The sequence below is a fragment of the Paraburkholderia sp. RL17-368-BIF-A genome, assembly GCF_046054045.1.
GTDB classification, from domain to species: Bacteria; Pseudomonadota; Gammaproteobacteria; order Burkholderiales; family Burkholderiaceae; genus Paraburkholderia; species Paraburkholderia graminis.
Genome location: NZ_JARESN010000009.1, coordinates 230,686 through 285,222 on the forward strand (window position 1 = coordinate 230,686; position 54,537 = coordinate 285,222).

The 54,537-nt window shown below is 64.1% G+C and carries 50 protein-coding genes (1 of these 50 only partly in view); 34 read left to right on the plus strand and 16 right to left on the minus strand.

The window, feature by feature from the left end; all coding sequences use genetic code 11:
- Nucleotides 1–605, minus strand: the 5' portion of a protein-coding gene (gene tssA / locus P0D87_RS17950) for a type VI secretion system protein TssA (RefSeq protein ID WP_053860188.1). Its footprint begins 478 nt before the window's first position; the window shows 605 of its 1,083 coding nt (coding positions 1–605); its start codon is at nucleotides 603–605; its stop codon lies off the left edge, out of view.
- Between the two features lie 258 nt (nucleotides 606–863).
- Here tssA and P0D87_RS17955 point away from each other — a divergent pair, with 258 nt between their 5' ends.
- From P0D87_RS17955 to P0D87_RS17970, 4 genes are all read left to right on the plus strand, one after another.
- The gene (locus P0D87_RS17955; protein ID WP_006049756.1) at nucleotides 864–1,412 is read left to right on the plus strand and encodes an RNA polymerase sigma factor; all 549 of its coding nucleotides are present in this window, start codon (nucleotides 864–866) and stop codon (nucleotides 1,410–1,412) included.
- Nucleotides 1,409–2,404 carry an anti-sigma factor family protein gene (locus P0D87_RS17960; protein WP_053860189.1) on the plus strand — a complete coding sequence of 332 codons (996 nt, stop codon included), beginning with the start codon at nucleotides 1,409–1,411 and terminating at the stop codon, nucleotides 2,402–2,404. Before P0D87_RS17955 ends, P0D87_RS17960 begins: the two co-directional genes overlap by 4 nt.
- Before the next feature lie 108 nt (nucleotides 2,405–2,512).
- Nucleotides 2,513–3,601, plus strand: a complete 1,089-nt coding sequence (locus P0D87_RS17965; protein ID WP_053860190.1) for a catalase family peroxidase — start codon at nucleotides 2,513–2,515, stop codon at nucleotides 3,599–3,601.
- A 135-nt stretch (nucleotides 3,602–3,736) separates the two neighbouring features.
- Entirely contained in the window at nucleotides 3,737–4,639 is a 903-nt protein-coding gene (locus P0D87_RS17970) for an anti-sigma factor family protein (protein ID WP_053860191.1), read from the plus strand.
- On the opposite strand, the gene P0D87_RS17975 is transcribed toward P0D87_RS17970, so the two are convergent.
- From P0D87_RS17975 to P0D87_RS18030, 12 genes are all read right to left on the minus strand, one after another.
- Nucleotides 4,617–5,537, minus strand: coding sequence for a LysR family transcriptional regulator (locus P0D87_RS17975; RefSeq protein ID WP_029970287.1), 921 nt, complete (start codon nucleotides 5,535–5,537; stop codon nucleotides 4,617–4,619). The two genes, P0D87_RS17970 and P0D87_RS17975, sit on opposite strands and share 23 nt — an antisense overlap.
- 135 nt (nucleotides 5,538–5,672) lie before the next feature.
- Nucleotides 5,673–7,238: a UbiD family decarboxylase gene (locus P0D87_RS17980; RefSeq protein ID WP_006049751.1), complete on the minus strand. Its 1,566-nt coding sequence runs from the start codon at nucleotides 7,236–7,238 to the stop codon at nucleotides 5,673–5,675.
- A gap of 35 nt (nucleotides 7,239–7,273) precedes the next feature.
- The gene (locus P0D87_RS17985; protein WP_053860192.1) at nucleotides 7,274–7,999 is read right to left on the minus strand and encodes an enoyl-CoA hydratase/isomerase family protein; all 726 of its coding nucleotides are present in this window, start codon (nucleotides 7,997–7,999) and stop codon (nucleotides 7,274–7,276) included.
- Entirely contained in the window at nucleotides 7,989–10,340 is a 2,352-nt protein-coding gene (locus tag P0D87_RS17990; RefSeq protein ID WP_053860193.1) for a xanthine dehydrogenase family protein molybdopterin-binding subunit, read from the minus strand. Before P0D87_RS17990 ends, P0D87_RS17985 begins: the two co-directional genes overlap by 11 nt.
- Nucleotides 10,337–10,846 carry a (2Fe-2S)-binding protein gene (locus P0D87_RS17995; RefSeq protein ID WP_053860194.1) on the minus strand — a complete coding sequence of 170 codons (510 nt, stop codon included), beginning with the start codon at nucleotides 10,844–10,846 and terminating at the stop codon, nucleotides 10,337–10,339. Before P0D87_RS17995 ends, P0D87_RS17990 begins: the two co-directional genes overlap by 4 nt.
- A 28-nt stretch (nucleotides 10,847–10,874) precedes the next feature.
- Nucleotides 10,875–11,333 (minus strand): SRPBCC family protein, encoded by a 459-nt coding sequence (locus P0D87_RS18000; protein WP_053860195.1) that lies wholly within the window; start codon nucleotides 11,331–11,333, stop codon nucleotides 10,875–10,877.
- A gap of 49 nt (nucleotides 11,334–11,382) precedes the next feature.
- Nucleotides 11,383–12,186: an FAD binding domain-containing protein gene (locus P0D87_RS18005; RefSeq protein ID WP_053860196.1), complete on the minus strand. Its 804-nt coding sequence runs from the start codon at nucleotides 12,184–12,186 to the stop codon at nucleotides 11,383–11,385.
- A gap of 61 nt (nucleotides 12,187–12,247) precedes the next feature.
- Complete coding sequence (locus P0D87_RS18010; RefSeq protein ID WP_053860197.1) at nucleotides 12,248–13,012, minus strand: alpha/beta fold hydrolase; 765 nt, start codon at nucleotides 13,010–13,012, stop codon at nucleotides 12,248–12,250.
- A 3-nt stretch (nucleotides 13,013–13,015) separates the two neighbouring features.
- Nucleotides 13,016–14,386 (minus strand): fumarylacetoacetase, encoded by a 1,371-nt coding sequence (gene fahA / locus P0D87_RS18015; protein ID WP_053860198.1) that lies wholly within the window; start codon nucleotides 14,384–14,386, stop codon nucleotides 13,016–13,018.
- Nucleotides 14,383–14,925 (minus strand): VOC family protein, encoded by a 543-nt coding sequence (locus P0D87_RS18020; RefSeq protein ID WP_171800023.1) that lies wholly within the window; start codon nucleotides 14,923–14,925, stop codon nucleotides 14,383–14,385. The genes fahA and P0D87_RS18020 overlap by 4 nt, the downstream gene beginning before the upstream one ends.
- A 58-nt stretch (nucleotides 14,926–14,983) precedes the next feature.
- On the minus strand, nucleotides 14,984–16,171 hold the full coding sequence (locus P0D87_RS18025) for an FAD-dependent monooxygenase (protein WP_053860199.1): 1,188 nt from the start codon (nucleotides 16,169–16,171) through the stop codon (nucleotides 14,984–14,986).
- A 227-nt stretch (nucleotides 16,172–16,398) separates the two neighbouring features.
- Nucleotides 16,399–16,977: a UbiX family flavin prenyltransferase gene (locus P0D87_RS18030; protein ID WP_006049741.1), complete on the minus strand. Its 579-nt coding sequence runs from the start codon at nucleotides 16,975–16,977 to the stop codon at nucleotides 16,399–16,401.
- 308 nt (nucleotides 16,978–17,285) lie between these two features.
- Here P0D87_RS18030 and P0D87_RS18035 point away from each other — a divergent pair, with 308 nt between their 5' ends.
- The 4 genes from P0D87_RS18035 (at nucleotide 17,286) to P0D87_RS18050 (ending at nucleotide 23,293) form a co-directional block, all read left to right on the plus strand.
- A complete protein-coding gene (locus tag P0D87_RS18035; RefSeq protein ID WP_053860200.1) occupies nucleotides 17,286–18,377 on the plus strand; it encodes a porin in 1,092 nt (363 codons plus the stop codon).
- A 198-nt stretch (nucleotides 18,378–18,575) separates the two neighbouring features.
- Complete coding sequence (locus P0D87_RS18040) at nucleotides 18,576–19,961, plus strand: MFS transporter (protein ID WP_006049739.1); 1,386 nt, start codon at nucleotides 18,576–18,578, stop codon at nucleotides 19,959–19,961.
- Nucleotides 19,962–20,117: 156 nt separating this feature from the next.
- Complete coding sequence (locus P0D87_RS18045; RefSeq protein ID WP_053860842.1) at nucleotides 20,118–21,488, plus strand: MFS transporter; 1,371 nt, start codon at nucleotides 20,118–20,120, stop codon at nucleotides 21,486–21,488.
- Between the two features lie 113 nt (nucleotides 21,489–21,601).
- Nucleotides 21,602–23,293: a methyl-accepting chemotaxis protein gene (locus tag P0D87_RS18050; RefSeq protein WP_082367252.1), complete on the plus strand. Its 1,692-nt coding sequence runs from the start codon at nucleotides 21,602–21,604 to the stop codon at nucleotides 23,291–23,293.
- A 54-nt stretch (nucleotides 23,294–23,347) separates the two neighbouring features.
- Here P0D87_RS18050 and P0D87_RS18055 read toward each other — a convergent pair whose 3' ends face one another.
- The gene (locus P0D87_RS18055) at nucleotides 23,348–24,247 is read right to left on the minus strand and encodes an NAD-dependent epimerase/dehydratase family protein (protein WP_053860202.1); all 900 of its coding nucleotides are present in this window, start codon (nucleotides 24,245–24,247) and stop codon (nucleotides 23,348–23,350) included.
- A gap of 244 nt (nucleotides 24,248–24,491) precedes the next feature.
- Here P0D87_RS18055 and P0D87_RS18060 point away from each other — a divergent pair, with 244 nt between their 5' ends.
- Genes P0D87_RS18060 through P0D87_RS18075 form a run of 4 tightly spaced genes read left to right on the plus strand, consistent with a single transcriptional unit; the run spans nucleotide 24,492 to nucleotide 28,696 of the window.
- Complete coding sequence (locus P0D87_RS18060) at nucleotides 24,492–25,493, plus strand: ABC transporter permease (RefSeq protein ID WP_082367160.1); 1,002 nt, start codon at nucleotides 24,492–24,494, stop codon at nucleotides 25,491–25,493.
- Between the two features lie 57 nt (nucleotides 25,494–25,550).
- A complete protein-coding gene (locus P0D87_RS18065) occupies nucleotides 25,551–26,492 on the plus strand; it encodes a sugar-binding protein (protein ID WP_006049734.1) in 942 nt (313 codons plus the stop codon).
- Nucleotides 26,492–28,009 (plus strand): sugar ABC transporter ATP-binding protein, encoded by a 1,518-nt coding sequence (locus P0D87_RS18070; RefSeq protein ID WP_053860203.1) that lies wholly within the window; start codon nucleotides 26,492–26,494, stop codon nucleotides 28,007–28,009. The genes P0D87_RS18065 and P0D87_RS18070 overlap by 1 nt, the downstream gene beginning before the upstream one ends.
- Before the next feature lie 30 nt (nucleotides 28,010–28,039).
- Entirely contained in the window at nucleotides 28,040–28,696 is a 657-nt protein-coding gene (locus P0D87_RS18075; RefSeq protein WP_006049732.1) for an aspartate/glutamate racemase family protein, read from the plus strand.
- Here the strand turns inward: P0D87_RS18075 and P0D87_RS18080 are convergent.
- A complete protein-coding gene (locus P0D87_RS18080) occupies nucleotides 28,671–29,435 on the minus strand; it encodes a Crp/Fnr family transcriptional regulator (protein WP_006049731.1) in 765 nt (254 codons plus the stop codon). The two genes, P0D87_RS18075 and P0D87_RS18080, sit on opposite strands and share 26 nt — an antisense overlap.
- A gap of 360 nt (nucleotides 29,436–29,795) precedes the next feature.
- On the opposite strand from P0D87_RS18080, the gene P0D87_RS18085 reads away from it, so the two are divergent.
- From P0D87_RS18085 to P0D87_RS18145, 13 genes are all read left to right on the plus strand, one after another.
- A complete protein-coding gene (locus P0D87_RS18085; protein WP_006049730.1) occupies nucleotides 29,796–30,491 on the plus strand; it encodes a GntR family transcriptional regulator in 696 nt (231 codons plus the stop codon).
- 49 nt (nucleotides 30,492–30,540) lie between these two features.
- The gene (gene mtnK / locus P0D87_RS18090; protein WP_053860204.1) at nucleotides 30,541–31,809 is read left to right on the plus strand and encodes an S-methyl-5-thioribose kinase; all 1,269 of its coding nucleotides are present in this window, start codon (nucleotides 30,541–30,543) and stop codon (nucleotides 31,807–31,809) included.
- A 16-nt stretch (nucleotides 31,810–31,825) separates the two neighbouring features.
- A complete protein-coding gene (gene mtnA / locus P0D87_RS18095; RefSeq protein ID WP_053860205.1) occupies nucleotides 31,826–32,905 on the plus strand; it encodes an S-methyl-5-thioribose-1-phosphate isomerase in 1,080 nt (359 codons plus the stop codon).
- Nucleotides 32,902–33,573: an L-fuculose-phosphate aldolase gene (locus P0D87_RS18100; RefSeq protein ID WP_053860206.1), complete on the plus strand. Its 672-nt coding sequence runs from the start codon at nucleotides 32,902–32,904 to the stop codon at nucleotides 33,571–33,573. The genes mtnA and P0D87_RS18100 overlap by 4 nt, the downstream gene beginning before the upstream one ends.
- Nucleotides 33,574–33,637: 64 nt before the next feature.
- Nucleotides 33,638–34,747, plus strand: coding sequence for a sugar ABC transporter substrate-binding protein (locus P0D87_RS18105; protein WP_006049726.1), 1,110 nt, complete (start codon nucleotides 33,638–33,640; stop codon nucleotides 34,745–34,747).
- 62 nt (nucleotides 34,748–34,809) lie between these two features.
- Nucleotides 34,810–36,345, plus strand: a complete 1,536-nt coding sequence (locus tag P0D87_RS18110) for a sugar ABC transporter ATP-binding protein (RefSeq protein WP_053860207.1) — start codon at nucleotides 34,810–34,812, stop codon at nucleotides 36,343–36,345.
- Nucleotides 36,342–37,343: an ABC transporter permease gene (locus tag P0D87_RS18115; protein ID WP_006049724.1), complete on the plus strand. Its 1,002-nt coding sequence runs from the start codon at nucleotides 36,342–36,344 to the stop codon at nucleotides 37,341–37,343. Before P0D87_RS18110 ends, P0D87_RS18115 begins: the two co-directional genes overlap by 4 nt.
- Before the next feature lie 48 nt (nucleotides 37,344–37,391).
- Nucleotides 37,392–38,402 carry a dihydroxyacetone kinase subunit DhaK gene (locus P0D87_RS18120; protein ID WP_053860208.1) on the plus strand — a complete coding sequence of 337 codons (1,011 nt, stop codon included), beginning with the start codon at nucleotides 37,392–37,394 and terminating at the stop codon, nucleotides 38,400–38,402.
- Nucleotides 38,403–38,414: 12 nt separating this feature from the next.
- Nucleotides 38,415–39,041 carry a DAK2 domain-containing protein gene (locus tag P0D87_RS18125; protein WP_053860209.1) on the plus strand — a complete coding sequence of 209 codons (627 nt, stop codon included), beginning with the start codon at nucleotides 38,415–38,417 and terminating at the stop codon, nucleotides 39,039–39,041.
- 422 nt (nucleotides 39,042–39,463) lie between these two features.
- Nucleotides 39,464–40,444 (plus strand): 2-keto-3-deoxygluconate permease, encoded by a 981-nt coding sequence (locus P0D87_RS18130; RefSeq protein WP_029970314.1) that lies wholly within the window; start codon nucleotides 39,464–39,466, stop codon nucleotides 40,442–40,444.
- Entirely contained in the window at nucleotides 40,441–41,796 is a 1,356-nt protein-coding gene (locus P0D87_RS18135) for a four-carbon acid sugar kinase family protein (RefSeq protein WP_053860210.1), read from the plus strand. The genes P0D87_RS18130 and P0D87_RS18135 overlap by 4 nt, the downstream gene beginning before the upstream one ends.
- A gap of 72 nt (nucleotides 41,797–41,868) precedes the next feature.
- Nucleotides 41,869–42,870, plus strand: coding sequence for a 4-hydroxythreonine-4-phosphate dehydrogenase PdxA (pdxA, locus tag P0D87_RS18140; protein WP_029970316.1), 1,002 nt, complete (start codon nucleotides 41,869–41,871; stop codon nucleotides 42,868–42,870).
- Between the two features lie 78 nt (nucleotides 42,871–42,948).
- On the plus strand, nucleotides 42,949–43,785 hold the full coding sequence (locus P0D87_RS18145; RefSeq protein ID WP_053860211.1) for a DeoR/GlpR family DNA-binding transcription regulator: 837 nt from the start codon (nucleotides 42,949–42,951) through the stop codon (nucleotides 43,783–43,785).
- A 133-nt stretch (nucleotides 43,786–43,918) separates the two neighbouring features.
- Here P0D87_RS18145 and P0D87_RS18150 read toward each other — a convergent pair whose 3' ends face one another.
- The gene (locus tag P0D87_RS18150) at nucleotides 43,919–44,269 is read right to left on the minus strand and encodes a hypothetical protein (protein WP_053860212.1); all 351 of its coding nucleotides are present in this window, start codon (nucleotides 44,267–44,269) and stop codon (nucleotides 43,919–43,921) included.
- Between the two features lie 572 nt (nucleotides 44,270–44,841).
- Between P0D87_RS18150 and P0D87_RS18155 the strand changes: the two genes are divergently transcribed.
- The 9 genes from P0D87_RS18155 to P0D87_RS18195 all read left to right on the plus strand — a co-directional run bounded on the left by P0D87_RS18155 (nucleotide 44,842) and on the right by P0D87_RS18195 (nucleotide 54,482).
- Nucleotides 44,842–45,597, plus strand: coding sequence for a DeoR/GlpR family DNA-binding transcription regulator (locus P0D87_RS18155; protein WP_006053235.1), 756 nt, complete (start codon nucleotides 44,842–44,844; stop codon nucleotides 45,595–45,597).
- 602 nt (nucleotides 45,598–46,199) lie between these two features.
- The gene (phnS, locus tag P0D87_RS18160; RefSeq protein ID WP_029970318.1) at nucleotides 46,200–47,288 is read left to right on the plus strand and encodes a 2-aminoethylphosphonate ABC transporter substrate-binding protein; all 1,089 of its coding nucleotides are present in this window, start codon (nucleotides 46,200–46,202) and stop codon (nucleotides 47,286–47,288) included.
- A 101-nt stretch (nucleotides 47,289–47,389) separates the two neighbouring features.
- Nucleotides 47,390–48,490 carry a 2-aminoethylphosphonate ABC transport system ATP-binding subunit PhnT gene (gene phnT / locus P0D87_RS18165; protein WP_053860844.1) on the plus strand — a complete coding sequence of 367 codons (1,101 nt, stop codon included), beginning with the start codon at nucleotides 47,390–47,392 and terminating at the stop codon, nucleotides 48,488–48,490.
- Nucleotides 48,468–49,427: a 2-aminoethylphosphonate ABC transporter permease subunit gene (locus P0D87_RS18170; protein ID WP_053860213.1), complete on the plus strand. Its 960-nt coding sequence runs from the start codon at nucleotides 48,468–48,470 to the stop codon at nucleotides 49,425–49,427. Before phnT ends, P0D87_RS18170 begins: the two co-directional genes overlap by 23 nt.
- Nucleotides 49,417–50,280: a 2-aminoethylphosphonate ABC transport system, membrane component PhnV gene (phnV, locus tag P0D87_RS18175; RefSeq protein WP_006053231.1), complete on the plus strand. Its 864-nt coding sequence runs from the start codon at nucleotides 49,417–49,419 to the stop codon at nucleotides 50,278–50,280. The genes P0D87_RS18170 and phnV overlap by 11 nt, the downstream gene beginning before the upstream one ends.
- A gap of 94 nt (nucleotides 50,281–50,374) precedes the next feature.
- A complete protein-coding gene (locus tag P0D87_RS18180) occupies nucleotides 50,375–51,121 on the plus strand; it encodes a phosphonate utilization associated transcriptional regulator (RefSeq protein WP_053860845.1) in 747 nt (248 codons plus the stop codon).
- A 64-nt stretch (nucleotides 51,122–51,185) separates the two neighbouring features.
- Complete coding sequence (gene phnA, locus P0D87_RS18185; protein WP_053860214.1) at nucleotides 51,186–52,463, plus strand: phosphonoacetate hydrolase; 1,278 nt, start codon at nucleotides 51,186–51,188, stop codon at nucleotides 52,461–52,463.
- Nucleotides 52,460–53,911 carry a phosphonoacetaldehyde dehydrogenase gene (gene phnY / locus P0D87_RS18190; protein ID WP_053860215.1) on the plus strand — a complete coding sequence of 484 codons (1,452 nt, stop codon included), beginning with the start codon at nucleotides 52,460–52,462 and terminating at the stop codon, nucleotides 53,909–53,911. Before phnA ends, phnY begins: the two co-directional genes overlap by 4 nt.
- 4 nt (nucleotides 53,912–53,915) lie before the next feature.
- Nucleotides 53,916–54,482 carry a phosphonate degradation HD-domain oxygenase gene (locus P0D87_RS18195; RefSeq protein WP_053860216.1) on the plus strand — a complete coding sequence of 189 codons (567 nt, stop codon included), beginning with the start codon at nucleotides 53,916–53,918 and terminating at the stop codon, nucleotides 54,480–54,482.
- The last annotated feature ends 55 nt before the right edge of the window (nucleotides 54,483–54,537 follow it).

Below are 54,537 nucleotides of genomic sequence, written 5' to 3' on the forward strand. Positions count from 1 at the left end.
GCCGATTGCGGCAACTGATCCTCCGGGCAGTCCATGCAACATGCTTCGAGATCGACGAGCGTCGGAGCCGGCGCGCCGTCCTGCGACGGCGACGCGTTGATCGCGCCCGTCGCGACGCGCAGATCGCGCAGCGAAAAGCGGCCGAGACGCGGCGACTGCACAAACGGAGCAAGCCTGAACATGCCGAGCGCGCTTTGCGGATCGCCAAGCGGCATCAGCGCATTGGCGCGGGCGGTGGGGTCGTTGTTATCGTCTGCGTCCAGTTGTGGATGCACATGGTCCCAGTAGCGTTCGAGCAGCCCGCGCACGAGGCCGAGGCCCGCGGCCCATCCGGACAGACCTTCTCTACGGGTTCGAGCAGAACACAGGTGAACCGCGACGCGCAGATCTTTCGTGCGCGCGAGCAGCGCGCCGGCGGCGCTTGCGACTTTGTCCCAGTCGGGTTCCTGAGCCGCTTTCAGACTGTCGCCCATGGCGCGCTCGGGCGTCGGTGTCGCCAGCAGTTCGAGTTCGGTGAAGGCGGGATCGTATTCCAGGTTGAGCCCGGCCGGCGCCGCATCGTCGATAGGGGAAAGCAGGGCATTCGTCGTGGAGGAGTCGGTCATGTCGGACTGGAAGAGGGGAGCATGTGCAAGCGCGAGCGAAAACGGCGGACGCGCTCGCGTGATTTCGTTCGGTGTTTCCGGTCCATGACAGAACAACTGACGGCGAGCGGTTATTCCACCTGATGCGGCAAAGAGGCGTGGCTGCCCGGAAGCAAACGTTTGACGCACGCTGTACAATCCGCGAACTCCTTCACCCGCAGGAACGGTCAGTCAGCAGCCGGCGCGCCGGACGGTAACCCTGCTTCGAGCCAGTCAATCATGTCAACAGCAGATGTCGAGAATCTGCCCAGTCTTCTACCGGGCATGCTGCCGCGGCTCTGGGCATTCTCTCTGCGCCTGTGCGGGAACCAGCACGACGCCGAGGATCTGCTCCAGCGCGCGTGCGTGCGGGGGCTCGAACGTGCTCATCAATTGCAGCCGGGCACCTCGCCTCTGAGCTGGATGTTCTCCATCGTCCATTCCACCTGGCTCAACGAACTACGTGCGCGCAACGTGCGCAGCCGCTCGAGCATGGAGTGGGACGACAACTTTCTCGAAACCGTGCCCGACCCAGGGGCGCGCAATCCTGCCGACAGCGTGAGCGAGATCATCGCGGCGGTGGAGCGTCTTCCCGACGCGCAGCGCACCGTGATGCTGCTCGTGGCGGTCGAAGGGTTCAGCTATGCCGAGGCGGCCGAGGTTCTCGGCGTGCCGATCGGCACCATCATGAGCCGGCTGTCCCGCGCGCGCCAGACAATCGGCGCGCAATTCAGCGACCACGATACGTCTTCGGCACGATCGTCGAAAAACCAGCGAGCGGCGCAATGAAGATCGATGATGCCAGCCTGTTGGCTTATGTCGACGGTGAGTTGTCGGGCCCCGAGCGCGAACAGGTGGAAAAGGCGATCCGCGAATCGGAAGACCTCGCGTCCCGCGTGTCGATGCTGCGCGCCTCGCAACTGCCTTATCGGCATGCGTTCGAACAGCAGGCGTTGCCGCCCATGCCGGAATCGCTGGGCCGTAGCGTCGACGCGTTGATCCGTCAGCATGTGGAGCGCGAGAGCGCCGAGCGGAGCGCGGGCGCTGACGCGGCAGAAGTGGCCCAAGCGGCAGAAGCGGCCGAAGCGGATAACTCGCGCGGCACCGAAGAACAGCCTGGCGACAATGTGCGGCCGCTAAGGCCTCGGACGAAGTCGCGGCAATGGCTGTCGCTGCCGCAGTGGCCCACGTGGCCAAAGCTCGCGGTGGCGTTCGTCGCGGGCGCGTTCTGCTGCGGCCTCGCGCTGCGGCTCGTGCCGCAACTGGCCGGTGGTGGCGGCGCGCTCACCACGGCCTCTGACGACTCGGGCATGACACCGTGGATCAAGGCGGCGGCCGGTTATCAGAAGCTGTACACACGCGACACGGTCGCTCTGCTGCAACCCGACATGAGCACCACGGCGACGACCGTTGCAGACATCCAGCAGGTGGATGAGCTGCCCGTACGGATTCCCGATTTGCGCAGCCAGGGGCTGACTTTCAAGCGCGTCCAGCGGCTGCGCTTTCATGGCAAGCCACTGGTGCAGATCGTCTATTTGCCCGAGAAGGGCGACCCGGTCGCGCTGTGCGTGCTGAAAGAACCGAAGGCGGATGCAGCGCCGTCGAACGCGAAAGTCGAAGGCATGAAGGTGGTCGCGTGGCGGCGCGGCGAGGTGGGCTATGCGCTGATCGGCACGCCAGGTACAGTCGATCTCGATGCGCTCGGCAGGCAGCTTTACGATGGCCGGGTATCCGCGACCGTCGGCGACAACCGCACCGGCACCGATGTCCAGCAGAGTTGAGCGCAACCTTAGCGGTTCGATGTGCGTGACGAGCCGCGCCGCATTCGCGGATCATGAGCCGCTCGGGCACGCCGCGTTGAAGCGCACGCGCCGCCGGCCGCATAACGCATGAGGTTCGGCTATTTGCGCGATCAGCCGGCGCGGTCGCGATCATCGCATCGCACATTGCGCGCGTTGCGCACGTTCGCCGTATGCGCGATACCCGCGGCGCTCGCCGCTGTGTTCCTTTCTTGCGTGGGCTGGCTTTCTCCACGGCTGAACGCGCGGCGCATCGTCAATGCGTTCGAGGCGACGGCCACGCCGCACCCCGGTTTCAGGCGCAATCATGCGAAAGGAATTTGCGTGACCGGCCACTTCGACAGCAACGGAGACGGCGCGCTGCTCTCACGTGCCAGCGTGTTTGCGAAGGGGCGTTATGCGGTTGTCGGACGCTTGTCGATACCCGGCGGCGATCCCGGCGAGGACGACGCCGCCGCCACGGTGCGCAGCCTCGCGCTGCGCATGACGTTGCCACGCGGCGAGGAGTGGCGTCTTGCGATGAACTCCACGCCTGTGTTCCCGGTGCGCACGCCTCAGGCGTTGCTCGAACAACTGCAAGCGGATGCGCGCGATCCGCGCACGGGCCGCCGCGATCCGGCGAAGATGCAGGCGTTCCTCGACAGTCATCCCGAGGCACGCGCGTTCAGGCGTTTTATCGAGCAGCATCCGCCGTCGTCGGGCTACGACAATGCCACGTACTACGGCATCAGCGCGTTCCAGACTATCGACGCGCACGGTATTCGTCGCTTCGTTCGGTGGGAAGTGGTGCCGGACAAGCCTTATCGTCCCGTCGATGTCGGCGATCTGCGCGATCCGGATTTTCTGTTCTACGATCTGTCGAAAAGTCTGCGCAAGGGGCCGTTGCGCTGGCATCTGTTTATGAACGTCGCCATGCCCGGCGACACGACCGACGACTCCACCCGGCAATGGGTGAGTTCGCCGCGCCGGCCGAGAATCGACGCAGGCACGCTCGTGATAGATCGCGCGCAAACGCAGATCGACGGTGCGTGCCGCGATCTTGCTTTCGATCCAACGGTTTTGCCGGACGGCATTGCGCCTTCCGCCGATCCGCTGCTTGCCGCACGATCCGCCGCCTATGCCGTGTCCCTGCAGCGCCGCACGAGTGAAGAAGCGGCGGCGCGGGCCCGCGCACATTGACGCGCGCACTGCCTCGGGTGGGAACGCACCGCCAGTACGGTTATCATGGAAGCCTTCGGCAGCACGGGCGTTCGTGCCCGCCGTGACGCCACTCACTCATTCACACAGCCCTTTCTCTCCTTAGCCTATCGTCCAATGAAGCCCGACGACAGCCAACTGATCGCGTATGCCGACGGCGAACTCAGTGCTCGCGAAGCGGCATCGGTCGAGAGCGCGCTCGCGCAATCCGCCGATCTGAGAGAGAGCGTGGCGTTGCTGCGAGCGTCGCGGCTTCCTTATCGCGAAGCGTTCGCGGCGCAGAAATTGCCGCCGCTGCCTGACGAACTCCGGCGCCGGATCGAGTCGATGGCGCAGGCCGCGGGGCCGCAGGCATCGAGCCATCGCGCGCCGCAAGCACAGCGTTCGCAGCGCCGCGTGTGGCTTGCCGCCGCTTTCATTGCGGGCGCTTTTTGCGCGGGCCTCGTGCAGCATCTTGGCGGATGGCCCGGCGCGTCCGGCAATCGCGGAGTCTCCACGGCGGCCGTTCAGACGCGCTCGTGGATCAGCGTCGCGGTCGACTATCAGCGCATGTACACGCGCGAGACGGTCGCCAGTATCGTTCCCGATGGCGCCGCTGCCGCCCGCACTGTCGATGCGATTCGCAAGGTCGACGGCATCCGCTTGCGTATGCCCGATCTGCAGGCGGCGGGGCTATCGTTCAAGGCGGTGGAGCGGTTGCGCTATAACGGCAAGCCGCTCGTCCAGATGGTGTATCTCCCCGAGCATGGCATGCCGGTGGCGCTGTGCGTGATGAAGGATTCGCGCCCTGACGAGTCCATCGCCCAGCGCGAGATGGACGGTATGAACGTCGTTTCGTGGCGGCAGAACGAACTGTCCTATGCGCTGATCGGCAAGCCCGATTCCGCCGACTCCGCCGATTTGCCGGCCATCGCCCGGCAGATATCGAACGGCAATGTCGACGATATGTTCTCCGGGCTCGACGCATCGTCGCAGCACGGGCGTGGCACGCGGCCATTCATCCAGGCACGAACGGGCTGAGTTGAGCCGCCGCGGCGAACATCCGCGTGAATTGATCCAGCGCGGGCAGCGTGTCGCGTCCGCTGCGCGTGATCCGGTAGAACGAAAATTCCACCTCTGGCCGGATCACGTCGATGCGCACCCGATAGTGCCGGCAGATGTGTTCGCAGAACGACGGCATGATCGCAACGCCCAGTCCTTCGTGAGCCATCGCGACCGCGGTCTGCAAATGACCGACGACCGTACGCCGGCCCGCCGTCACTTCTTCTTTCGACAACGACGCTTCGATCAGCCGCTGCAACGGGTTCTCCTTCGGCAGGGTAATGAGCGGCAACCCTTCGAGCGCGCGCCATTGCACTCCGTCGCGCGGCACCTTGCCGATGCCATGCGCGCCTTCCACGGGCGACGAGACCACGACGAGCCGCGTCGGAAAGATAGGCACGCGGTCTATCCCGGACAACTGCGAGAAGAAGATGCCGTACGCCGCATCGAGATCGCCGTCCTCGACCATCTTCAGAAGCTCGCCGGGAGGACGGTCGACGAGTTCGATCTGCGCTTGCGGACTCGTCTCGGCGAAACGCGCAAGCACTTGCGGCATCAGACTCGCGGCGATCATCGGCGTGCAGCCGAGCAGCAGCGACGCCTGCTTCTGCCGGCCGAGTTCGTTGAGTTCGACGACGGATTTTTCAAGCGTGTCGACGATCTTCATCGCCGTTGGATAGAACAGGTGACCCGCCTCCGTGAGCGCAACCGTGCGCGTGGTGCGTTCGAACAGCCGGCAATCGAGCTGGGTCTCGAGCTCGCGGATGATCGCGCTCAGCGCCGCCTGACTCAGATGCAAGCTCTGCGCGGTCTTCGTGAAGCTCGACGCGTTCGCCACGCCGAGAAAGACCTTCAGTTGTTTCAGGGACAGATTCATGCGGCGGTCCTGTGGGAAGGGCACGAGAGGGCTGCCGGGATTCTATCGCCGCGCACGGGTGTCCGCGACCGGGACAACACCCGATCGCCCCTTACATGTCCATGACGATGCGACGGCACCGTTGCGCCGCGCCCGTCATGCAAACGCGTATCGCCCCTCCTCGTCGCGGACGATGGCGCGGGTTGCCGCCGTGTCTTCGAGCCAGCGCACGATCTCGCGGCCATCGCGCGTTCCTGTCGCGGACATGAGTTCGGTGAAACGCTTCGGACCGTGCTCGAGTGCGGCTTGCAGCGAATGGAAACGCGCGCCCGTCAGAACCGGCGGCGTGGGAACGCGATGTTCGAGATCGCGCTGTTCGCCGGGGCGCAAGAGCGGCAGCGTCAGGTCGAAGCCGAGTTTGGCGGTGACCGTTGCGCCGGCGAGCGACGGGTCCAGCGGCATCGCGCGCATGCCGCCATGCATCACCATATCGCGGTCCGCCTGGAAGCGCGTGGCGAGCGCCCAGTCCATCTGCTCGTCCGAGAAGATATCGATGTCGGGGTCGACCACGAAAACATGCTTGACGTTGGCAAGCGACGCGAACACGGCCGCGATCGCGTTGCGCGCTTCGCCAGGCACACGCTGTTGCATCGCGACCCGCACGTTGAACATGCCGCCCGTCGCGGGACTCGCGTACACCGCCCTGATCTCGCGCACGGCCGTTTCCAGCGCGCGCCATACGGTGACTTCGGTGCGCAGCGCGGCCAGTTGCGCGGTATCGGTGCGCGCCATCGTGCGGCCGCCGATCGTGCAGGTCTGGAACACAGCGTCTTTGCGATGCGTGATCGCAGTCAGATGAAACACCGGGTTGGTCTTGATGCCGCCGTAATAGCCGAGGAATTCGCCATAGGGTCCTTCAGGCTCCGCGTGGCCGCGCTCGTCGAGATAGCCTTCGAGAATGAACTCCGCGTCGGCCGGCACCAGCAGATCGCTGGTGACGCATTTGACGACGCCCATCGGCGCGCCGCGCAACGCCGCAACCAGCTCGAGTTCGTCGGCGGGAATGCGCATCGTTGCACCGACGTGATCGATGGGGTGCGTGCCGACGGCGAAAGCGATCGGCAGCCGCTCGCCGCGCTTCGAATGTGCGAGCGAGATCGCGCGCAGATCGGACGGCGCCACGAGATCGATTCCGGCGGTGCGGCGCCCGCGCAGCATCAGCCGGCGAATGCCGACGTTGGTCCAGCCCGTGTCGGGGTCGACCGCGAAGTCGATAGACGCCGAGATATACGGCGCGCCGTCCAGATCGTGTTGCAGATGAACGGGCAGCGCCGTGAAATCGCAATCGTCGCCGGTCAGGACCACTTGCTGAACGGGTGCCTGTGCGCGGCTCACTTCGACGAGCTTGCCCTTCGTGCGCAAACGGTCGCGCACGACTTCGAGCAACTGGCCGGGTGTCGTGTCGAACGCTTTGGCAAGGCGCGAGCGGCTCGCCGCCACGCTGCCCGCGAGCGGCACGCTGCCGCCCGCCGGTTGCGCGAACCAGACGGCGCGCGGATTGCCTTCCATGATCGCGGCGATATCGGCCAGATCGACGGGCTCGCTGCGTCTATCGAGTTCGGTTTCGTCGAGCGAGTCGAGAAAGCGGCGCAGCCGGAAGCGCTCCAGGTCGGGCAGTTCCGCGCCTTGCGCGGTAGAAGCGATGGTGGTCTTCGGTCTCAATGTCGTGTCCTTGTGCGAGGGGCGGCGCGCGGCCCTCAGAAGCGGGCTGACAGCGCAGTGGCTGCAAGATGGGCGGCAAAGCCGCTCGAAGCCGCGGCGGGCATCTCCGGAGCGAGATGCAGGAACTGCTTGACGGCGCGCAGCGTGACGGCGCTGCAGCCGAGCAGCGTTTCGGTGAGCGCCCCGGCTTCGGCGTCGAGCGAGGCGGATGCAACGACGCGGCTCACGAGCCCCGCCGCCAGCGCTTCGTGCGCGGAGAGCCGCGCGCGGCTCAGCACCATGTGTGCAACTGTCTTGACTGGAACGCGTCCGATCAGCGCCGACATGACGAGCGTCGGCGGAATGTCGCGCTCCATCTCGGGGATCTGGAACACGGCGTCGTCGGCGGCAAGCGCGACATCGCAAACGCCCGCGAGCGCGCAGCCCACGCCGATCGCCTCGCCGCGCACGACCGACAGCACCGGCACACGCACCGCCTTCAGCGCATCGTAGAGCGCGAGCGGCGGCGCGGCGACGACGCGGCGCAGCGTTTCCGCCGACGGCTTCGCGCCTGCCGGCGGCATCGGAGACTGGCGTCCTTTGCAGAAGTCCTTGCCGCTCGTGACAATGCGCACGAGCTTGGTGTCGTCGTCGATCGTGGTCAGGGCGGCGATGATCGCATCGCTCATCGCCTGGTCGATCAGGTTGCCGTTCTCAGGACGGTCGAGCACGACTTCGAGCAACGCGCCCTCACGGCGGATAGTCACGGATTCAGTCGACATGAGCGCCTCCTTGCGCGCGGTGTATGTATTCCCAGATCACCCTGGGCGTGGCCGGCATCGCGAGTTCGTCGCTGCCGTAGTCGCGCAGCGCGTCGGCCAGCGCGTTGAAAATGGTGGCCGTAGCCGGCGTGATGCCGCTTTCTCCACCGCCTTTCACTCGCAGCGGATTGCCCTGCGTCGGATCTTCCGTCAGCTCCACGTTGAGCGGCGGAATCACGCCGGCGCGCGGCACGCCGTAGTCCATGTAGGAGCCGGTCAGCACCTGGCCGGTTTGGCGATCCATGTAGAAGCCTTCCGAGAGCGCCTGGCCGATTCCCTGCGCGAGGCCGCCATGCACCTGGCCTTCGACGATCAGCGGATTGATCGGCTGCCCCACGTCGTCCACCGACGTGTAGTTCACCAGCTCGACCGCGCCGGTGTCGGGGTCCACTTCGAGTTCGCAGACGGCCGCGCCGGTCGGATGGGCGGGCACGCGCGTGCTGACTTCCGCGTGGGCGTGCAGCTTTTTCGCCGATGGGTCGCCTGGCAGGCCGTCTTTCGCCACATGCTGCGCGATCCCGGCAAGGCTCACTCGACGGCCGCTCGCGGGCGCGGTGAATTGCGCGTCGGCGAATTCGACGCTCGCTGCGTCCACATCGAGCAAGACCGCGGCGACGCGCTTGCCGGCCGCAATGATCTGTTGCGCGGTATCCACGAGCAGCATGCCGCCGAGCCGCATGGTGCGATCCGAGTGACTGCCGCCGCCGACGCTCACGAACGCGGTATCGCCCGTGCGCAGCTTGACGGCTTCCATCGGCACGCCGAGATGATGCGCGACCACCTGCGCGAACGTGGTTTCGTGTCCCTGGCCGGTCGACTGCGTGCCCGACACGATATCGATGCCGCCGTCGGCGCGCACCGTCAATTCGATGCGCTCACGCGGCGCGCCCACCGGCGATTCGATGTAGTTCGCAAGGCCGATGCCGCGCAGCCGTCCCTGCGCGCGCGACTGCTCGCGGCGCTCCGCGAAGCTGTCCCATTGCGCGAGCGTCAGCGCGCGCGCCATGTTGCGCGCGAAATCGCCGCTGTCGTACGTGAGACCCATCGGGCTGCGATACGGAAGCCTGTCTCGCGGCACCAGATTGCGACGGCGAATTTCCGCGCGATCGATACCTAAGCCGGCCGCTGCAAGATCGAGCATACGTTCGATCACATGCGTCGCTTCGGGGCGGCCCGCGCCGCGATACGGCGCCGTGGGCACGGTGTTGGTCAGGACCGCGCTCACATGCACGGCGGCCACCGGTACGTCGTAGACGGTCGTCATGATGCGCGTGCCGTTCGACATCGGCACATACGAGACCGTGTGGGCGCCGACGTTGCCGATCCACTCGTTGTCGATGGCAAGCATGCGGCCGTCTTTGGAGAAACCGATTGTCGAGCGGATGATCGCGTCGCGCCCCTGGTAGTCCGATAGAAACGCTTCGCTGCGATCGCTCGTCCATTTGACCGGACGTCCGATGCGGCGCGCGGCCCATACGACGGCAAGCTGTTCGACATAGATGAACGAGCGCGGCCCGAAGCCGCCACCCGTATCCGGGCAAATCACGCGCACGTTCGCCGGCGGCACTTTCAGCGCCGCGGCGAGGCAAAGCTGCTGGCGCACCGCGCCCTGACTGCCGGAGATCAGCGTGTAGACGCCGGTTGCCGCGTCGTACGCGCCGATCGCGCTGCGCGGCTCCATCTGGCAATTGACGAGCCGGCTGTGATGAAACTCGCGGCGCACGACATGATCCGCTTTGGCGATGATCGCGCGCGCGGCGTCACGATCGCCGATCTGGGTCTGAAAGCACAGGTTGCCCGGCGCGCCATCCCAGAGTTGCGGCGCACCGTCCCGCATCGCGTCGTTGCCGTTGATCACGGCGTCGAGCACGTCGTAGTCCACATCGATCAGCTCGGTCGCGTTGCGCGCCTGCAGCGGCGTCTGCGCGATCACCATCGCGATCGCTTCGCCCACATGACGCACCCGGTCGACCGGCAACGGGAGATGGGGCTGATTGAAGATCGAGCCGGTCAGCGACGTGAGGAAAGCCTTCTTCGTCGCGTCGATGGCATCGACGGGATTCGGCACATGGTCCACCCCCTTGAAGCCGTCGTCGAGATAATCCTGACCCACCAGTACCGCGATCACGCCGGGCGCTTCGCGGGCGGCGGCGATGTCGATCGAACGCAGCACGGCGTGCGCATGGGGCGAGCGCAGAAACGCCGCATGCAACTGTGCGTCGACGTGAATGTCGTCCGTGTACTGGCCGTTGCCGGTGACGAAGCGCTGGTCTTCGACGCGAGGTATCGGTTTGCCGATCATGACGAGTGAGCCTCCGTCCTGGCGAACGGCGCATCCGGATACATTTCGCGAGCCGCGTGGCGAACGGCCTCGATGATGTTCACATAGCCCGTGCAGCGGCAGATGTTGCCCTCCAGCGCATGAGCGATGCTCGCCTGGTCGAGCGCCGGCTCTTGGCGCAGATAGAAAGCGCTCGCCATGATCATGCCCGGCGTGCAGAAGCCGCATTGCAGACCGTGGCACTTAACGAAAGCAGCCTGCACCGGGTGCAGCTTGCCGCCGCACGTTGCGTTGAGACCTTCGACCGTGACGACCTGGCCGCCGCTCGCCTGCGCGGCCAGCACGGTGCACGACTTGACGGCCTGACCGTCGAGAAGCACGGTGCACGCGCCGCACTGGCTCGTATCGCAACCCACGTGCGTGCCCGTGAGACGCAATTGCTCGCGCAGGAATTCGACCAGCAGCGTGTTGTCGGGCACGTCGCGCGCGACATCCGCGCCGTTCACCTGCAATTGGACATCAACCATGATTCACCTGTGTTTCCGGTTCTTGCGTTCATTGCGCGGCCTGGCTCGCTGCGCTCAGCGTCGCGTTGAAGCGTTTGAAGAATTCGGCGGCGAGCTTGTTCGCCACGGACGTAACAAGCCGCGAGCCGATCTGCGCGAGCTTGCCGCCGACCTGCGCGTCGGCCACGTAGGTGAGCAGCGTGCCGTCTTCGGCATCGGCGAGCGTCACGGTTGCGGTCATCTTGCCGAAGCCAGCGATACCGCCTTCGCCCTGGCCTACGATCCGGTAGCCGCTCGGCGCATCGCGATCCGACAGTTCGAGCGTGCCCTTGAAGCGCGCCTTGACGGGCCCGACCGACGCCACCACCACCGCCTTGTAGCGGTCTTCGCTGTCGGCCTCGAACGATTCGCAACCAGGTATGCATTCCTGCAGCACGGCTGCGTCGTTGAGTCCTTGCCAGACCTGTTCGCGCGATGCCGCGATGGTTTGCGATCCAGTAAATTCCATTCTTGTCTCCTCGATGAGCGTCCGCTGTGACGACGCAGTTACGACGCGGTTACGACGCAAGCAGCGCCTGCAGTGCGCGGCGGGTATAGGTTTCGATCAGATGAGCGCGATACGGCGCGGACGCGTTGTCGTCGTCGGGGAGCGTATTGCGGTCGATGCAAAGCGACGCGAGCGCCGCGTGCGAAAGGTCCTGCTGCAAGGCGTTTTCCGCATCGAACCAGCGGAACACCGACGCGCCCGCGCCCGTCACGGCGACGCGGATCGTATCGTCGTACTGGGCGATGAAGACGCCGGCCACCGCGTAGCCGGACGCGGGATGCCGGTACTTGGCGTAGGCCGCGCGCAGCGGAATCGCAAATTCGATTGCGGTCACGAGTTCGTCAGGGCGCAGCGCGGTCTCGAAGGTATCCACGAAGAATTCGTCGGCGGGAATGCGCCGTTGCGACGACGTGACGACGTGCGCATTCAGACCGAGCACGGCGGCGGGGTAGTCGGCGGCCGGATCGTTGTTGGCGACCGAGCCGCCCAGCGTGCCGCGGTTGCGCACCTGCGGATCGGCGATCACGCCAGCCAGGCTGGCAAGCGCCGGAATCGCGCCGCGCACGACGCTCGACGCCGCAACCTCGGCGTGTTTGCTCAGCGCGCCAATGCGTAAAATGCCGCCGTGCACTTCGATGCCACGCAGCGCGTCGATGCGCGTGAGATCGATCAGATGCGAGGGCGCGGCGAGGCGCTGCTTGAGGGTGGGAATCAGCGTCATGCCGCCCGACAGCGGCCGCGCTTCTTCATGCTCGCGCAGCCAGCCGACGGCTTCGTCAAGCGATGCGGCGCGCAGATAGGTGGTCTCGTACATGGTGTCTCCTGCATCGCGCCGGTTGTGTTGGCGCGCGTGCCTGACTGCTTAGCGCGGTCCGTTAAGGCTCCGAGAGCCAGTTTTCGAGTGCGGTCGCCAGCGCCACCGGCACTTCGTTCATTGCGTAATGCCCTGCATTGGTCAAGGTTTCCACGGCGGCATTCGGATACCACGTCAGCCACGTGCGCGCCGTCAGCTCCGCCGTGATGGCCGGGTCGTGTTCGCCCACGAAGAGTTTCACCGGCGTGGGATTGCCTTGCACCTGTGCGGCAAAGTCGCCGGTGGCCCAATGCGGCAGATAGGCCGCGAAAGCCTCGCGGCGCGATTCGCGCGCCGATTGCTGGGCGAGGTGCGCGCTCCATCGTGCGGCGAGCCGGCTGCCCGTCGAAAAGTGGATGATGCCCGCGCGCCTCGTCACGTCGCCGATTGCAGCGGCAAACATCGCGAGACGCGTGTCGTCCATGCGCGAGCCGCACGCGGGAACGGCCGACACCCCCGCCATCTTCACGATGCGCCTGGGCGCCGCCAGCATCGCCCGCTGCATCGCCATGCCGCCCATCGAGTGGCCGATCAGGCTGAAGCGCTGCCAGCCAAGATGGTCCGCGAGCGCAAGTACGTCGCTTGCCACTTCGTCGAAGGTGAATTCGCCGTCTTTGTCGCGCGAAAGCCCGTAGCCGCGATAGTCGAAGAACGCGTAGCTGAAGCGCTCGGGATCGAGTGCGGGCGTGAGCGCGTTCCAGTCGGCCGAACTGCCGAACCAGCCGTTCAGCGCGATGACTTTATGCGGGCCGCCGCCGAACTGCGCGAAGCCGTTGAGCGTCGTCATGGTTCAGTGTTCTCCGTGCGGCAGTGCGTTTGGCGCGTGCGGATACGGCGCGTGCGGATACGGCAGCGCCGGCGCGATGCGCGCGCGGCACTCGCCGAAGCCGATCGACACTGCGCCGGGCGCGCTCGCACGCGCACTCAGCACGATCTCGTCGCCGTCTTCGAGCGCGATGCGCGATTCGCCGCTCGGCAGCGCAAGCGGCTTCTTGCCCGCGTCGGTCAGTTCGGTCAGACAGGCGCGCGATTCATCGCTCGCACCGGAGATCGTGCCGCTGCCGAGCAGGTCGCCCGTGCGCAGGTTGCAGCCGTTGCTCGTGTGATGCGCGACCATCTGCGCAAACGTCCAGTAGAGATTGTCCAGATGCGTGTGCGTGATTCGCACGGGCTCGATGTGGTCGCGCCGCATTGCAGCCGTGGACAGTTGTGCGAACAACTGCAGGTCCAGACCGCCGCTTTGCTGGTCCTGCACGCCGCGAAGATGCGGCAGGATCGCCGGATCGCCGGCGGCGCGTGCGGGCGCCGCCTTGCGAAACGGGGCGAGCGCTTCGTCCGTGACGATCCAGGGCGAGATGCTCGAATGAAAGCTCTTTCCAAGGAACGGCCCCAGTACCTGCTCGAACCATTGAATGCTCTTCGCCGACCAGTCGTTGAGCAGACAGTAACCGAAGATGTGCGCGCGGGCGTCGTCGATCGGAATGGCTTGCGTCAGCGGGTTGCCGCGGCCGATCACGGCAGCCAGCTCCAGTTCGAAGTCGAGCATCGGCGCGGGCCCGAAACACACGCGGCCTTCCGCGTCGCGATACTGGCCGTACGGGCGCCGCACTTCGCCGCCGCTCACGCGCAGCGACGAAGCCCGGCCGTGATACGCGATCGGCAGCGATTTGAACGCGGCCGGCAGCGGATCGGCGAGGCCCTTGTAGCGGCCGTGGCGCTCGGTGTGATGAAGCGACGTCAGAAAGTCGGTGTAGTCGCCGATCGTGCACGGCAGTGTCAGTTGCACATCGTTCATGTGCGGCAGCACGGCGTCGATCGACGATTCGAGCCGCGAGCGTGCGGGCGCGTTCTGCGCGAGCAGCGCCGACAGTGCGCCGCGCAACGCGCTCACATGGCGGGCGTCGAGCGCCATTAGCGCGTTCAGCGTACCGTCGCGAACCGACGCGCAGGCGAGCGCCGCGTCGCCTTCCAGCAGCGCCGTGTCGTGCAGCGCGCGCAAATCGACGATGCGATTGCCGATTGCGACGCCGATGCGCAATTCGCCGCCGCGCACGAATGCGCCGAACGGCAGGTTCTGAATGGGGAAATCCGCGTTGCCGGCGTTCGCCGATTCGATCCAGCTGCGCCGCGCCGGATCGTGCGTGGAATTGAGCGCGCTCATGCGGGGCGTGTCTCCGATACTGCCTTGTTCTTTTCAGCGGTCCAGGCGTCGAGCACCGGCCGAGCCCGCATTCTATAACCCGCGAGTTCTTCGGCGGGCGCGACGGGCACCGTTAGTTCGACACGCAAGCCGTTCGGGTCGAAAAAATAGATCGAGCGGACGAAGTGATGATCGGTGACGCCGAGCACCTCGACGCCATTGTGGGTCAGCCGCGCTTTCATCGTTTCCAACTGTTCGAGCGTTGCCAGGCGCAGCGCGATGTGATTGACCCACGCGGGCGTATTCGGCGAGGCAAGCGCGGCGGTTCCATCGCCGAGATCGAAGAAGGCGATGTTCGAGCCGTCCGCCATTTCGAAGAACAGATGCACGTAGGGACAATATTCGCCGGTGCTCGGCACGCGGTCCAGGCGGATGACGTGCACGAGTGGCAGACCGAGGATGTCTTCGTAGAAGTGACGCGTTTCCTCGGCGTCGCGGCAGCGCCACGCAAAATGATGCAGGCCGAGCACCGGCGCTGGAGGATCGAGATGGATGGACACAGTGTCTCCTGGTATTGCTGGATCGTACGGGGGAGCGTCGCGCGAAACCCGGCGCGGGTCAGACTTCGATCGCGTCGACGTTGTATTCGAACAGCCAGTTGTAGCGCTCCTTCACGCGCTCCTCGCTCCACTCGCGGTCCACATAGGCGGCCGCGCCTTCCGCATGGGCAAGCTGCGGATTGTGAAAGCGCGTCGCGTTGGCCGCCGAACCGCGCACGACTTTCGCGGTGCGTTCGAGCCGCAGCGCCTCATAGCGTTGCAGTGCCTGCGGCACGTCGTGCGTATAGCGTTCGAGACAGCGCGCGAGCAGATAGCCGTCTTCGATCGCCATGCCGGCGCCTTGCGCGAGAAACGGCAACGTCGGATGGCAGGCATCGCCGAGCAGCGTCGCGTGGCCCTGGCTCCAGCGGGCCATCGGCTCGCGCACCATCAATGCCCATTTATACGGAATGTCGATCGCGGAAATCAGCGTGCGCACATCTTCGTGCCAGCCTTCGAAGTCGGCGAGACATTCGTCGAGCGTGCCGCGTTCGGACCATGATTCGACTTGCCAGCCCGACTTCTCGATCGCGCCGACGAAGTTGACGAGACCGTTGCCGCGCAGCGGATAGTGAATGACGTGCGCGCCGGGGCCGACCCAGTTCGCGCCGTAAGGCGAACGCAAGTGCTCCGGCAGCTTGCTCGCGTCGATCACGCCGCGCCATGCCATCACGCCGGAAAACACGGGCTCGTCAGGGCCGAAGAGCGCGTGCCGCACGCGCGAATGCACGCCGTCCGCACCGATCAGCAGATCGCCTTCGCAGGTTTCGCCATTGAGGGCCTGCACCAGCACCTTGCCGTTCTGTTGCGAGAAGCTCTCCACCTTATGGTTCAGGCGAATGGCGTCGGGTTTCATGGAGCGCACCACGTCGGCGAGTTTCTGATGCAGGTCGGCGCGATGCAGTGTGAAGTAGGGATAGCCGTAGGTCTCGCGCGATTGCGCGCCGAGATCGAACAGGCGCCATGTCTGGCCGGTGTTCCATAGACGCACGCGCTTGCCGAGCGGTTCGCACGCAAGGCCCTCGAGCGCATCGCCCGCGCCGAGCTGGAACAGCACGCGGGTGGCGTTCGGGCTCAGTTGCACGCCGGCGCCGATCTCCTTGAGCGCCTGCGCCTGCTCGAACACCGTGACATCGAAACCTTTTTTCAATAATGCGGCTGCGGCCGTCAATCCGCCGATACCGGCGCCTGCAATAACTATCTTCATTCGACGATTCGACCTTTTTCGTAATGAGCGCTTTTATCGATCTTCGTTATGAATCGATCGATAATCTTTATAAGTAGCCAACGCGGTGAAATCGGGAATCACTTTAATTCAGCGAATCGCGCGAAAGAAGCAAATTAATCCGAATGGATCATCACTGAAATTTGATAATCGGAACAGGCGCTGTGACAAGGGCGCGGTGGCCCTGAACGGCAGAGACGGCGGCGCGCCTACATGCCCCAGCGCTGCACCGTGGCGGCGTCCAGCCCGAACAGGTCGAGCACGCGGCCGAGCGTGTGATCGACCATGTCGGTCAGCGATTCGGGGTTCGCGTAGAACGCGGGCACGGGCGGATAGACGATGGCGCCGGACTCGGTTACCGCCGTCATGCTGCGCAGATGGCCGAGGTGCAGCGGTGTCTCGCGCACCATCAGCACGAGGCGGCGGCGCTCCTTCAACGTGACGTCCGCGGCGCGCGAAAGCAGGCCGCTGGTCATGCCCGTGGCGATTTCCGACAGCGTCTTGATCGAGCAGGGCGCGACGATCATGCCCATCACCGGGAACGATCCGCTCGAGATCGACGCGCCGATATCGGTGTTGGAATGGCAGACGCTCGCCATCGCGCGGATGTCGGCGACGCTGAAGTCCGATTCGTGAGCGAGCGTCACCTGCGCCGAGCGGCTCATCACCAGGTGCGTTTCGATTTCGAGCTTGCGCAGCAGTTGCAGGAGCCGCACGCCGTATATGACGCCCGACGCGCCGCTGATTCCAACCACCATGCGCCGCGGCAGCATGCCTCTTATATCCATACGAGTCTCCAGACGCAGGTTCTTAATGCCGACGCGGCGGATGGTAGCACCGGGTTCTGGCTAATAGAAGCGTGGGCGCCAATTAATCGCGCTTACCTGGTATTTTCACCGACCATTAAAAGCTTTATTCGTTTTGTTCGATGAGTTGATAAATAATTCACGATTCAAAAGCCTAAATCCATTCGCTACACTCCCGGCAACATCTGGAAGACGGCAGCGAACCGCGCAGCAGACCGGCGCCTGTCACCCACATGGGGATCGGTCAGCAGACATGCGGCCGGCGACAAAAAAGACATTGGAGACATGGGTTGAAAACGACGAGTCTGTTCTCAGGTGCGTGCGCGTTGGTGCTGGGGTGCCCCGCGTTCGCACAGTCATCGGTGACGCTCTACGGGAGCGTCGACGTGGGTGTCGATTTCGTGACGAACTCGCGCGGCGGGCATCTGTATCAGGAGTCGGCCGGCAAGCGCACGCCGGACCGTTTCGGCTTTCTCATCAAGGAAGACATTGGCGGCGGCAACACGGTTTTCGCGCGGCTGGAGTCGGGTTTTCTCACCAACACGGGCGCGCAGATCAATCCGGCCAGCTTCTTCAACCGGGACGCGTACGTGGGCATCACGAACAGCCGCTTCGGCTCGCTGAGTCTCGGCCATATCCCCGACTATGTGTACGAGTACGTGGGCGCGTTGAACAATTCGGTGCCGGGTATCTCGTCGTATTACACCGTGGGCAACCTGGACGGCCTCGCGAACACGCGCGCGCTCGACAACTCGGTGAAGTACGAATCGATCGACTACCGCGGCTTCCAGGCCGGTGCGATGAACGCCTTCGGCAACCAGACGAACTTCAGCGAAGGGCGTCAGTACAGCGTGGGTGCGCGCTACCAGAACGGCAGAGTCAAACTGGGCGCGGCGTATTCGATGTCGCACAACCGCACGGCCGACCTGTTCGGTATCTTCGGCGTGACCTCGGTACTCGGTCAGCGGCTCAAGCAGGGCACCCTGTTCAACGCCGACCGTTACAGCACGATAGCGGTCGGCGGCTCGGTGGTCGTGGGCGACTTCATTCCGCACGCCACCTTTACGGACGTGAAGCTCGAAGATCCGCAGGGCTCGGTGACGGAGCGCAACTATCAGGTGGGCGTCAACATCGACCTGAGCGGCGGCAAGCGCTTCTATGTGATGGGGATTTCGTACAACCGCTCCATGTTCGAGGGGCTGACGTACAACCAGTACAACCTGTTCATCACGCACTATCTGTCCAAGAGCACGCAGATCTATGCAGGCGTCGGCCTGCAACGGGCCTCGGGCACGAATGCGAAGGCGGAGCAGTTCGGCTATCAGCCGTCGAGTTCGAGTGCGCAGACGGTTGGACGTATCGGTATCAACCAGATGTTTTGACGTGACGCGGATGCCGTGTGCTGGGTAACGCGGCGGGCTTTGTTCACTAATTTCGATTTCATCATCGGGATTTTTTGATTCTGTCGCCCGCTGCCGGGCCGTATATTGAGGCTCCCGGCGCAGGCGCCAACGGGAAACAGAACGAAGCGGCGTGCGCGGCAACTGCGCCCACCGCCTGATCGGCATATTGGGACGCACATGCAAGCAGAGCGCACATTCAACATATCGACACTCATCGAAGAGCAGAAGACAGGACGTTTCGCGGTCGGCTTGCTGTTCTGGTGCTTCCTCATCATGCTGATGGACGGTTACGACCAGACGGCCGTGTCGTTCGCGGCGCCCGCCATCATCAAGGAGTGGCACGTCGCACGCGGCGGCTTTGGACCGGTCTTCGGCGCGGGTCTGTTCGGCACGTTGATCGGCTCGTTCATCTTCGGCTACTTCGGCGACCGCTTTGGCCGCAAGCGTGCGATCGTGTCGGGCAGTCTGTTTTTCGGTCTGCTGACGCTTCTGTCGGTGTGGGCAACTTCGCTGCACGAACTCATGCTGCTGCGTTTTATCGCCGGTCTCGGCATGGGCGGCGTAGTGCCGAATTCGGTTGCGCTCGTCGCCGAATACGCGCCCAAACGGTTGCGCGCCACATGGGTGACGCTGATGTTCTCGGGCTTTTCCATCGGCGCGGGGTCCGGCGGGCTGGTTTCGTCGGCGCTCATTCATCGCTATGGCTGGCCGGTGATGTTCGTCGTGGGCGGTATCGGCTCGCTCGCGGTCGCGTGCCTGCTGATCGTGACGCTGCCGGAATCCGCGAAGCTGCTGGTAGTGCGTCGGCGCAGTGTGGAAACGGTGCGCAAGCTCGTTGCGCGTCTGCGCCCCGAACTGGCGCTTCCCGCCGACGCGCAGTTCGTGCCCGGCGAAGTGCAGGAAAAGAAGCGCTTTGTGCTCAAGCTGATTTTCTCCGACGGCCTGCGCGCAATCACGCCGTTGCTGTGGATCGTATTCATCGTCAATTCAATGGCGCTGTACTTCTTGCAGAACTGGCTGCCCATTCTGATGGAAGGTGTCGGCATCAATCCGCAGAGCGCCGGTGTCATCACAACGATGTTCTCGGTGGGCGGCGTGCTCGGCGGACTGATCCTGTGCCGCTTTGTCGACCGTCACGGCGTGCTTGCGATCATCTCGTTGCCGGCGGTCGGCTGCCCCGTGGTCGCCTTCCTCGGGCATGGCATGTCGGAGGCGTGGCTCATGTTCGCCGTGTTCGCGACGGGTTTCTGCGTGGTCGGCGCCCAGTACGGGCTGTACGCGGTGGCGGGGATGATTTACCCGACCTCGTTCCGCTCGGCGGGCGTGGGCAGTGCAATCTCCGTCGGCAAGATCGGCTCCGTATCGGGGCCTGTGATCGGCGGAATTCTGCTGTCCATGCATCTGCCGATCTCGCAGATGTTTTACGCGGCGTCCGGACTCTTTCTCGTCGCCGCCATCTTCTCGACCGTGCTTGCCGTGTTGTACAAGGCGCGATTCGGCGAACAGCATAAACAGGACGACGCCCGCATCAAGGAGATGCGTTCCGCGCTGGGCGACTCCTGATCCGGACCAGACAGAAGCGTTCATACAATCAGCCGGCCGGCGCCGCAAACAGGCGAACGGCCGCAGCCATGGAGACCCGATGAGCCCGTACTTCGAACGTGCTTGTGGATGCGCGTCGGCGCGCGCCATGCGCCGCGCCGATGGGAGATACACGCGATGACTGTGCTTCCCGAAAGCGCCAGCGCTGTTGCCCCGGCCGTTGACATCACCGCGCTCATCGAGCGGCAGAAGTTGCGCGGCTTTTCGCTGGGCCTGATTGCATGGTGCTTCGTGATCGTGCTCATCGATGGCTACGATCAGGTCGCCGCTGCCTATGCCGCGCCCACGCTCGTCCGCGCATGGCACGTGAAGGCCACCGAGTTCGGTCATGTGTTCGGTTACGGCCTCGTCGGCGTGCTCGTCGGTTCGTTGCTGCTGGGCTTTCTCGGCGATCGCATTGGACGGCGTCTCACGATCATTTACGGCGTGTTGTGGTTCGGCATCCTGACACTTGCGTGCAGCCGGGCGGCATCGCTCGATCAATTGACCGTGCTGCGTTTTGTTGCGGGAATCGGCATGGGCGGCGTGGTGCCCAATACGGTCGCGCTGGTGTCGGAATATGCGCCGAAGGCACGCCGCGCGACATGGATCACGCTAATGTTCTCGGGCTTTTCGATCGGAGCCGGCGGCGGTGGCGCGATCGCTTCGTGGATGCTGCCGCGCTTCGGCTGGCCGGTTCTCTTCGAGGTGGGCGGCGTCGCGGCCATTGCGGTCGCCCTCGTGTCTTTCGCCGTGCTGCCCGAGTCCGTCCGTTTCCTGATCCTCAGGGGGCGGGCGCCGCGCGAAGTCGCCCGCATCGCTCGCCGTCTCGGTTCGGACAGCGTTTTCAACGACGCGGACAACCAGGCTGCGCGCTACATCGTTCAGGACGAAACGCGTATCCGCGCAACACCGCTCGCGTTGTTCGGCAACGGTCTTGTCCGTGTGACGCCTTTGCTGTGGGCGCTCTTTGTCCTGAATTCGCTCGCGCTGCATTTTCTGCAGAACTGGCTGCCGATTCTGTTCAGCATGAGCGCGCTGCCGGCGGCGCAGGCGGCGAAAGCCGCGATGATGTTTCCGGTCGGCGGGACGGTCGGTGCGCTCGCGCTGTGCCGATGCGTGGACCGTTACGGCATAGCGGTGATTCTGTTGCTCGCTTTGGTCGGCCTTCCGGTTTGCATCTCGCTCGGCATGCCGATGCCCGCTCTTTGGCTCTACGGCGCGTCGTTCATGAGCGGGGTATGCGTGATCGGCAGTCAGTTTGCGCTCTATGCGGTGGCCGGCATGCTGTATCCGACGATGTTGCGCTCGGCCGGAGTCGGCTCGGCCATCGGCATTGGCAAGCTCGGCTCGGTAATCGGCTCGGTGCTCGGAGGCGTCCTGCTGGCGATGCATTGGCCGGTTGCCGATCTTTTCATGAACGTGTCGGGCGTTTTCATCTTCATTGCGCTGTTGTCCGTCTGGCTGGGCTGGAACCGGCGCCGCGCAGCGAGCCAGTCGATCGCGTAACTCAACGCCGCTTGCCGGAACCAGGCGCGGCATATACGGGCAAGGCCGTGCGCGAGTCGACGCGTCATAGCGTCCACGGCATTTATCCGATTTCAAGAGCAGAGGTTCGCATCATGCTGTCCCTTTCCAACGCTTCCAACGCTTCCAACGCCTCCACCACATCCACCGCCGACATGGCCACACCGGTCTCCGAACCGGACCCGGTTAGCAACGCCGATGCGTTCGGCGCGACAGATCGTGCGGCGGCACCGGCCGGGCTGCGCAAGGCGATTTCGTTGCAGCAGCGCATTGCGTTGACGATGGCGTTGCTCGCCGCGCTGATGATCGCCATCGGCGTGCTCGGACTGGCGGGCGCATGGCGTGCGAACCAGGCGACGCGCGATACCTATGAGAACAAGCTGACGGCTGCGGTCCACATCGGTAACGCCGAACTGCTGATGGCGCGTACCCGCCTCGTGCTCGGCGGTGCAATGGCCGCGACGGACACCGCGCGCGCGGGGGAGCAGATTCGCCATGCCGCCGACTTCCTCAAGCAATCGGACGAACAGTGGCGCAGTTTCGTGAACGAGCCGCACGAAGCGGGCGAAGCGTCTCTTATCGACGCCGCGGGGCAGCGCCGCGACGCAATGCGTGTCGCGATGCGAGCGTTCCTCGACGCGCTGCAGTCAGGTGACCGGTCGACTGCGCAGCGGATCGGCGTATCGCAGTTGAGCACGCTGTTCAACGACATGAGCGCGGCGAACGACACGCTCAAACGCTCGCTGTATGCGAATGCGAAACGCAGCTACGACGACGCGGAACACTACTTCAAGCTTTTCTTTGCGGGATCGACGGCGATGCTTGCGTTCGGCATCGCCGCGGCGGCGTTCAGTTGGCTGGCGCTGCGCCGTGCGATCGTTGCACCGCTTCGCGACGCGCTTGCGCATTTCGACGCCATTGCGGCCGGAGATCTGAGCCGCACGGTTGCCCGTCACCGCGCCGATGAAATGGGACAACTGCTCGACGGACTGCATCAGATGCAGGCGCGGCTCGCGCAAACGGTAACGGCGGTGCGCGACAGTTGCGAATCGATCGGTACGGCCGTTGGCGAGATTGCTGCCGGCACGCTGGATCTGTCCGCGCGGACGGAAGAACAGGCGGCGTCGCTCGAGCAGACCGCCGCGAGCATGAGCGGGCTGACGGAGACGGTGCGCCGCAATGCGACGCGGGCGCAGCAAGCCTATGGCGTCGCACAGGAGGCGGCCTCGGCCGCGAACCAGGGCAACGATGCCGTCGAGGAAGTGAGCAAGACCATGGCGCGCATCGACGCCAGTTCGAGGAAGATCGCGGATATCACGGGAATCATCAAGGGCATCGCGTTCCAGACCAATATCCTCGCCTTGAACGCTGCCGTGGAAGCGGCGCGGGCCGGCGTGCATGGACGGGGCTTTGCCGTCGTCGCCGCCGAGGTGCGTTCTCTCGCGCAGCATGCGTCGACGGCTGCGAAGGACATTGGCGTGCTGGTGGCGGATTCCGTCGGCGCGGCGGCGGATGGCTCGACGCTCGTGACACATGCGGAGGGCGCGATCCGGGCCGTGCTCGACGCAGCCGGACGCTTTCGCGAAGTAATGAGCGAGATGACTGCCGCGGCCGAGGAGCAGCGCGTCGGCATCGAGCAGGTCGACGCCGCACTGACCATGATGGATTCGATCACGCAGCAGAACGCGGCGCTCGTCGAGCAGGCGAGCGCATGCGCCCAGTTGCTCGACGAGCAGTCCCGGCAGTTGAGCCGGCAAGTCGCGGTGTTTCGCATCGGCGCAGCATAGCGATGCCGGTGCGGTGCGGCCTTGCCTCAGCGCACGGCTCTTACGACCTACGACCTACGACTGTGACGACACCTGCTCGCGCCACCGATACGCCTGCTGCCATCCAAGCAAACGCTTGAGCTTCTCGTTACTCAGCAGGGTCTCGAACTCGCCGAGCGGTTTTTTGACCGGCACAGTCGGGTAGTAGGTCTTCAGCAGTTCGGCAACCGGGCGGTCCGAAGAGACGTCGTCGGCGGCGACATTCATCACCGTGTAGCCCAGCCCGTCTTTTTCAATGCCGAGACGGCAGGCCGCCGCGAGATCGCGGCCGTCGATATAACTCCATGCGATGCGCTTTCTCAACGCAGGGTCCTTCAGCCAGACGGGGAATTTCCGGTAGTCCTCGGGATCGAGTACGTTGCCGATACGGAAGCAGTAAATGTCCGAGCCCGTGCGCGCATGAAACGCCTTGGCCGTCACTTCATTAATGACCTTCGACGTGGCGTAGCTGTCCATCGGGTCCACCGGGTACTCCTCGTCGAGCGGAAAATACGCCGGGTCGCGATGGCGATGCGCGAACACCACGCCGTATGTCGTCTCGCTGGAAGCCACGATAACCTTCCTGATGCCGAGCTTCGCCGCCGCGTCCAGCACGTTGTAAGTGCCCATCACGTTGATGCGGAACACCTCGTTGTCGGTCGTGACGAGAATGCGCGGAATCGCCGCGAAATGCACGACCGCGTCAATCGGCTTGGGCTCGATGTCGTCGTCGAATTCCTTCGCCGTTGTAGTGGATGCGAACGCATTGAATACCTGTCCCGCATCGGTGATGTCGGTGATCAGGGTCCGCGCCGTGCCTTTGGCCATCGGTACGCGATCCACATTGAGCACTTCATAGCCGTGCGCCACCAGATCCTCGACGACCCATTTGCCGGCAAGTCCGCTGCCGCCCGTCACTATCACTCGCTTGGTCATGCCTTGTCTCCTTTACAGTTCATAAAGCCGTCCGGTTTTGCCGCGCCGTTGATCACACCACCCGCATCCTAACGCCGCGCCTCGCGCGAATGCTGTGACGCGCGTCATAGGCACGGGGCCTTTCATCGCGCTATCCGCACGCAATCTACGGGTGAATCCCGATACGGATCTATGACGGGCGTCACAGATTTCCGCGGGCCGGCGCTTCTATGATCTGTTCCGGGCTTGTAAAGAGGAGCGACCGGTGACCGCAATATCGTCGAAGAAGGAACCCCAGCCTGCGCCGTCGCGTACCGCGGAACGGATCAAGGCGTGTCTGCGGATACGCGAGCTGAACGTGCTGTCGGTGCTGCTGCTGGTCGGCTTGCTGATCAGCGTCTTCTCGCCGTACTTCCTCACGACCAACAACCTGATGGGCGTGTTCCGCTCGTTTTCGCTGATCGCGCTGATGTCGATCGGCATGATGCTCGTGATCATTACAGGCGGCATCGACCTGTCGGTGGGCTCGGTCATGGGCTTATCGTCGCTCGTCACCGCGCTCGCCTTCCAGCACGGTTACAGCGCGCCGGTGGCGATCGGCGCGGGGCTCGGCGTGGGAATCGCCGTCGGCGCGTTCAACGGCTTCATGATCACGTGGATACAACTGCCGCCTTTCATCGCGACGCTGGGCACGCTGTCGATCGGCCGCGGCCTCATGTACATCGTCACCAAAGGCGTGCCCGTCACGCCCGACGTGCCCGACAGTTTCACCTTCGTCGGTCAGGGCTATATCGGTTTCGTGCCCTTCCCGGTCGTCATTCTTCTGGCGATGACAGCCGTCTTTTCCATCGTCATGCGGCAGACGCGCTTCGGCCGTCATGTCTATGCGACGGGCGGCAACGAAGTGGCCGCGCGCCTGTCCGGCGTGCGCACGGCCCGCGTCAAGTTCTCGGTCTATGTGCTGTCCGGACTGATCGCGTCGATGGCGGGCGTCATCGCGTTCTCGCGCTTCGTATCGGCGGAGCCGGCCTCCGGTTTCGGCGCCGAACTCGACGTGATCGCGGCGGCCGCCATCGGCGGCGCGAGCCTGTCGGGCGGCGCGGGCAGCGTGGAAGGCGCGATCATCGGCGCGGCGCTCGCGGGAATCATCACGAACGGCGTGGTGCTGCTCAATATCGATACCTATGCGCAGCAGGCCATCACCGGCTGCGTGATTCTGATTGCCGTCAGCATCGACATCTGGCGCGTGCGCCGCAAGGAACGCTAGAAACACTAGAAACACGAGTCATACCGAGTGCCGCGAACACAACATCAGGAGACATGCATGAAACTCACGCAACGTATTACCGCGGGCGCGTTGGTCGCGCTGGCCGCGTCGGTCGGCACAACGGCTCACGCGAAGGACGCAAAAGATATTTCGGTGGCCGTCATTCCCAAAGTCGCCGTGCCGTTCTTCGACGACTGCAACAAGGGTGCGAAAACGGCGGCCGACAAAGCCGGCGTGAAATACCAATGGGTGGTGCCGCAAAACACCCAGGGCTCCACGCAGGTACAGATCATCGAAGATCTGATTTCAAGGCACGTGGATGGCATTGCGATATCTGTCAATGAGCCGAAGTCGGTCGAGAGCGTGATGAAGCGCGCGGAGCAAAGCGGCATCAAGGTGCTGACGTACGATTCGGATTCGCCGAAAAGCGGCCGGTCCATGTATATCGGCACGAACAACGAACAGGCGGGCGCCACCATGGCCGAGACAATGGGCAAGGCGCTCAACGGTCAGGGTGAAGTCGCGATCATCACGGGGCAGCTCGGCGCGGTCAATCTGAACGAACGCATTGCCGGCATCAAGAAGGGCCTGGCGAAGTATCCGGGCATCAAGGTGGTCGAGACGCAAGGCACCGACGACGACCTGGCGCGCGGCGTGTCGGTCGTCGAAACCACGCTGCGCGCGCATCCGAACCTTAAGGGCATTTTTGGCGTGAGCCAGGTCGGCGGGCCGGCGGTCGCGAAAGTGCTCAACACGCGGGAATTCGGCGCGATGAAGGGCAAGCTCGAAGTGCTTGCCTTCGACGATCTTCCGGACACGCTCAAAGGTCTCAAGGACGGCTACATTCAGGGCATCATGGTCCAGCGCCCGGTGACGATGGGCTCGCTCGCGGTCGACCATCTCGTCGCGCAGATCCAGGGCCAGGAGGGCCAGCCGAAGGACATCGACACGGGCGTGACCGTGGTCACGAAGGACAACATGACCAGCTATACGAAGTGATGAGCCCCGTGACAGGCGTTCCGTTTCTGGAGATGCGCAACATCTCCAGAACCTTCCCCGGCGTCAAGGCGCTCGATCGCGTGAATCTCGAGATCCGCGCGGGCGAAGTGCTCGCGCTTGCCGGCGAGAACGGCGCCGGCAAAAGCACGTTGATGAAGATACTCACCGGTATCTATGCGCCCGACGCAGGCGGCACGATTCTCATCGAAGGGCAGGAAGTCACGCTGGCCGACAGCCATCACGCTCGCGCGCTCGGCGTGAACATCATTTACCAGGAACTGGCGGTCGTCGGCAATCTCACCGTCGGCGAGAACATCTTTCTCGCGAGGGAACCGCGCACGCGGCTCGGGCTGATCGACCGTCCGCGCATGTATCGCGAGGCGCGCGAGGTGCTGGCCACCATCGACATGGATATCGATCCCGCCACGCGCGTCAGCGAACTGAGTGTCGGACAGCAGCAGATGATCGAGATCGCCAAGGCTTTGTGTGCGCAGTCCAGGGCCATAATCATGGACGAGCCGACAGCGTCGCTCAGTCATCACGAAACGGGCGTACTGCTGGGGATCGTCAAGCGCTTGCGCGAACGGAACATCGCCGTGGTGTATATCTCGCATCGTCTGGAGGAGATCTTCGAACTCGCGGATCGCGTGACCGTGCTGCGCGACGGACGCACGGTCGGCACGGCGCCGATTGCCGAGATGACCCGCGAGACGCTCGTGCGCATGATGGTGGCGCGCGAGTTGAGCGAACTCTACGGCGAGCCGGATTCTCATGCGAGCGTGGAGGCCGTGCTCGAAGTGCAGGCGCTGTCGCTCAAACCGGTCAGAGGGGCGGCGCCCCGCATTCGCGACGTGAGCTTCACGCTGCATCGCGGCGAAGTGCTTGGCATTGCCGGCCTGGTCGGTTCCGGGCGCACCGAAATAATGGAAATGATCTTCGGCATGCGGGCATGCACGGGATCGATCAGGATCGACGGCAAGCCGGTGGAGATCCGCAATCCGCACGATGCGATCAGAGCCGGCATGGGCTTCGTTACCGAAGACCGCAAGGCCCAGGGGCTCGTGCTCGGCATGAGCGTGCGCGAGAATTTCAGCCTCACGCATCTCGAGCGCTATTCGCCGTTCCAGTTCGTCCGGCATGCACGTGAACGCGAGAGCTGTCAGCATTTCGTGCGCATGCTGGGCATCAAGACGCCGGGCGTGGAGCAGAAGGTCGTCAACCTGAGCGGCGGTAATCAGCAGAAGATCGTGATCGCCAAGTGGGTCGCGCGCAGTCCGAAAGTGCTGATCGTCGACGAGCCGACGCGCGGGATCGACGTGGGAGCCAAGGCGGAGGTGCACGCGCTGATTGCGAGGCTCGCGGCCGAGGGCATTGGCGTGATCGTCATCTCTTCCGATCTTCTCGAAGTACTTGCCGTGAGCGACCGGATTCTGACGGTGCGGGAAGGCTGCATTAGCGGCGAATTGAGCAGGGCGGAAGCATCGCAGGAAAAGGTGATGGCACTCGCCACCGCCTGAAAATCATTCAACGAAGTAACGGACACGAACATGACCACGATCGTCGTTATACATACCGGCCCAGTCACGGTCGACCCGCTCAAGGCGCAATTCGCCGCGCAATTAGCCGATGCGCGGGTCGTCAATATCGTCGACGACAGCCTGCTTGCCGATGTGCGTTCGGCGGGACACCTGACGCCCGAAGTAACGCGCCGCCTTTATAGCTATATGGCGAATGCGGAAGCGCTCGGCGCGGACATCATTCTCAACGCGTGCTCATCGGTGGGCGAGGCGACCGATCTGCTGCGCGGCATGATCCGCACGCCAATCGTCAAGGTGGACGAAGCGATGGCTGACGAGGCCTGCGCGCTGGGACCGCGGGTCGGCGTGGTCGCTACCGTGTCCACGACGCTGGAGCCCACGGTGCGCCTCATTCGCAGGAAGGCTGTCGAGCGCGGCGTTGAGATCGAGGTGACGGAATGCATCGCGCAAGGCGCATTCGAAGCGCTGCTTGCTGGCGACGCCGCGAAGCACGACGACATCCTCAAGCGCGCGATTATCGAGCTTGCCGGACAGGTGGATGTGATCGTGCTCGCGCAAGTCTCGATGGCGCGCCTCGTGCCGTCGCTCGGCTCGCTCCCGGTGCCGGTGCTGTCGAGTCCGCAGAGCGGCGTGGCGTCGGTCAAGCGCGCATTAGCGGCGCTCTGAACTCGCGCGGCGCCTGGCTTGCGCTTGCCGGCACGGCCGTAAAGCTGGGCGCTCTTGTGATGTAGCGCGTGACGAACGCAGGCGTCAGCACGATCTTGCGCTCGTGCATGTCGACGAAGCCTTCCGCCTTCAGGTCGCTGAAGTGCCGGTTGACGGATTCGCGCGACGTGCCGATGAATTCCGCGAGCTTGTCCTGTGCGATCGGCAAGTCGATCAGGATGGTATCGCCGTGCTCCGGGTGCTCGTGGGCCGCACCGACCTGGCCGGCGAACATGACGAGGATGTTGACGAGCCGCTTTCTGACATCGTGCAGCGAGAGATTCTCGATCAATTGCTGTGCTTCCTGCCAGCGCAGATAGTGATTGCGCAGCACGAACTGATTGATGACGTCGTAACGCGCGAGCAGTTCCTTGAAATCGGCCTTGCGGATATAGCAGACCATGCTTGGCGTCAGCGCCTGCGCGTGATGGGAATAGTTCTCTTCGTTGAGCACGTCGCCGTCGCCGAAAATCATGCCCGCCTTCACGAACGCAAGCGTGATTTCCTGGCCGTCCTCGGTCAGACGGTAGAGCCTTACGCTGCCGCTCTTGAGCAGGTACACGTGCTCGCTCGATTCGTCCGGCCGATAGATCACGGCGTTCTTACGCAGCGTGCGATGGTCGCTAAAGGCAGGCATGACCTCGTCGAGGCAATGACATTCGATCAAAGAGAGCAGTTCGCTCTTGCCGACAAACCACATTGTCGTCTCCTTAAATTTGCCTTGCGAATGCAGCGCCCATTCAGGCGTTTGTAATAGCGCGGCGTTGTGCGATTCATTCTACACACCGACCATAAAAACGCGCTCGGCACAGCACGTTTAGCACTTTGCAAGGCATCGCCGCGCAAGCCCGATTTTGCGCAACGCAGCGCGGCGAGAAGCGTGCATCGACAAGGATGAGCGTCTGGACTTGCTGCGCGTGCGACGCAATTCGCGGCTCGTGAAGGGCGGTAGACGCGAGAAAAAACCAAGGGAAACTCCCTACAAAAACATCAGATGTCTGATGTATATTGGGCGCAGTGACGAGCGAGAGACAACATGCGCCTGAGCGTAGAGCGATCGATGAGCGACAAGATCCAGGAGTCGCTGCTGACCATGATTCGTGAGCGCAAGCTCAAGCCGGGTGACCAGATTCCTACTGAACTGGAGCTCTGCGAACTGCTTGGCGTCGGCCGTTCGAGTTTGCGCGAAGCAGTGGCGCAAATGATCTCGCATGGACTGCTTTCACGGATTCAGGGGCGCGGCACCTTCATCAGACAAATTTCGTTGAAGCTGCAAGGCGGCCTCGATGATCTGATGTCTGTAACTGACATGATCAGGAGCGTGGGCGCCGTACCTTCCACGAGCCGTATTCAGATGGACAGCATTGCCGCATCGGAGAGTCTTGCCGAGAAGCTTGGAATCGCGCCGGGCGACAGTTGCATCCGCATCGAACGGGTGCGCCGCGCCGACGATGCAATTGCCGCTTATTGCATCGACACGATTCCGAAGACGCTTTTCGATGAGGCGCAGGGTGAGTTGGGCGAATCGCTATTCGGCATGTTTGCGCGGACTGGCCGGCGTTTGTCGCATACGCACACGTCGATACAGCCCACCATTCTCACGCCGCGCGATCTGCCCGAGTTGGGCGATGGTTTCGGCATGTTTCTGCTGCTGGACGAAGTGGATTTCGATCAGAGCGGCGAGCCGCTTTGCTATAGCAACGACTACTACAACACGAGCATCTTCAAGTTCGACCTGGTGCGCAAGCGTCGCTAAAGACGTCTTTGGTCGATGAGCGCCGGAAGCAACATCGGAGGAGGCACCGATGGAGTTTGAAGCCTTTACCGCAAGCGAGCTCGCAGCGTATCTCGGCGCCATCCCCAAGGTGCGCGCGCTGCTCGGCGAGCCGGACGATCTGGACGTCGCCGAAGTCGGCGACGGCAATCTGAATTATGTGTACTTCGTGACGAATGCGAAGACGCCGCAGCGCAGCGTCGTGGTCAAGCAGGCTCCACCCTTTTTGCGGCTGGTCGGCAAGACGTGGCCGCTGTCGTGTCAGCGCATGGAGCACGAAGTTGCGGCCCTGCGCCGCTTCGGCGCGCTTTGCCCGCAGCATGTGCCCAAGGTGTATCACGCCGACAGCCAGCGTTTTCTGATGGTCATGCAGCGGCTCGCGTCGCATTGCATTTTGCGGCAAGGGCTGATGAGCGGCATGACCTATCCGAAGCTCGCGGCGCATCTGTCCACCTATCTCGCGCAGACGCTCTTTCATGGCTCGGATCTGTTCCTTGCGCCCGACATCAAAAAGCAGGCGGTGAGCGCAGCCGTCAATGTCGAACTGTGCAGGATCACTGAAGATCTGGTGTTCACGTTTCCTTTCGAAGATCATCCGTCGAATATTTATAGCCCGGCCTTGCCGCTATCCGCGCTTGAACGTTTGAGAACGAACGAAGCGTTGCGCATTGCCGCGGGCGACATGAAGTGGGCATTCATGAATCGCGCGGAGACCTTGCTGCACGGCGATCTGCATACCGGCTCGATCATGGTCAACGAGGACGAGACGTTCGTGATCGATCCGGAGTTCGCTTTCTACGGGCCGATGGGTTTCGACATCGGCGCGGTGCTGGCCAATCTCCTTCTGGCCTATTTCTCGCGCGACTGGCATGGCCGTGCTGACGGAGGCGACCCGGCGGCTTACGAGGAATGGCTGCTGGCTCAGGTGATCGGCATATGGAACGGCTTTAGCGAGCAGTTCGTTGCGCTGTGGCGCGATCACGAAAGCCGCAGCGAGCGCCGCTTTATCGGCGGACAGGGGCAGACACGCGCGCTCGAAGGCTATTGCGCGCATTTCATGCGCCGCCTGCTTGCCGATACGCTCGGTTTTGCCGGCTGCAAGATGATCCGCCGCATCGTCGGCATGGCGAAGGTCGCCGACATCACGCGCATACCGGATGCGCAGGCGCGGGCGCGAATCGAAGTGCGTTGCCTGCGCTGCGCCGAAGCCTTGCTCGTCGAACGCGAGACGCTCACCGACATCGAGCAGGTCGCCATGCTCGCGCGCGAGATTCGCCGCGAGACGCCTGTACACGTTTAACGCACACGGAGCTTTCATGGTTGCGCAGTCCCTGTTCCCCGCGCTGGCCCCTACGATCGAATGGCGCGACGGCGATCTTCTGCTGCTCGATCAGACTCGCCTGCCGCATGAGATCGTCGTGGAGCATGTCGCCGATGCAGCCGCGGTATGGCGAGCCATTCACGAATTGCGGGTGCGCGGCGCGCCGGCCATCGGCGTCGCGGCGGCGTATGGACTGTGCGTCGCCGTTCAGGATGCCCGCGCATTGCCGCTCGCGCAGTTTCGGGCGGAACTCGAACGGCGCGCACGCTGGCTCGACACCGCGCGTCCCACTGCCGTCAATCTGAGCTGGAGCCTCAGACGCATGCTGCAACGTGCGCTCACGTGCGGCGCAAGCGATACCGCTGCGCTTTACGATGCGCTCGTCGACGAGGCGAAGCAGATCCATGCGGAAGACCAGGCGCTGTGCGAAGGCATCGGCCGTCATGGCATGCCGCTCATCGGACAGGGCAGCGGCGTGCTCACACATTGCAACGCGGGGGCGCTTGCCACGACTGGCCTCGGCACTGCAACCGCGCCGATTTATGCAGCGCATCGCGAAGGCGTGACCTTCAAGGTATTCGCGGACGAAACGCGGCCGCTGCTGCAAGGCGCGCGTCTCACCGCGTTCGAATTGCAGCAGGCGGGCGTCGACGTGACGCTGATCATGGACAGCGCGGCCGCTTCGATCATGTCGCAGGGACTCGTCGATCTGGTGATCGTCGGCACCGACCGCGTGGCGGCCAACGGCGACTTTGCCAACAAGATCGGCACGCTCGGGGTTGCCATTGCAGCGAAGCACTACGGCATACCGTTCTACGTGGCGTGCCCGTCGTCGACGCTGGACTTTCGCACGCCGAGCGGCGCGCAGATCGAAATCGAGGAGCGTTGCGACGAAGAGGTCACGCATATCGCGGGACAACGCACGGCGGCGCCGGGCATCAAGGTCCGCAATCCCGCATTCGATGTCACGCCGCAAGAACTCGTCACGGGTTTCATTACTGAACGCGGCATCGTGAGGGCGCCGTTCGAACGATCGCTCGGCAGTCTCTTTCCGGCGGCAGGGAACGCGGCATGAGTGCGGCAACAGAGCGCGCGTTGCGCCGGGACATTGTCGAGACCTCGCTCGAGATGGAACGGCTCGGCATCAACCAGGGCACCTCGGGAAACGTGAGCGCGCGCCTCGGCGATGGTTTTCTGATCACACCGAGCGGCGTGCCGGCGCGCGAGCTGCGCGAAGACAGCATCGTGTGGCTATCGCTCGACGTGGCCGACGACGCGGACGTGCTGCGCGAAAAGCGTCCGTCGTCCGAATGGCGCATTCATCGCGACATTCTTCGCGCGCGGCAGGAGATGCATGCGGTCGTGCATACGCATTCGATCGCGGCCACGGCGATGGCAATTCATGGACGCGACATTCCGGCGCTGCATTACATGGTGGCGGCAGCAGGCGGCGATTCGATTCGCTGCGCGCCGTACGCGCTGTTCGGCACACAGTTGCTTTCGGACCATGCGCTCACGGCGTTGCAGGACCGGCGCGCGTGCCTGCTTGCGCATCATGGCGTGGTCGCGCTGGGTGTCGATCTGGCGCGCGCCGTCTGGCTCGCGCACGAAGTGGAAGTGCTGGCAAGGCAGTATCTGCTCGCCTGTCAACTGGGAGCGCCGCCGCTTCTGTCGGGTGAGCAGATGGACGAGGTGCTCGAAAAGTTCAAGACGTATGGCAGGCGCAAGGAAGCCGAGCGTTAGCACGCTTGCTTGAAGGAAGTGGTCGTTCGCATCGCAGTGAAGAAATCCTACAACGGAGACAGCTATGGCCTGGAGTTCAGCAAGATTCGACGGATGGGACGTATTGGGTAAATCGACCTGCGCGGTGTTGCTGTGTGCGGCAGCCGCGCTTGCCGGGTGTTCGAAAAGCGACAACAGTTCGACCAGCAGCAGCTCGACCGGCAGCGCGAGTGAAGCCGCGAGTGCGCCGGCGAGCGCGCCCGTGGCGAACGCAGCGGGCGGCAAGACGAAGATCGGCTTCTCGGTCTCTACGCTCAACAATGCGTTCTTTGTCGGCCTCAAGGCGGGCGTGGAGAAGGGCGCCAAGGAGCAAGGCTTCGATCTCGTGCAGACCAATGCGAACGGCGACGCGCAGCAGCAGGTCAACGACGCCATCAATCTTCTGAGCCAGGGCGTGACAGCACTGGTACTCAATCCGATCGATTCGAAGGCCATCATTCCCGCTGTCGAAAAAGCCAATGCGATGAACATTCCGGTGTTCACGCTGGATCGTGGTTCGGATGGCGGCAAGGTCACGTCTTTTGTTGCATCCGATAACGTTGCGCTAGGGCAGACGGCCGCCAAATGGATCGCCGACCAGTTGACGAAGCGTTACGGCTCGGCGAAAGGCAACGTGGTCGACCTGATCGGGCTCGTCGGCACGACGGCCGCCACCGATCGCGAGAAGGGCTTTAGCGACGAGATCGCCAAGTATCCCGACATCAAGGTGGTCGCGCGTCAGGAAGGCGCATTCGATCAGGAGAAGTCGCTCAACGCGATGACCAATATCCTGCAGAAGTATCCTCAGATCGACGCGGTGTTCGGTGCTAACGACGACAACACCGTCGGCGCGGAAAAGGCCATCGACAATGCGGGCCGCTACAAGCCGCTCGACGACAAGCAGCACATTCTCGTGATCGGCGCGGACGGCACGGCGCAGGCACTGTCGGCGATTCGCGCGGGCAAGCAGGACGCGACCATTTCGCAGAACCCGATTCAGATGGCCGCCAAGTCGCTGCAATTCGTCGCGGATTACACCGCGAAAAAGGACGTGCCGGCGAACTATGCGTGGCCGACCCTGCTGATCGACAAGTCCAATATCGATTCGGATGCGACGAAGAAATATGGGCTGTGGTCCGAGGAAGTCAAACAGTAAGACGGGTCGCGGGCTGCGTTGCAGCGGACGGTGCGCGCAGCCCGCAAACGGAATGAGGCGACATGACAGTGCAAGCCGAAGAACGGGAGCGCGTGCCCGTCGAGACACCTGTGCCGCTGCTGCGCATGCAGGGCATCGTCAAAAGTTTTCCGGGCGTGAAGGCGTTACGCGGCGTGAGTCTCGAATTGCAGGCCGGGCATGTGATGGCGATCGTCGGCGAAAACGGCGCGGGCAAGTCGTCACTCGTCAAAACGCTGTCGGGCGCGTATGAGCCCGACGAAGGCACGATCGAAATAGACGGCGTGCCGCTGGCGCGCGGCACTCATGCGGCCATCGACGCAGGCGTCGCCGTGATCTATCAGGAACTCTCGCTGATCAACGACATGACGGTGGCGGAAAACCTGTTTCTCGGCCGCATGCCGGCGCGCAAAGGTTTCCTCATGCAGCGCGAAGCCAATCGGCTCGCGCGGGCGGCGCTCGCGCGCGTGGGCCTCGACGATGTGCCGCCGTGGATGCGCCTCGGCGATTTGCCGCTCAACAAGCGCCAACTGGTCGAAGTCGCGAAAGCCATTACGCGCGATGCGCGCATCCTCGTGATGGACGAACCGACCGCCGCGCTGCAAAGCCAGGACATCGTCAATCTGTACGCAGTGGTGCGCAGGCTGCGAGCGGCGGGCATGGGCATCATCTTCATTTCGCATCATCTCGAAGAGGTGTTCGAGCTGGCCGATTCGGCGGTCGTGATGCGCGACGGCGCGACTGTCGGCGCGCGTCCCATGTCGCAATGGACCGAAGCCGAACTCGTGCAGGCGATGGTCGCGCGCAATCTCGAGTCGTTCTATCCGTGGGAGCCGCGCGATTACGGCGATGTCGTGCTCGAGGTGCGTGATCTCGCCAGTGCGCCGCTGCTGCGCAATGCGAGCTTCAAGGTGCGCGCGGGCGAGATTGTCGGCATAGCGGGAATCGCGGGCGCGGGGCGCACCGAACTGCTGAAAACGATCTTCGGCGCGCTGCCTGCGACGGCCGGCGAGATACGCGTCAAGGGCAGGAAGATCTCGAATCATTCGCCGACCGAAGGCGTGCGTCATGGCCTCGTCTATACGTCCGAGGATCGCAAGCTAGAGGGGCTCGTGCTCGATGCCAGCATCGAGGAAAACATCGCGCTGTCCAGTCTGAAGGCGCTCGCCACGGGCGGATTCGTCAGCCGCGCCAGAAAGCGGAAACTGGCACGCGACGCCAGCACGCGCTTTAACGTGCGTTCGTCGTCGGTCCTGCAGGTCACGGGCACGCTGTCCGGGGGCAACCAGCAGAAGGTGATTCTCGGGCGCGCTACCGCCACGGAACCCGCCGTGATCATGCTCGACGAGCCGACGCGGGGCATCGACGTAGGGGCGAAGACGGAAATCTACGCGCATATGGTGTCGATGGCGCGCGCGGGCGCTGCGGTCGTCATGGTGAGTTCCGAATTGCCGGAACTGCTCGGCATGTCGGATCGCGTGCTCGTGATGTATCGCGGCAGCATCGTGACTGAAATTGCGCGCGACAACGCGCATTCCGAAGCTGTCATTCAATGGGCGACAACAGGAGCAGGCGCATGACCTCCACGGCAGCCAACCGCGCGGATACGGAGGCGCTGTCGCGCCGCGTGATTCGCCAACTGAGGAGCGGAATCGGGCCACTGTTCGCGGCGCTCGTGCTGATCTGCATCGCGTTGTCGATTGCATCGCCCGAGTTTCTGACGACCAGCACGCTGACCAACATCATGGTGCAGGTGTCGGTGGTCGGCATAGCGGCGGTGGGCGGGACCTTCGTGATCATCACGTCGGGGATCGATCTTTCGGTCGGCTCGCTCGTCGCGTTGACCGGCATGGTCGCCGCGACTGTGATGGCGGGGTCCACGCCGGGCGCGGTCGGCCTCGGCATTGCGGGGCTATGCGTGGCGCTCGCGGTCGGCGCAGCCGCGGGAGCGTTGAACGGCCTCGCGGTGGCGTGGCTGCGGCTCGTGCCCTTCATCGTCACGCTCGCGATGATGGCGATGGCGCGCGGCCTCACGCTCGCCATTTCGGACGGCCGCACCAAATTCGATTTCCCGAATGCCTTCACCGCGTTCGGCGCGAAGACGGTCGCGGGCCTGCCCATGCCGATGATCGTCATGCTGGTGATCTTCGCCATCGGCCATGTGTTGTTGCGCAAGACGACGTTCGGCCATCAGGTGTTCGCAGTGGGTGGCAATCAGGAAGCCGCGCGTCTTGCGGGCATCCCCGTGCATCGCGTCGTGTTCCTCACTTACATGCTGGCCGGCGTGACGGCCGCGATTGCCGGGATCGTGCTGGCGGGGCGGCTCAATTCCGCGCTGCCTTCCGCGGCCAACGGGCTGGAGTTGCAGGTCATCGCGGCGGTCGTGATTGGCGGGACGTCGCTTGCCGGCGGGCGCGGGTCGATCGTCGGAACGTTTATCGGCGTCGTGCTGATCGGCGTGATCAATGTGGGATTGTCGCTGCTCGGCGTCAATCCGTTCTGGACGCAGTTCATACAGGGCGGCGTCATCTTCGCGGCGGTCCTGCTGGATGCGCTCAGTCAGCGGCGCAAGCAGTAAGCGCCTTATTGCATCTGTGAAAGCACCCCAAAACCGGAGGAGCAGCACGTGAAGAAAATCATCAATGAACCGGATGTCTTCGTCGACGAGATTATCGAAGGGCTGCTTGCCGCCCATCCGGCGTGGATCAAAAGCGCAACGGCCGACAAGCGGGCGCTGGTCCGCAAGGACGCGCCGAAAGAGGGGCGCGTGGGCATCGTGACGGGCGGCGGTTCGGGTCATCTGCCCGGCTTTCTCGGCTACGTGGGCGAGGGTTTGTGCAGCGGCGTCGCGGTGGGCAACGTGTTCTCGTCGCCGTCCGCCGAGCAGATTCTGGAGGCGACCAAGGCCGTGAACGGCGGCGCCGGCGTGCTCTACGTCTATGGAAACTACGGCGGCGACGTGCTGAACTTCGATCTCGCCGCCGATCTCGCCGAGCCGGAGGGCATCGAAATTCAAACAGTGGTGCTGACCGACGACGTCGCTTCCGCACCGAAAGAACGCGCCGCGGACCGCCGCGGCGTGGCGGGCATGCTGTTCGCGTTCAAATGCGCGGGAGCGGCAGCGGAGCGCGGCGATTCGCTCGACGACGTGGCGCGCATCTGCGGCAAGGCGAACGCCAGTTGCCGCACCATGGGCGTCGGCCTGTCGCCGACGATCCTGCCCGCCGCCGGCAAGCCGACCTTCACGCTGCCTGAAGGCGAGATGGAGATCGGTATCGGTATTCATGGCGAGCCCGGCACGCACCGCGGCAAGCTCGAATCCGCGGATGCCATTGCAGAGCGCATCACGCGCGAAATTCTCGACGACCTCGACGCGGAGAAAGGCTCACGCGTGGCATTGCTCGTCAACGGCCTCGGCGCGACGCCATTAGAAGAGCTGTATCTGCTCTATCGACGTTCGGCGCGCCTGATCGCGGATCGCGGCCTGAAGGTGGTGCGCTCCTATGTCGGCGAATACGTGACGAGCCTCGAGATGGCGGGCGCATCCATTACGGTGATGCTGCTCGACGACGAGCTTCAGGCGCTGCTCGAAGCGCCGGCGAATTCGCCGTTCTTCCGCGACGGCACGGCATCCTGAAGAGGTCCGGCAATGACTGTATCCAGCAAGGAAATGCGTGAGGTTTTGACGCGCGCACTGAATGCGCTGCCGGCCCACGCCGACGAACTGCGCGAACTCGACGCGGCATTGGGCGACGGCGATCTCGGCATCACGGTACGCGCAGGATCGGCAGCGGTGGTGAAGGCGCTTTCCGCACTGCCCGACGAAGCATCGGTTTCGGAACTGCTGCTGGCTGCCGGCAAGGCGTTCTCGACCGCCAACCCGTCAACGTTCGCGGCGCTCGTGGGCGGCGGTCTGCTTGCTGCTGCCAAGGCGACGGCCGGGGTACAGAGCGCCGGGCGCGCCGACGCGCTGACGATCGGGCGCGCGGTGGCGGCTCGCATCGTCGAGCGCGGCAAGAGTCAGGTCGGCGACAAGACCGTGCTCGATGCGCTTGTTCCGAGCCTCGACACCTTGGAGGCATCGGAAGGCAGCGCCGTCGAACTGCTCGACGCGATGATCGCGACGGCGCAGGCGCAAGTCGCCGCCACGGCCTCGATGCAGTCGCGAAAAGGCCGTGCCGCCTGGGTGCGGGAACGGAGCATCGGCCATGCGGACCCCGGTGCGACCGCTTACGTGCGCTTTCTGGAGGCGCTGCGCACGGCGTTTGCCGCCTAGCACGTTCATTGACGGTGCGGGCGGGTTCGCAGTCGCGCTGCCCGCGCCGGAAGAAGCATTCGCGGACGCGGCGGTAAGTGTCGCCTGTCGCCGCGTCCGCAGGTTATCGCCCTTCCCGGTAACCGAAGCTCATGCCCCCGCACGTCCATAGCTAGTCCACGCTGCCTCCCGCGTGTCGACCCTACGCGGAGCATGCGCGCCTGCGCTTTGCTGGCGGCTTGCTCGCGTTCGAATGCGTGCCGCGCATGATTAGCGACACGCCGCCGCCCAGACTCCCTAATTCCCACTCTGCCGTTTTGATCACTTCGATCATAAAAATGAGCGATTTGCGCAAGTCTGCCGACCGCAGTACACTTGGATATGATCGTTTCAATCAAAAAAGTGACTGATCCGATCAAAACCCAATCAGAGCGGAGACTGGCATGGCCCAAATAAACATCAAGCGCGGCATCGAACGCGTACCCGGCGGCATGATGATCGTCCCCCTGCTGTTAGGCGCGCTCGTCGCGACCTTTCTGCCGGGCATGCCGAAGTTTTTCGGCTCGTTCACGAATGCGCTTTTCACTGGCGCGCTGCCGATTCTCGCGGTGTTCTACGTCTGCATGGGCGCGAGCATCGATGTCAAAGCGACCCCCTATCTGCTCAAAAAGGGCGGGGCGCTGTTTGTCACCAAGGTCGGCGCGGCAATCGTCGTGGGCGTCGTGATGGGACATTTCCTCGGTGAACAGCCGATTTCGTCCGGGCTGTTCGCCGGCCTGTCGACTCTTGCCGTGGTCGCGGCGATGAACGACACCAACGGCGGGCTCTACATGGCGTTGATGGGCCAGTACGGCCGTTCTGAAGATGTCGGCGCGTACACCATCATGTCGCTCGAATCGGGACCGTTCCTGACGATGGTCACGCTGGGCGTCGCCGGCCTGTCCGCGTTTCCGTGGCCCACGCTCGTCGGCAGCATATTGCCGCTTGTTTTCGGCATGCTGCTCGGCAATCTCGACCGCGAAATGCGGGCGTTTCTCGGCAAAGCCGTCCCGGTCATGATTCCTTTTTTCGCGCTGGCGCTCGGGGCCAGTCTGGACCTGCATAAGGTATGGCAGGCCGGCGTCCTCGGCATTGGTCTTGGCATCGCCGTCGTGATCGTTACCGGCATTCCGCTCTATCTCGCCGACCGTCTGACGGGCGGCACCGGAGTCGCGGGCACCGCCGCGGCGAATACGGCAGGCAACGCGGCCGCCGTGCCCGCGCTGATCGCCGCGGCCAACCCGGTCTACGCGGAAGCAGCGAAAAGCGCGACGCTGCTGGTGGCCGCCTGCGTGGTGGTGACCGCGATCCTGTCGCCGATCCTGACTGCCGCCGTCGCAAAACGCGTGCAGGTACGGCGCGAATCGAGGGAGCTGGCGCGATGAGCATGCTGATCATCGCCGACGATCTGTCCGGCGCGGCGGATTGCGCGATCGGTTTCGCGAGCGCGGGCTATCGCACGGTCGTCGCGCTCGAGGCGTCGGCGCAAGCGCTCGACGCCCATGCGGCCGACGTGATCGCCGCCGATACCGACACGCGCCGGCTGACGGCCGCCGAGGCCGCGCGGCGCACTGCGGCGGCGTGGCAGGCGTTGCGCGTACCGGGCCGGCGTCTGTACAAGAAGATCGACTCGACGCTGCGCGGCAATTGGGCCGCGGAAGTCGCCGCGCTGCAATCGCTCGCGGGTCTGGCGATCGTTGCGCCGGCATTCCCGGCGACCGGCCGGACATTGCGCGGCGGTCGTGTGTTGGTGCACGGCAAGCCGCTGGAAGGCACCGATACCTGGAAGCTTGAAAACGCCGGCCGCGCCGCTGACCTGCATGCGATGCTGGCGGAGGTCGGTCTGTCGACGGCGCAACTGAACGTGGATGCGTTGCGCGAAGGCGGTCAGGCGCTCACGGCGCGGATCGCGGCGGTGGCGGCGAGCGGCACGCAGGCGCTGATCGTCGACGCAGAGACCAGCGAAGACCTGCTGACGCTCGCGCAGGCCACCACCCAAATGGATCAGGCGTTGTTCTGGGTCGGCTCGGGTGGCCTTGCTCGCGAGATCGCGAGCCTTGAAGGCTTGTTCGGCGCGCGAGCGGCAGAAGAGACCACAAGCGCTTCCGAACGGCAGCGAGAGGAACAGCAGAAACAGCAGAAGCAGCAAGACCATTCGCCGGTGCTGGTGCTGGTAGGCAGCCTGTCGGCGGTATCGGAGCGGCAGTGCGCGATGCTGCGCGATCGCGCCGGCATGGCGGAACTGACGGTGCCGCCCGGCGTGCTGCGTGACGGCGAACGTCACGCGGACTGGGCGGCATGGCAGACGCGCATTGGCGAGGCGCTCGATACGCGCGCCGATCTCCTGCTGCGCATAGGCCGCGACGATGCGTTCGATCCTGCGGAAGGCGCGTTGCTGTCCGCGGCCCTTGCTGCGCTCGTCAAGCCGTACTTTGCGGCGCTCGGCGGCCTGATCGCCACGGGCGGCGAGACGGCGCGAGCGATGCTGAGCGCGGCCGGCATCGGCAGTATCGAACTGATCGCGGAGATCGAAGCGGGTGTGGCAGTCGGCAAGCCCGTCGCAACGTGCGCTTTGCGGCCGCATTTGCGTATCGTCACGAAGGCGGGCGCCTTCGGCACCGATCATGCGCTGTTCGCCGCCTGGCGCTATCTGCACGAAGCGCCGGCAGCACCGGTAGCGCCCGCAGCACCGGCAGCACCGGCAGCCGCCGGAACCGGATTACACGACTCGGCCTGATCGCCGCGTTGGCGTAATCAGGCAGGCAGGACTGGCAGGACAGCACAGACATCAAGGACCAGGCAAAACACCATGAGCAACTACCTTCCCGTAATCGGCATCACAATGGGCGACGCAGCGGGCGTCGGCCCGGAGATCGTCGTCAAGAGCCTTGCGCACGACATCGTTTACAAGCAGTGCCGTCCGCTCGTGATCGGCGATGCGCGCCGGCTCGAACGCGCGACTCAGATCGTTGGCGGCACAGCGAAGATCCGCCGTATCAAGGAGGCGGCCGAAGCGCGCTATGAGCCGGGCACGATTGACTGCATCGACCTCGATCTGATTCCCGACGATCTGCCGTTCGGCCAGTTGTCGGCAGTCGCGGGCGACGCCGCCTACCGGTTCATCGCGCGCGCGGTTGAACTCGCGGAGGCGAAGCAGATCGACGCGATCTGCACGGCGCCGTTAAACAAGGAAGCGCTGCACGCGGGCGGCCACAAGTTTCCCGGCCACACTGAAATGCTTGCGTACCTGACGGGCGTCGATGAAGTGTCGATGATGCTGGTAGCGCCGCAACTGCGCGTGATCCACGTGACGACGCACATCGGCATCATCGACGCGATCCGCAAGATCGAGCCGGGCCTCGTGCAACGCACGATCGAGCGCGGCAACGCGACACTGGTCAAGGCCGGCATTGCAAAGCCGCGTATCGGTGTGTGCGGCATCAATCCACACGCGGGCGAGAACGGCCTGTTCGGTTACGGCGAGGAAGAAGAGAAGATTGTTCCGGCAGTGAAAGTGTTGCAGGAGCGCGGCCTGGACGTGACCGGCCCGCTACCCGCGGATACGCTGTTCTTCCGCGCGGGCCGGGGCGACTTCGATCTCGTCGTCGCGATGTATCACGACCAGGGACATGGCCCGGTGAAGGTGCTGGGTCTCGAAGCCGGCGTGAACGTGACGGTGGGTCTCGAAGTCATCCGTACCTCGGTCGATCATGGCACCGCATTCGACATCGCGGGCAAGGGCATTGCCGACGAGCGCAGCCTGCTCGAAGCACTGCGCCAGGGCGCGGAACTCGCGACGCGGCGCGGCTGAACCCGCGCAATTAACGCCGAAGATCGCGTGCGAACCGTGGTGTAACATCGGCAGCCTTGTTACAGCAGAATCACACCCATGAAAGCGTCCGAGCGCCATCGCGCGATTCTCGAACTCGTCCTGACCGGCGACGCCAACGTAGAGCAACTGAGCGCCGCGCTCGGCGTGTCCGAGGCAACCGTCCGGCGTGACCTGACGACGCTCGCCAATCAGCGGCGGCTAGTACGCACGTATGGCGGCGCGACGGCGCTTATCGGCTCGCATGAACCGGAGGCATCGCTCGAGGAGCGCAAGGCGACGCAGCGCGATCAGAAGGAAGCCATTGCGCGTGCGGCCGCCGCGCACGTGCACGACGGCGATACGGTATTGCTTGACGGCGGCACCACCTGTGCAGCGCTCGCGCGGCATCTTGGCTCGCGTGCTGATCTTCATGTGGTTACCAACAACCTGCTTGCCGTCATGACGCTTGCCAATGCACCGGGCGTGCATCTGACGCTGATCGGCGGCGATCTGCGCAACTCGAGCATGAGCACGCTCGGGCCGCTCGCCGAACTTTCGCTGAGCCGTTTGAGCGTGGACAAGGCGTTCCTGGGCGCCGACGGCGTGGTTGCCGGTTTCGGGCTTTGCGAGGCCAGCGCGCAGCAGGCGTATCTGAAGGACTGCATCATCCGGCGCGCGGCGCAGGTCATCGTGCTGGCGGACGCCGACAAGCTTGGCCGCTCGCGGCAGCAGCATTGGACTCCGCTCGAGCGCGACTGGCGGCTTATTACGTCGAGTGTCGCGGACGAGGCGTGTCTCGCGCCGTTCAGGGCGCTTCAGCGCGTCGTGGTGGAGACGGCCGATCTCGAGAACGCGCCGCTCGCTGCCACGCCCCGCGAAGCGGCGGTTCGAGGTACTGGAGTCGCTCGGGATTGAGCAGCGACGGCTGGTTGTCTGTATGGGCCAAGCCGCGCAGCAACAAATTCCGCAGGAAACCGGAAGTCGCCGTTGTTTTGCTCAACGATGGCGTGACTCCATACGTCATGGCCGCGTTACTTCTGCGATTGCATTAGCGCACGACGTGAGCGGATGCCGCGTGGCCTCTCACGCGAAGCACGTTGCCTTCCGGCGTGGTTTGCCGCGGAATCTCGGACATGTCCGGTTCTTCGTTGCGCAAGGTCTTTTGCGCAATACCTTGCTTCGCCACGAGCCGTGGAGCAGTTGCCAGCGCGCGCGGCGAACGCACCTTTTTCGCGTGCAAGGCCACATGGCGTCGTACTGCGAGCCTGTGTGCGGTAGCCACCCGGTGCGGGGCAGTCGCGCGCGCCTCAGGCGGATTCCACACCTCCGAATAGGTGCCGGCCCCGAAAGCCATCGGCGCGAACGTCGCGGTCAGTAACGCAAGTCCAAGTTTTCTCACGATTCCCCCTGCCTGCCTGTCATTGCTGCCACTTTTTGCAAGCCATCGGCTGATGCATGCATCAGCTGTGGCAGCCTGCGCAATAGCGGCGGTTCCGTGTGGGATACTGTACATCCATACAGGTTTTATCGCAATGGGATCTGCTTGGGCTGGTCATGTCGGCAGCACGAGGAGCAAGGGCCCTGCGGGCGATGTGGCCCGTGACGAAGTCCTCGCACAGTTTCCGCTCCGTGTATGATTCCGGCGGCGAAGCTGTCACAGGCTGATTTGGTGCCTTGCGAGCAGGAACGGGGGCGTCGCCAGCGTCGTGGCGCGTGCGAATGTCTTGCCACTCGCCCAGCTTTTGCCGAGGCGTCCGGCCGTCGTTTTAGCTGTTCCGCGGCCTTGGCATCGAACCTCATGGTCGGCGCAGGTTTTCGGCTGGCGAGTGAAAAAAGCTACGCTAACGTCTTGAACTCAGCAACCTGCAGACGACCGACTACTGATACGAAAAGCCCTTATTTTAAGGGCATTTGACAAAGAAGCACCCCGCGCGATACGCCTCTCGCGGGAAGACGAAGGAACCGTCCTGAATGCTGGCAGAACAACGTCATCAATACATCCTGGCGCAAGTCGCCAAAACCGGCGCGCTTTCGGTCGCCGAACTGGTGCGCGAATTGAACGTGTCGCGCGAGACGATCCGCCGCGACCTTAACGCGCTGGCCGGGCGCGGCCTGCTCGTCACCACGCATGGCGGCGCGCTATCGAGCGACCGGCGCGAGCCCGACCTCGACACCCGTGAAGCCGCGAATGCGGGCGCGAAGCGTGCGATCGGCGAGCGCGCGGCGCAGTTCGTTCCGGACGGCGCGTCGTTGATCGTCGACTCCGGCAGCACCACGCAGGCCGTCGCGCGAGCCTTGCTCGACCGCCACCGCCTGTCGGTCTATACCAACGACTGGCGCATCGCGCTCTTGCTCGGCCGGCGCAATGACAATCGCGTCACGCTGCTCGGCGGCGAGCTTTCCGACATCGAAGACGCAACCTTCGGGCTCGATACCGTGCACCAGCTCACGCAATATCACGCGGACTTCGCCTTCATCGGCGCGGGCGGCATCTCGCCCGACGGCTATCTGACCGACTACAGCCGCATGGCCGCCGAGGTGCGCAGCCGCATGATCGCCGCCGCCGACACGGTCGTGGTCGTCGCCGATCATTCGAAGTTCGGCCGCGTGACGCCTGTGCGCATCAACGGTATCGAATCGGCGCGCTATCTCGTGACCGAGCTGGCGCCCGAGCGCTCGCTCGGCAAGGCCATCACCGATCATGGTCCGGAAATCGTGATTGCCTGAGCGACGCGCGCAAGCAGGCAGATGCCCAGGCCGCCGCGCCGTACGACGCGCGGCGGTTGCAAAAAGGCGCATGCAACACGCCCACACAACCGCCCGGTCACGCGTCCGCGCAATTCGTTCGCTGATACCCGCCACGCATCCGGCGGCAACGTCGGAATTCCCGGCATGTTCTCCTGGCACTTCGTTGCAGCTTGGCTATTATTGGCGAATTGTGTCGTTTTTTGGAATTCGACAGAATGGTCATGGCGTTGTCATCGAAACCTGTGATCCTTGCCGTGCCCATGCAGGCGCGGCAGGCAGCGCGAAGGTCGTAAGAAGCTGTATGCCGGGGCAAACATCACGCGTTCGGGTTGTCGGCAATCTGCAATCCACACGGGACAGCGGCGCCGGCGGCGGGCAACATGCAGGCAAACGAGCAATCAACACGCACGCAACGGTTACGCTAACAGCAAGCAACCAGCAAGCGAGCAGCACGCAGCGGACATGCAAGCAGCACGCAAGCAACAGATAAAAGCGCAAACGGCGCGGCCCACGCGCCGTTCAATCACAACAGGTATCGGGTTTTCCCGGCCGTCTGGTTTTAAGCCTTTCGGAGAAGCGACATGACAAAGACCAATTCCTCTCAAGCCACGGGCCTCGCACGCAAGCTGTTGCCGGCGCTGCTGGCCGCCACGTTGTTCGGCGGCGCGGCGATACAGGCGCACGCGGCCGACGCCGTCGTGCTCTACACCGCCGACGGCCTCGAAAATCTCTACAAGGACGTACTGCCGGCCTTCGAAAAGAAGGAAGGCGTGAAGGTGAACATCGTCACCGCGGGCAGCGGGGAAGTGGTGAACCGCGCGACCATCGAGAAAGATCAGCCGAAGGCCGACGTGCTCGTGACCTTGCCGCCGTTCATCCAGCAAGCGGACCAGAACGGTCTGCTGCAGGCTTATCAGAGCGCGAACTACAAGAACGTCCCGGCGATCGCGAAGGCATCCAATGGCGCGTGGGCGACCTTCGTGAACAACTACTTCTCGTTCGCGATCAATCCTGAAGTCACGAAAAACGCGCCGAAGACTTTCGCCGATCTGCTGCATCCCGACTACAGCGGCAAGATCGCGTACTCGAATCCGGCGACGGCCGGCGACGGCATGGCCGTGATCATCCTGACGTCGTCGCTGATGGGCGAGGACAAGGCGTTCGAGTATCTGAAGAAGCTCGAGCAAAGCGCCAAGTTCCACACCAAGGGCACGGGCTATCTGGACGTGCTGCTCTCGCGTAACGAAATCGCGTTCGCGAACGGCGATCTGCAAATGGATCTCGACGACGCGGCCAACGGCGGCTTGTCGCTCAAGCCGGTGTTTCTCGCGGCGGCGCCGGGCGGCCAGCCGACCACGTTCCAGTTGCCTTACGCGATCGGTCTGATCAAGAACGGTCCGAACCAGGCGCAAGGCAAGAAGCTGATCGACTATCTGATGTCGACGGAAGTGCAAGCGAAAGTGCCGGACATCTTCGGCATTCCTGGCCGCACCGACGTGCCGCTCGCCGGCAAGAACGGCGAAACGGTCAAGCAGGCCATCGCGGGCGTGAAGCTGATTCCGGTGGACTGGAATCAGGTCATGGCGAAGAAAGCCGATTGGACCGCGCGCTGGAAGAACGACGTGGTCGGTTCGTCGGGCAAGCAGATCGAAGTCGTCAAGCCGAAGTAACTTCGCAATACGCAGTAAATCTGGAACATGCAGCGCCTGCGCGATCTTTTTGAGCCGCCACGGCGCTGCACGCGCATCAATCTTGTTGGAGGATGAACCCGGTGAATACCGCCAGTCTTGCTGATCCAGGCGCGCTCGGCGCGTCGCCGGACGCCCTCGGCGCAGCGCGTTTGGACTCGCCCGGCGGCGTGCAGATCGACCATCTGACGGTGCGCTTCGGCTCGCGCACCGTGCTCGACGATCTGTCGCTGACGATCCAGCGCGGCGAGTTGCTGACCGTGCTCGGCCGCAGCGGCTGCGGCAAGACCACGCTGCTGCGCTTCATCGCCGGTTTCATCGAGGCGGACGGGTTGTCGGGCACGCTGACCGTTGCCGGTCACGATCTCACGCATGTATCGCCGCATAAGCGCAATCTCGGGCTGCTGTTCCAGAGCTACGCGCTGTTTCCGCATCTGTCGGTGTTCGAGAACGTCGCGTTCGGCTTGCGCGCGCGGCGCATATCGGCGAAAGACATCACGCGTCGCGTCGCCGATGCGTTGAAGCTCGTGCAACTCGGCGACGCCGGGCATGTGATGCCCGCGCAGCTTTCGGGCGGCATGCAGCAGCGCGTGGCACTCGCCCGCGCGCTGGTGATCGAGCCGGACGTGCTGTTGCTCGACGAGCCGCTTTCGGCCCTCGACGCCAACCTGCGCGCGTCGGTGCGCTCCGAACTCAAGGCGCTGCACGAGCGCCTGCCGCATCTGACGATTGTCTGCGTGACGCACGATCAGGACGACGCGCTGGTGCTCTCGGACCGCACGCTGCTGATGCGCGACGGACGCATCGCGCAACTCGGCACGCCGCAACAGTTATACGACGCGCCGGCCGACGCGTTCGTCGCGCGCTATCTCGGCGCGGCCAATCTGCTGCCGCCGCAAGTCGCTTTCAGCATGGACGACGCGCGCTATAACGAGCGTGAGCGCGTCGCTTGTCTGCGGCCCGAGGCGCTGCGCATCGTGCCGCTCGGCGAAGGGCACTTGCATGGCGCGATCGCGTCGGTGGAATGGTATGGCGCGGTGTTGTCGGTTTCCGTCATGCTCGACGCAATGCCGAACGAACCGGTGCTCGTCACGATGCAGCGCGGCCACGGCATGATGCCGGAGAAAGGCGCGCGTGTTTCCCTGCGTTATGAGGCTGACGATGTCGTCCTTATCAAGCCCTGAGGCGCCGGCTTCGCTGACCGCATCGGCGTCGGCTTCCGCAGCCGCCGACGCTCGCCGCAGCGCGAGCGCCGCTTCGCATCGCGCCGCGGTGAAGCGCCGCCAGCGCGCGGCGCAATGGCATCTGCTGTTCATCGCGGTGGTCGTGCTCGGACCGCTCGTCATCTATCCGCTCGTGCGGCTGGTGGCGCTGAGTTTGAGCGGGCCGCATGGCTTCGGTCTGCAAGCGTACGCGGCATTCTTCGGCAATCCGGAAACGCGCGGCGTGATCGGCACGACGCTATGGATTCTGTTCGCGAGCGCAGGACTCGCGTCGCTGCTTGGCGTGGCGCTTGCCTCACTGCTGTTCTTCAAGCCGTTTCCCGGCGCGCGCCTCGTCACGCGTTTTCTCGAACTGTTCGTCGCGTTCCCGTCGTTCCTCGTCGCCTTCACGCTGATCTTTTTGTACGGCTCGCAGGGCTCGGTGAGCATCGGCTTGCAACGGCTCTTTCATCTGCAAGCGCCGCCGCTCGATTTTCTGTTCGGCGTGGGCGGCGTGATTCTCGCGGAAGTCGTGTTCTACGCGCCGTTCGTCGTGCGGCCGACGCTGGCCTCGTTCGCCACGCTCGACATGCGCCTGATCGAAGCCGCCCGCAGTCTCGGCGCGAACGGCTGGATGGTCGCGTTCAAGGTGATCGTGCCGCTCGCGTGGCCGGGCATCGCGGCGGGCACGATCCTGTGCTTTCTGCTCACGCTCAACGAGTTCGGCATTCTGCTCGTGCTCGGCAGCGCGCATCTGATCACGTTGCCGGTCGCGATCTACAGTTCGGCCACCGTCGATCTCGATCTGCCGACGGCTGCCGCCGGCGCGGTCGTGATGCTCGTCATGTCTTTGTCGCTGTACGCGTTGTACCGCCAGGTCAATCGTCGCAAGGTGAAAGGAGCGGGTCATGGCCGATGAACTCGATCCGACCGTGCTGCCGGTCATGCATATGAAGGCGCGGCCGGTGCGCCGCAGTCTCGTCGTCAGAATGCTCGGCGGATTGTTCCTCGGCTTTGCGGCGCTGTTGTGCTTCTGGCTTTTCGTGTTGCCGGTGATCGTGGTCGCGCTATCGAGCGTGGCGGCTCACTGGTCGGGCACGATCCTGCCCGACGGCTTCAGCACGCGCTGGTTCGAGCGGCTCTCGTCGAGCGATTTCGACGCGCTGACGACGAGCCTCGAAATCGGCATGGGCGTCGCCGTGCTCGGCACGATTCTCGGGCTCTGGCTCGCGCTTGCGCTCGAAGGACGCGACCGGCGCGGCCTCGGCGCCTTCGTCGACACCATCGCGATGATGCCCAACGGCGTGCCGAGCGTCGTGCTCGGGCTCGCGGTGCTGATCGCGTATCACAAGCGGCCGGTGGATTTGTCGAGTTCGGCGGCGATCGTCGTGTTCGTGCAACTCGCGCTGGTCCTGCCGTTCTGCTACCGATGCGCGGCCGCCGCGCTGCGCCCCGAATTGACGGTTCTGCGCGAAGCGGCCGCGAGCCTCGGCGCGCCTCCGTCGATGGTGCTGCGCCGCGTCGTGCTGCCGCAACTCGTGCCGGCGATCCGCGCGAGTCTCGCGCTGGGCTTCGCGTTGTCGCTCGGCGAACTGGGCGCGACGCTCACGGTTTATCCGCCGGGCTTCGCGACGGTGCCGATCGTGGTCGTCGGTCAGGTGGAGCGTGGTTATTACTTGCCGGCGTCGGCGCTGTCGCTGATCTTGCTGCTCGTTTCGCTTGCCGCGCTGCTCGTCATTGCCGCGCGCGTGCCGCGTCGCCGGATCGACTGAGCCCGCATTCACGATTTCCCTGCTTGCGTTGCGCGTCTGGCTCACGAGACGCCGTCGCGCAAACGTCGTTTTCGATGTGGCGAAATTTGTCAAAATGACCGAATATATGCAAACTGCTTCTGTCGATCCGATTGATGTTGTGCGCAGGCATTCGCTGACGGCGCTGGTCCGCGACGAAATCGAAAGGCACATCGTCGAGGGCGAGCTTGCGCCGGGCGACAAGCTCAACGAAGCGGAGTGGGCCGCGCGTCTGCGCGTGTCGCGCGGGCCGGTGCGCGAGGCGTTTCGGGCGCTGGAGCAGGCGGGGCTCGTGCGCACCGAGAAGAACCGCGGCGTGTTCGTACGGACGGTGTCGCTCGCCGAAGCGGACGAAATTTACGCGGTGCGCGCCGTGCTCGAGGAGGCAGCGTGCCGCATGCTGGCCGCGAGCATCGACGCGCAACAACTCGCGGTGCTGCGCGACTGGCTCGACGCGATGCGCGCCGCGCTCGACACGCAGGACGCCGACGCGTATGCGCGTGCCAACGTCGCGTTTCACGATGCGATCGTGGCGGCGGCCGGCAATGTGAAGCTGTATGAGACGTATCGAAGGCTGGTGAGCGAGCTGAGTCTCTTTCGCCGCGCGGCGCTGGTCGTGCATGCCGACGCGATGGAGCGCTCGCTGGCCGAGCATCGCGCGATTCTGACCGCGCTGGCTTCACGCGACGCCGCGCGTGCCGCGGCGCTGATGCAGGCTCATGTGCACGGCGGCTTGCAGCGCGCGCATGCGGCGTGCGAGGAAGGCGGTGCCGCGGCAGGCCAGTTGGATGCGGCGCGATTTACGCCGGCGTCGGACGAGTGAAGCGATGAAGTGGTCATAACCGATTGGCTCGAGCACGCGTGCGCGGCACGCAGGGACGGGAACAATGGCAAGCACGAACGAAGAAACGGTTGGGCGGATGATCGAAGTCAACGGCCGCCGCTACAGGCTGCCGTCGCGGCCGACGGTCGTGGTGTGCGTCGACGGCTGTGAGTTCGATTATCTCGAGGCGGCGGTCGCGGCCGGCGTTGCGCCGTTCATCGGCAAGATGCTGAAGGGCGGCGCGGCCTTCAAGGGCGATTGCGTGATCCCGTCGTTCACCAACCCGAACAATCTGTCGATCGTGTGCGGCGTGCCGCCTTCGGTGCACGGCATCTGCGGCAATTACTTCTGGGACCCGGACGCGAACGATGGTGCGGGCGCCGAAGTGATGATGAACGATCCGGCCTATCTGCGCGCCGGCACGTTGCTGGCTGCCGCGAGCGAAGCCGGCGCGGCGGTCGCCGTCGTCACCGCGAAAGACAAGTTGCGCCGCTTGCTGGGCTGGCAGTTGAACGGCATCTGCTTTTCGGCGGAAAAAGCGGACACGGTGACGCGCGCGGAAAACGGCATCGACGAAGTGCTCGATCTGGTCGGCTTGCCGCTGCCCAACGTGTACAGCGCGGCGCTGTCGGAGTTCGTGTTCGCGGCGGGCGTGCGGCTCGCGCAAACGCGCACACTCGACCTGATGTATCTGTCCACGACCGATTACATCCAGCACAAATTCGCGCCGGGCACCGAAGGCGCGAACGCGTTCTACGCGATGATGGACGGCTATCTCGCGCAACTCGACGCGCTCGGCTGGGTGATCGGACTGACCGCCGATCACGGCATGAACGCGAAGCACGATCCGCAAACCGGCGAGCCGAACGTGATCTATCTGCAGGACGTGCTGGACGAATGGCTCGGCGCTCGCAGGGCACGCGTGATTCTGCCGATCACGGACCCGTACGTGGTGCATCACGGCGCGCTCGGTTCGTTCGCGACAATCTATTTGCCACGCGATGTGAGCGCCGCGCAGGTGATCGAGCGTATTCGCGGCCTTGCGGGAGTCGAACTCGTGCTCGATAACCGCGCCGCGTGCGAACGCTTCGAGTTGCCCAACGACCGCGTCGGCGACATTGTTGTGATCGGCACGAAGCATGTCGTGCTCGGCACGCGCCGCGACGAGCACGATCTTTCCGGATTGACCGTGCCGTTGCGCTCGCATGGCGGCTTGTCGGAACAGGAAGTGCCGCTGCTTTTCAATCGGCGCGTAGAGGGATTGCCGACCGCGGACAGTGGCCGGCGGCTGCGCAACTTCGATATCTTCGACGTCGCATTGAACCGCGTGTCGGCATCATGAACACGACGCTGCGGGACCATCCGGCCTTCCGGGCGGAAACGCTGCGGCTCGAAGGCGAACGCGCGGCGCGTCCTCACTCGTTCGACGTGTTCGATCCGTACACGGGTACGCGCGTGGGCACGGCCGCGCTTGCAAGCGTCGACGATGTGCGCGCCGCGTTCAACTACGCCGCGGCTTATCAGCCGAAGCTCACACGCTATGAACGCTCGCAGATTCTCGAGCGCGCGGCCGCTTTGTTGCGCGGGAGAACCGAAGAGGCGTCGGATCTGATCTCGCTGGAATCGGGTCTGTCGAAGCAGGACTCGCGATATGAAATTGGCCGCGTCGCCGACGTGTTCAAGTTCGCCGCGATGGAAGTATTGCGCGACGACGGGCAGAGTTTCGCGTGCGATCTGACGCCGCACGGCAAGCGGCGGCGCGTGTTTTCGCAGCGCGAGCCGCTCGCCGGCGTGATCGTCGCCATCACGCCGTTTAACCATCCGATGAACCAGGTCGCGCATAAGATCGCGCCGGCAATCGCGACGAATAATCGCGTCGTGGTGAAGCCGTCGGAGAAGGTGCCGTTGTCGGCGCTTTATCTCGCCGACATTCTGTACGAGGCCGGTTTGCCCGCGCCGATGTTGCAAGTGCTGACCGGCGACCCGCGCGAAATCGCCGATGAACTGATCACGCATCCGCTGGCTGAACTCGTCACCTTCACGGGCGGCGTGGCGATCGGCAAATACATCGCGGCGAAGGCGGCGTATCGGCGTGTCGTGCTCGAGTTGGGCGGCAACGATCCGCTGATCGTGCTCGACGACGCCGATCTCGAGCGCGCGGCGACGCTCGCCGTGCAGGGCTCGTACAAGAACTCGGGTCAACGCTGCACGGCGGTCAAGCGGATGCTCGTGCAACAACGCGTCGCGGCGGATTTCGCCGAGCTGGTCGTCGAGAAGACGCGGGCCTGGCGCTTCGGCGATCCATTCGATGCGGCCAATCAGATGGGCACGGTCATCGACGTCGCGGCGGCGCAGCTTTTCGAATCGCGCGTGAACGAGGCGATTGCGGGCGGCGCGCGTTTGCTTGCCGGCAATCGGCGCAATGGCGCGCTGTATTCGCCGACGGTGCTCGACAGAGTTGAGCCCGAAATGAGCGTGGTGCGTGAGGAAACCTTCGGGCCGGTGTCGCCGATCATCACGTTCGACACGCTCGACGACGCTATCCGCATCAGCAACGGCACGCGATTCGGTTTGTCGTCGGGCGTGTGCACGAACCGACAGGACGCGATCACGCGTTTCATCAACGAGTTGCGGGTGGGCACGGTCAACGTGTGGGAAGTGCCGGGCTATCGGATCGAGTTGACGCCGTTCGGCGGAATCAAGGATTCGGGGCTCGGCTATAAGGAAGGCGTTCAGGAAGCGATGAAGAGCTTTACCAATCTGAAGACTTTTTCTTTACCGTGGGAGTGACGGCGTGGCACTGAGTGTGAGCGACATCCGTTCGCTATTCGAGCAATATGGCGGCATCGCTTATAGCGGCGAACCGGTCACGCAACTCCAGCATGCATTGCAAAGCGGCGTGTTAGCGGAAGAGGCTGGCGCGAACGACGAACTCGTCGCCGCTGCGTTTTTGCATGACCTCGGGCATTTGCTCAATCTGCAAGGCGCGACGCCGACGGAGCGGGGCATCGACGATCTGCATCAGTACTTCGCGTTGCCGTTCCTACGGGCCGTGTTGCCGGACGCGGTACTGGAGCCGATTCGCCTGCATGTGGACGCAAAGCGCTGCCTTTGCGCCATCGACGACGCGTATTTCGACCAGCTTTCCGCCGATTCGGTGCGAAGTCTGCAGTTGCAAGGCGGGATCTTCAGCCGCGACGAAGCCGAAGCGTTTCTCGAGAAGCCGTACGCACAGGACGCGCTGCGTCTGCGTAAATGGGACGACCGCGCAAAAGAAGAAAATCGCGCGACGCCGGGCATCGATCACTACCTCGCAGTGGTCGAGCGCGTCATGCATACGCGCGCGATTGCGGGAGTTTGAACGGTCCGGTTTTCATCGCTCGTGACGACCGTTCTCGAGCAATTTCCTTATGTGG

Excerpts from the sequence above, each read along its gene's own strand:
- P0D87_RS18100 (WP_053860206.1), top strand. The coding sequence starts at position 32,902 with ATGAGTGCGGCAACAGAGCGCGCGTTGCGCCGGGACATTGTCGAGACC.
- mtnK (WP_053860204.1), top strand. The coding sequence starts at position 30,541 with ATGGAGTTTGAAGCCTTTACCGCAAGCGAGCTCGCAGCGTATCTCGGC.
- P0D87_RS18145 (WP_053860211.1), top strand. The coding sequence starts at position 42,949 with ATGAAAGCGTCCGAGCGCCATCGCGCGATTCTCGAACTCGTCCTGACC.
- P0D87_RS17985 (WP_053860192.1), bottom strand. The coding sequence starts at position 7,999 with ATGTCGACTGAATCCGTGACTATCCGCCGTGAGGGCGCGTTGCTCGAA.
- P0D87_RS18135 (WP_053860210.1), top strand. The coding sequence starts at position 40,441 with ATGAGCATGCTGATCATCGCCGACGATCTGTCCGGCGCGGCGGATTGC.
- P0D87_RS18125 (WP_053860209.1), top strand. The coding sequence starts at position 38,415 with ATGACTGTATCCAGCAAGGAAATGCGTGAGGTTTTGACGCGCGCACTG.
- P0D87_RS18080 (WP_006049731.1), bottom strand. The coding sequence starts at position 29,435 with ATGTGGTTTGTCGGCAAGAGCGAACTGCTCTCTTTGATCGAATGTCAT.
- P0D87_RS17970 (WP_053860191.1), top strand. The coding sequence starts at position 3,737 with ATGAAGCCCGACGACAGCCAACTGATCGCGTATGCCGACGGCGAACTC.
- P0D87_RS17995 (WP_053860194.1), bottom strand. The coding sequence starts at position 10,846 with ATGGTTGATGTCCAATTGCAGGTGAACGGCGCGGATGTCGCGCGCGAC.
- P0D87_RS18180 (WP_053860845.1), top strand. The coding sequence starts at position 50,375 with ATGACCGAATATATGCAAACTGCTTCTGTCGATCCGATTGATGTTGTG.
- P0D87_RS17960 (WP_053860189.1), top strand. The coding sequence starts at position 1,409 with ATGAAGATCGATGATGCCAGCCTGTTGGCTTATGTCGACGGTGAGTTG.
- phnA (WP_053860214.1), top strand. The coding sequence starts at position 51,186 with ATGGCAAGCACGAACGAAGAAACGGTTGGGCGGATGATCGAAGTCAAC.
- P0D87_RS18025 (WP_053860199.1), bottom strand. The coding sequence starts at position 16,171 with ATGAAGATAGTTATTGCAGGCGCCGGTATCGGCGGATTGACGGCCGCA.
- P0D87_RS17990 (WP_053860193.1), bottom strand. The coding sequence starts at position 10,340 with ATGATCGGCAAACCGATACCTCGCGTCGAAGACCAGCGCTTCGTCACC.
- P0D87_RS18045 (WP_053860842.1), top strand. The coding sequence starts at position 20,118 with ATGACTGTGCTTCCCGAAAGCGCCAGCGCTGTTGCCCCGGCCGTTGAC.
- P0D87_RS18000 (WP_053860195.1), bottom strand. The coding sequence starts at position 11,333 with ATGGAATTTACTGGATCGCAAACCATCGCGGCATCGCGCGAACAGGTC.
- phnY (WP_053860215.1), top strand. The coding sequence starts at position 52,460 with ATGAACACGACGCTGCGGGACCATCCGGCCTTCCGGGCGGAAACGCTG.
- P0D87_RS18005 (WP_053860196.1), bottom strand. The coding sequence starts at position 12,186 with ATGTACGAGACCACCTATCTGCGCGCCGCATCGCTTGACGAAGCCGTC.
- phnV (WP_006053231.1), top strand. The coding sequence starts at position 49,417 with ATGGCCGATGAACTCGATCCGACCGTGCTGCCGGTCATGCATATGAAG.
- P0D87_RS18040 (WP_006049739.1), top strand. The coding sequence starts at position 18,576 with ATGCAAGCAGAGCGCACATTCAACATATCGACACTCATCGAAGAGCAG.
- P0D87_RS18065 (WP_006049734.1), top strand. The coding sequence starts at position 25,551 with ATGAAACTCACGCAACGTATTACCGCGGGCGCGTTGGTCGCGCTGGCC.
- P0D87_RS18050 (WP_082367252.1), top strand. The coding sequence starts at position 21,602 with ATGCTGTCCCTTTCCAACGCTTCCAACGCTTCCAACGCCTCCACCACA.
- P0D87_RS17965 (WP_053860190.1), top strand. The coding sequence starts at position 2,513 with ATGAGGTTCGGCTATTTGCGCGATCAGCCGGCGCGGTCGCGATCATCG.
- P0D87_RS17955 (WP_006049756.1), top strand. The coding sequence starts at position 864 with ATGTCAACAGCAGATGTCGAGAATCTGCCCAGTCTTCTACCGGGCATG.
- P0D87_RS18085 (WP_006049730.1), top strand. The coding sequence starts at position 29,796 with ATGAGCGACAAGATCCAGGAGTCGCTGCTGACCATGATTCGTGAGCGC.
- P0D87_RS18155 (WP_006053235.1), top strand. The coding sequence starts at position 44,842 with ATGCTGGCAGAACAACGTCATCAATACATCCTGGCGCAAGTCGCCAAA.
- P0D87_RS18030 (WP_006049741.1), bottom strand. The coding sequence starts at position 16,977 with ATGGATATAAGAGGCATGCTGCCGCGGCGCATGGTGGTTGGAATCAGC.
- P0D87_RS18115 (WP_006049724.1), top strand. The coding sequence starts at position 36,342 with ATGACCTCCACGGCAGCCAACCGCGCGGATACGGAGGCGCTGTCGCGC.
- P0D87_RS18055 (WP_053860202.1), bottom strand. The coding sequence starts at position 24,247 with ATGACCAAGCGAGTGATAGTGACGGGCGGCAGCGGACTTGCCGGCAAA.
- P0D87_RS18105 (WP_006049726.1), top strand. The coding sequence starts at position 33,638 with ATGGCCTGGAGTTCAGCAAGATTCGACGGATGGGACGTATTGGGTAAA.
- P0D87_RS18010 (WP_053860197.1), bottom strand. The coding sequence starts at position 13,012 with ATGACGACGCTCAACGGCTTCGCGCAGTTCGGCGGCGGCCCGCATAAA.
- P0D87_RS18130 (WP_029970314.1), top strand. The coding sequence starts at position 39,464 with ATGGCCCAAATAAACATCAAGCGCGGCATCGAACGCGTACCCGGCGGC.
- P0D87_RS17975 (WP_029970287.1), bottom strand. The coding sequence starts at position 5,537 with ATGAATCTGTCCCTGAAACAACTGAAGGTCTTTCTCGGCGTGGCGAAC.
- P0D87_RS18075 (WP_006049732.1), top strand. The coding sequence starts at position 28,040 with ATGACCACGATCGTCGTTATACATACCGGCCCAGTCACGGTCGACCCG.
- phnS (WP_029970318.1), top strand. The coding sequence starts at position 46,200 with ATGACAAAGACCAATTCCTCTCAAGCCACGGGCCTCGCACGCAAGCTG.
- pdxA (WP_029970316.1), top strand. The coding sequence starts at position 41,869 with ATGAGCAACTACCTTCCCGTAATCGGCATCACAATGGGCGACGCAGCG.
- P0D87_RS18170 (WP_053860213.1), top strand. The coding sequence starts at position 48,468 with ATGTCGTCCTTATCAAGCCCTGAGGCGCCGGCTTCGCTGACCGCATCG.
- mtnA (WP_053860205.1), top strand. The coding sequence starts at position 31,826 with ATGGTTGCGCAGTCCCTGTTCCCCGCGCTGGCCCCTACGATCGAATGG.
- fahA (WP_053860198.1), bottom strand. The coding sequence starts at position 14,386 with ATGAGCGCGCTCAATTCCACGCACGATCCGGCGCGGCGCAGCTGGATC.
- P0D87_RS18110 (WP_053860207.1), top strand. The coding sequence starts at position 34,810 with ATGACAGTGCAAGCCGAAGAACGGGAGCGCGTGCCCGTCGAGACACCT.
- P0D87_RS18070 (WP_053860203.1), top strand. The coding sequence starts at position 26,492 with ATGAGCCCCGTGACAGGCGTTCCGTTTCTGGAGATGCGCAACATCTCC.